The 57,671-nt window shown below is 70.1% G+C and carries 48 protein-coding genes; 28 read left to right on the top strand and 20 right to left on the bottom strand.

All coding sequences use genetic code 11. From position 1 onward, the window contains the following. Nucleotides 1-303: 303 nt before the first annotated feature. From ABZ717_RS03925 to ABZ717_RS03915, 3 genes are all read right to left on the bottom strand, one after another. Nucleotides 304-3,144, bottom strand: a complete 2,841-nt coding sequence (locus ABZ717_RS03925; RefSeq protein ID WP_358505175.1) for a penicillin-binding transpeptidase domain-containing protein — start codon at nt 3,142-3,144, stop codon at nt 304-306. Nucleotides 3,145-3,528: 384 nt separating this feature from the next. After that, on the bottom strand, nt 3,529-4,875 hold the full coding sequence (locus tag ABZ717_RS03920) for an FAD-dependent oxidoreductase (protein WP_358505426.1): 1,347 nt from the start codon (nt 4,873-4,875) through the stop codon (nt 3,529-3,531). 280 nt (nt 4,876-5,155) lie between these two features. Then, entirely contained in the window at nt 5,156-5,839 is a 684-nt protein-coding gene (locus ABZ717_RS03915; RefSeq protein ID WP_358505172.1) for a lysophospholipid acyltransferase family protein, read from the bottom strand. Nucleotides 5,840-6,064: 225 nt separating this feature from the next. Here ABZ717_RS03915 and ABZ717_RS03910 point away from each other — a divergent pair, with 225 nt between their 5' ends. Next, complete coding sequence (locus tag ABZ717_RS03910; protein ID WP_358505169.1) at nt 6,065-6,724, top strand: cyclase family protein; 660 nt, start codon at nt 6,065-6,067, stop codon at nt 6,722-6,724. A gap of 23 nt (nt 6,725-6,747) precedes the next feature. On the opposite strand, the gene ABZ717_RS03905 is transcribed toward ABZ717_RS03910, so the two are convergent. The 3 genes from ABZ717_RS03905 to ABZ717_RS03895 all read right to left on the bottom strand — a co-directional run bounded on the left by ABZ717_RS03905 (nt 6,748) and on the right by ABZ717_RS03895 (nt 10,831). After that, the gene (locus ABZ717_RS03905) at nt 6,748-8,835 is read right to left on the bottom strand and encodes an FUSC family protein (RefSeq protein WP_358505423.1); all 2,088 of its coding nucleotides are present in this window, start codon (nt 8,833-8,835) and stop codon (nt 6,748-6,750) included. A gap of 99 nt (nt 8,836-8,934) precedes the next feature. Beyond that, the gene (locus tag ABZ717_RS03900) at nt 8,935-10,137 is read right to left on the bottom strand and encodes a hypothetical protein (RefSeq protein WP_358505166.1); all 1,203 of its coding nucleotides are present in this window, start codon (nt 10,135-10,137) and stop codon (nt 8,935-8,937) included. A 151-nt stretch (nt 10,138-10,288) separates the two neighbouring features. Beyond that, nucleotides 10,289-10,831 (bottom strand): GNAT family N-acetyltransferase, encoded by a 543-nt coding sequence (locus ABZ717_RS03895; RefSeq protein ID WP_358505164.1) that lies wholly within the window; start codon nt 10,829-10,831, stop codon nt 10,289-10,291. 311 nt (nt 10,832-11,142) lie between these two features. Between ABZ717_RS03895 and ABZ717_RS03890 the strand changes: the two genes are divergently transcribed. After that, nucleotides 11,143-12,072: a LysR family transcriptional regulator gene (locus ABZ717_RS03890; RefSeq protein WP_358505160.1), complete on the top strand. Its 930-nt coding sequence runs from the start codon at nt 11,143-11,145 to the stop codon at nt 12,070-12,072. 34 nt (nt 12,073-12,106) lie between these two features. Here the strand turns inward: ABZ717_RS03890 and ABZ717_RS03885 are convergent, their stop codons facing one another. After that, nucleotides 12,107-13,042 (bottom strand): LysR family transcriptional regulator, encoded by a 936-nt coding sequence (locus tag ABZ717_RS03885; RefSeq protein WP_358505156.1) that lies wholly within the window; start codon nt 13,040-13,042, stop codon nt 12,107-12,109. 71 nt (nt 13,043-13,113) lie between these two features. Here ABZ717_RS03885 and ABZ717_RS03880 point away from each other — a divergent pair, with 71 nt between their 5' ends. Further along, nucleotides 13,114-14,157 carry an EamA family transporter gene (locus tag ABZ717_RS03880; RefSeq protein WP_358505153.1) on the top strand — a complete coding sequence of 348 codons (1,044 nt, stop codon included), beginning with the start codon at nt 13,114-13,116 and terminating at the stop codon, nt 14,155-14,157. Here ABZ717_RS03880 and ABZ717_RS03875 read toward each other — a convergent pair. Both ABZ717_RS03875 and ABZ717_RS03870 read right to left on the bottom strand, forming a co-directional pair. Continuing rightward, nucleotides 14,154-14,486 carry a transcriptional regulator gene (locus ABZ717_RS03875; RefSeq protein WP_358505150.1) on the bottom strand — a complete coding sequence of 111 codons (333 nt, stop codon included), beginning with the start codon at nt 14,484-14,486 and terminating at the stop codon, nt 14,154-14,156. The genes ABZ717_RS03880 and ABZ717_RS03875 overlap by 4 nt on opposite strands. Further along, entirely contained in the window at nt 14,483-14,932 is a 450-nt protein-coding gene (locus tag ABZ717_RS03870) for a hypothetical protein (RefSeq protein ID WP_358505147.1), read from the bottom strand. Before ABZ717_RS03870 ends, ABZ717_RS03875 begins: the two co-directional genes overlap by 4 nt. 129 nt (nt 14,933-15,061) lie before the next feature. On the opposite strand from ABZ717_RS03870, the gene ABZ717_RS03865 reads away from it, so the two are divergent. From ABZ717_RS03865 to ABZ717_RS03855, 3 genes are all read left to right on the top strand, one after another. Continuing rightward, the gene (locus ABZ717_RS03865) at nt 15,062-16,864 is read left to right on the top strand and encodes a hypothetical protein (RefSeq protein ID WP_358505144.1); all 1,803 of its coding nucleotides are present in this window, start codon (nt 15,062-15,064) and stop codon (nt 16,862-16,864) included. 47 nt (nt 16,865-16,911) lie between these two features. After that, on the top strand, nt 16,912-17,559 hold the full coding sequence (locus ABZ717_RS03860; RefSeq protein ID WP_358505141.1) for an alpha-ketoglutarate-dependent dioxygenase AlkB: 648 nt from the start codon (nt 16,912-16,914) through the stop codon (nt 17,557-17,559). A gap of 77 nt (nt 17,560-17,636) precedes the next feature. Next, entirely contained in the window at nt 17,637-18,692 is a 1,056-nt protein-coding gene (locus ABZ717_RS03855; RefSeq protein WP_358505138.1) for a magnesium and cobalt transport protein CorA, read from the top strand. Between the two features lie 16 nt (nt 18,693-18,708). Here the strand turns inward: ABZ717_RS03855 and ABZ717_RS03850 are convergent, their stop codons facing one another. Continuing rightward, entirely contained in the window at nt 18,709-20,247 is a 1,539-nt protein-coding gene (locus ABZ717_RS03850; protein WP_358505135.1) for a hypothetical protein, read from the bottom strand. A 205-nt stretch (nt 20,248-20,452) separates the two neighbouring features. Between ABZ717_RS03850 and ABZ717_RS03845 the strand changes: the two genes are divergently transcribed. Continuing rightward, a complete protein-coding gene (locus ABZ717_RS03845) occupies nt 20,453-21,865 on the top strand; it encodes a GH1 family beta-glucosidase (RefSeq protein WP_358505132.1) in 1,413 nt (470 codons plus the stop codon). Between the two features lie 186 nt (nt 21,866-22,051). Next, nucleotides 22,052-22,618 carry a TetR/AcrR family transcriptional regulator gene (locus ABZ717_RS03840; RefSeq protein ID WP_358505420.1) on the top strand — a complete coding sequence of 189 codons (567 nt, stop codon included), beginning with the start codon at nt 22,052-22,054 and terminating at the stop codon, nt 22,616-22,618. Between the two features lie 27 nt (nt 22,619-22,645). On the opposite strand, the gene ABZ717_RS03835 is transcribed toward ABZ717_RS03840, so the two are convergent. From ABZ717_RS03835 to ABZ717_RS03825, 3 genes are all read right to left on the bottom strand, one after another. After that, nucleotides 22,646-22,873, bottom strand: coding sequence for a hypothetical protein (locus ABZ717_RS03835; protein ID WP_067605165.1), 228 nt, complete (start codon nt 22,871-22,873; stop codon nt 22,646-22,648). Nucleotides 22,874-23,030: 157 nt separating this feature from the next. Then, nucleotides 23,031-25,295 (bottom strand): transcriptional regulator, encoded by a 2,265-nt coding sequence (locus tag ABZ717_RS03830; RefSeq protein WP_358505129.1) that lies wholly within the window; start codon nt 25,293-25,295, stop codon nt 23,031-23,033. A 164-nt stretch (nt 25,296-25,459) separates the two neighbouring features. Next, the gene (locus ABZ717_RS03825; RefSeq protein WP_358505125.1) at nt 25,460-26,149 is read right to left on the bottom strand and encodes a TetR family transcriptional regulator; all 690 of its coding nucleotides are present in this window, start codon (nt 26,147-26,149) and stop codon (nt 25,460-25,462) included. A 142-nt stretch (nt 26,150-26,291) separates the two neighbouring features. Between ABZ717_RS03825 and ABZ717_RS03820 the strand changes: the two genes are divergently transcribed. Next, nucleotides 26,292-27,797 (top strand): MFS transporter, encoded by a 1,506-nt coding sequence (locus tag ABZ717_RS03820; protein WP_358505122.1) that lies wholly within the window; start codon nt 26,292-26,294, stop codon nt 27,795-27,797. On the opposite strand, the gene ABZ717_RS03815 is transcribed toward ABZ717_RS03820, so the two are convergent. Next, entirely contained in the window at nt 27,738-29,117 is a 1,380-nt protein-coding gene (locus ABZ717_RS03815) for an MATE family efflux transporter (protein WP_358505119.1), read from the bottom strand. The genes ABZ717_RS03820 and ABZ717_RS03815 overlap by 60 nt on opposite strands. Before the next feature lie 334 nt (nt 29,118-29,451). Between ABZ717_RS03815 and ABZ717_RS03810 the strand changes: the two genes are divergently transcribed. Continuing rightward, a complete protein-coding gene (locus ABZ717_RS03810; protein WP_358505116.1) occupies nt 29,452-30,228 on the top strand; it encodes a hypothetical protein in 777 nt (258 codons plus the stop codon). A gap of 250 nt (nt 30,229-30,478) precedes the next feature. Here the strand turns inward: ABZ717_RS03810 and ABZ717_RS03805 are convergent, their stop codons facing one another. Both ABZ717_RS03805 and ABZ717_RS03800 read right to left on the bottom strand, forming a co-directional pair. Beyond that, nucleotides 30,479-31,300: a nucleotidyltransferase domain-containing protein gene (locus ABZ717_RS03805; RefSeq protein WP_358505113.1), complete on the bottom strand. Its 822-nt coding sequence runs from the start codon at nt 31,298-31,300 to the stop codon at nt 30,479-30,481. A gap of 60 nt (nt 31,301-31,360) precedes the next feature. Beyond that, nucleotides 31,361-32,248: an alpha/beta hydrolase gene (locus ABZ717_RS03800; protein WP_358505110.1), complete on the bottom strand. Its 888-nt coding sequence runs from the start codon at nt 32,246-32,248 to the stop codon at nt 31,361-31,363. 50 nt (nt 32,249-32,298) lie between these two features. On the opposite strand from ABZ717_RS03800, the gene ABZ717_RS03795 reads away from it, so the two are divergent. Both ABZ717_RS03795 and ABZ717_RS03790 read left to right on the top strand, forming a co-directional pair. Continuing rightward, nucleotides 32,299-32,889, top strand: a complete 591-nt coding sequence (locus tag ABZ717_RS03795; RefSeq protein ID WP_358505107.1) for a TetR family transcriptional regulator C-terminal domain-containing protein — start codon at nt 32,299-32,301, stop codon at nt 32,887-32,889. Nucleotides 32,890-33,009: 120 nt separating this feature from the next. Continuing rightward, nucleotides 33,010-33,813, top strand: a complete 804-nt coding sequence (locus tag ABZ717_RS03790; protein WP_358505104.1) for an SAM-dependent methyltransferase — start codon at nt 33,010-33,012, stop codon at nt 33,811-33,813. Here the strand turns inward: ABZ717_RS03790 and ABZ717_RS03785 are convergent. Beyond that, nucleotides 33,810-34,967, bottom strand: coding sequence for a helix-turn-helix domain-containing protein (locus ABZ717_RS03785; protein ID WP_358505101.1), 1,158 nt, complete (start codon nt 34,965-34,967; stop codon nt 33,810-33,812). The two genes, ABZ717_RS03790 and ABZ717_RS03785, sit on opposite strands and share 4 nt — an antisense overlap. Before the next feature lie 183 nt (nt 34,968-35,150). On the opposite strand from ABZ717_RS03785, the gene ABZ717_RS03780 reads away from it, so the two are divergent. Then, a complete protein-coding gene (locus ABZ717_RS03780) occupies nt 35,151-36,419 on the top strand; it encodes a M20 family metallo-hydrolase (RefSeq protein ID WP_358505098.1) in 1,269 nt (422 codons plus the stop codon). 59 nt (nt 36,420-36,478) lie between these two features. Here ABZ717_RS03780 and ABZ717_RS03775 read toward each other — a convergent pair whose 3' ends face one another. Together ABZ717_RS03775 and ABZ717_RS03770 are read right to left on the bottom strand one after the other, a co-directional pair. Next, on the bottom strand, nt 36,479-37,813 hold the full coding sequence (locus tag ABZ717_RS03775) for an MFS transporter (protein ID WP_358505095.1): 1,335 nt from the start codon (nt 37,811-37,813) through the stop codon (nt 36,479-36,481). 77 nt (nt 37,814-37,890) lie between these two features. Next, nucleotides 37,891-39,543 (bottom strand): amidohydrolase, encoded by a 1,653-nt coding sequence (locus ABZ717_RS03770; RefSeq protein ID WP_358505092.1) that lies wholly within the window; start codon nt 39,541-39,543, stop codon nt 37,891-37,893. Between the two features lie 230 nt (nt 39,544-39,773). Here ABZ717_RS03770 and ABZ717_RS03765 point away from each other — a divergent pair, with 230 nt between their 5' ends. Further along, nucleotides 39,774-41,198: a serine hydrolase domain-containing protein gene (locus ABZ717_RS03765; RefSeq protein WP_358505089.1), complete on the top strand. Its 1,425-nt coding sequence runs from the start codon at nt 39,774-39,776 to the stop codon at nt 41,196-41,198. A gap of 38 nt (nt 41,199-41,236) precedes the next feature. Here ABZ717_RS03765 and paaK read toward each other — a convergent pair whose 3' ends face one another. Then, entirely contained in the window at nt 41,237-42,595 is a 1,359-nt protein-coding gene (gene paaK, locus ABZ717_RS03760) for a phenylacetate--CoA ligase PaaK (RefSeq protein WP_358505086.1), read from the bottom strand. Nucleotides 42,596-42,839: 244 nt separating this feature from the next. Here paaK and ABZ717_RS03755 point away from each other — a divergent pair, with 244 nt between their 5' ends. The 14 genes from ABZ717_RS03755 to ABZ717_RS03690 all read left to right on the top strand — a co-directional run bounded on the left by ABZ717_RS03755 (nt 42,840) and on the right by ABZ717_RS03690 (nt 56,618). Further along, a complete protein-coding gene (locus tag ABZ717_RS03755; RefSeq protein ID WP_358505083.1) occupies nt 42,840-44,075 on the top strand; it encodes a thiolase family protein in 1,236 nt (411 codons plus the stop codon). Continuing rightward, complete coding sequence (locus ABZ717_RS03750) at nt 44,072-44,824, top strand: enoyl-CoA hydratase/isomerase family protein (protein ID WP_358505078.1); 753 nt, start codon at nt 44,072-44,074, stop codon at nt 44,822-44,824. Before ABZ717_RS03755 ends, ABZ717_RS03750 begins: the two co-directional genes overlap by 4 nt. Next, nucleotides 44,821-45,705, top strand: coding sequence for a 3-hydroxyacyl-CoA dehydrogenase family protein (locus ABZ717_RS03745; RefSeq protein ID WP_358505075.1), 885 nt, complete (start codon nt 44,821-44,823; stop codon nt 45,703-45,705). Before ABZ717_RS03750 ends, ABZ717_RS03745 begins: the two co-directional genes overlap by 4 nt. Beyond that, nucleotides 45,702-46,493, top strand: coding sequence for an enoyl-CoA hydratase-related protein (locus tag ABZ717_RS03740; RefSeq protein WP_358505072.1), 792 nt, complete (start codon nt 45,702-45,704; stop codon nt 46,491-46,493). The genes ABZ717_RS03745 and ABZ717_RS03740 overlap by 4 nt, the downstream gene beginning before the upstream one ends. Before the next feature lie 112 nt (nt 46,494-46,605). After that, nucleotides 46,606-47,580 (top strand): 1,2-phenylacetyl-CoA epoxidase subunit PaaA, encoded by a 975-nt coding sequence (gene paaA, locus ABZ717_RS03735; protein WP_358505069.1) that lies wholly within the window; start codon nt 46,606-46,608, stop codon nt 47,578-47,580. Further along, nucleotides 47,577-47,888, top strand: coding sequence for a 1,2-phenylacetyl-CoA epoxidase subunit PaaB (gene paaB, locus ABZ717_RS03730; protein WP_358505066.1), 312 nt, complete (start codon nt 47,577-47,579; stop codon nt 47,886-47,888). The genes paaA and paaB overlap by 4 nt, the downstream gene beginning before the upstream one ends. A gap of 40 nt (nt 47,889-47,928) precedes the next feature. Beyond that, nucleotides 47,929-48,807, top strand: a complete 879-nt coding sequence (gene paaC, locus ABZ717_RS03725) for a 1,2-phenylacetyl-CoA epoxidase subunit PaaC (RefSeq protein WP_358505063.1) — start codon at nt 47,929-47,931, stop codon at nt 48,805-48,807. Further along, nucleotides 48,801-49,325 carry a 1,2-phenylacetyl-CoA epoxidase subunit PaaD gene (gene paaD, locus ABZ717_RS03720; RefSeq protein WP_358505060.1) on the top strand — a complete coding sequence of 175 codons (525 nt, stop codon included), beginning with the start codon at nt 48,801-48,803 and terminating at the stop codon, nt 49,323-49,325. Before paaC ends, paaD begins: the two co-directional genes overlap by 7 nt. Nucleotides 49,326-49,327: 2 nt before the next feature. After that, nucleotides 49,328-50,431, top strand: a complete 1,104-nt coding sequence (gene paaE / locus ABZ717_RS03715; RefSeq protein WP_358505057.1) for a 1,2-phenylacetyl-CoA epoxidase subunit PaaE — start codon at nt 49,328-49,330, stop codon at nt 50,429-50,431. Further along, nucleotides 50,428-50,853: a hydroxyphenylacetyl-CoA thioesterase PaaI gene (gene paaI, locus ABZ717_RS03710; RefSeq protein WP_358505054.1), complete on the top strand. Its 426-nt coding sequence runs from the start codon at nt 50,428-50,430 to the stop codon at nt 50,851-50,853. The genes paaE and paaI overlap by 4 nt, the downstream gene beginning before the upstream one ends. A 201-nt stretch (nt 50,854-51,054) precedes the next feature. Further along, entirely contained in the window at nt 51,055-52,218 is a 1,164-nt protein-coding gene (gene rhaI / locus ABZ717_RS03705; protein ID WP_358505051.1) for an L-rhamnose isomerase, read from the top strand. Beyond that, a complete protein-coding gene (locus tag ABZ717_RS03700; protein ID WP_358505049.1) occupies nt 52,206-54,311 on the top strand; it encodes a bifunctional aldolase/short-chain dehydrogenase in 2,106 nt (701 codons plus the stop codon). The genes rhaI and ABZ717_RS03700 overlap by 13 nt, the downstream gene beginning before the upstream one ends. A 5-nt stretch (nt 54,312-54,316) precedes the next feature. Beyond that, the gene (locus ABZ717_RS03695) at nt 54,317-55,771 is read left to right on the top strand and encodes a rhamnulokinase family protein (protein WP_358505418.1); all 1,455 of its coding nucleotides are present in this window, start codon (nt 54,317-54,319) and stop codon (nt 55,769-55,771) included. Nucleotides 55,772-55,991: 220 nt separating this feature from the next. Beyond that, a complete protein-coding gene (locus ABZ717_RS03690) occupies nt 55,992-56,618 on the top strand; it encodes a disulfide bond formation protein DsbA (RefSeq protein WP_358505046.1) in 627 nt (208 codons plus the stop codon). The last annotated feature ends 1,053 nt before the right edge of the window (nt 56,619-57,671 follow it).

Here is a 57,671-nt window from a genome sequence, read left to right as displayed (position 1 = left end):
GGCCGTCGCCGGACTCGGGGGCGGCCCCGCGCGTGCTCGCCCGACTCGGACAGGTCCTGGCCTCGCGGCCAAGGCATCGGGGCGACGCATTGTGGACCCGCGCCCTTCCGTCACCCGGCCAGGCCCCTGGGCCGACGGTCGGCGCGGACACGTTCGTCCCGGTCGCCGGGTCCCGCCGCGACCTGGTGTGGGGAGATGGGCAGGTCAGCCGTTCCCATGGGGCCGCTCCCCGGTCGATGGAACCGGATTTCCAGTCCATCTCCCAGGGAGCGGATCACCGGGCGGGCCCTCGGCTCAGTACACCTAGAGCGCGTTGGTGAACTTCGCGGCCAGCGGACCGGCCACGGCCGAACCGCCTCCACCACCGTCCACCACCACGGCGAACGCCACGTCGCCCTTGTAACCGACCATCCACGCGTGGCTGGGCAGTTCGTCGTCCTCGTCGGCGTCCTCGGCGGTCCCGTACTCGGCGGTGCCGGTCTTGCCGTACACCTCGCCCTCGAAGTCGACGCCCTTGGCGGTGCCGTCGGTGACCACCGCGCGCATCATCGGCCGCAGCGCCTCGGCGTTGCCGATGGCGGTCGGCTCCGGCAGCTCCTCCGCAGCCGGTTCGGTCACCAGCACCGGGTGGCGCCATGAACCGTCGGCGACCGCCGCGGGCACCGTGGCCATGTGCAGTGGCGAGGTGAGGATCTGACCCTGACCGATGCCCTGCGCGCCCATCATGGTGGTGCTGTCCACCGGCGGGAAGCTCGGCTCGTGAGTGGCCACACCGATGTCCAGCGACTTGTTCATCCCGAACTGCTCGGCACTGGCCAGCAACGTCTCCGGGTTCAGGTGCTCACCGATCTCGTGCACCAGGGCGGTGTTGCACGAGGTCGCGAACGCCTCGGTCACCGACTGTTCGCCGTACTCGGCGTCGCCCGCGTTGCGGAACGGCCACCCGCCCAGCTCGTACTCCTTGGGGCAGTCCATCGTGGCGTCGGTGGACAGACCGTTGTCCAACAGTGCGCTGTAGGTGACGATCTTGAACGACGAACCGGGCGCGTACTGGCCCTCGAAGGCCCGGTTGAACCCACCGGGCACGTTCACCGCGGCCAGGATCTCCCCGGTGGAGGGGCGGATCGCGACCAACCCGGCCGGGTCGTCGGCGTCGATGATGGCGTTCGACGCCGCGTTCTGGACACCCATGTCGACGCTGGTGGTGATCGACTCGCCGTCGGACCCGTCCAGGGTCGCCAAGGTGTTCTCCTCGGTGGCCTCCAGCGAGTCGGGGTCCTCGGCCTCGGCGGCGTCCACCATCAGGATGGTGGTAGCGGCCTCACCGGCCAAGCGCTCCTCGTAGGTGCGCTGGAGCCCGCTCTTACCGACGGTGTCACCGATGTTGTAGGCCGGGCCCAATCTCTCGATGTCGTCCTCGTCGGCCTCGCCCAGCGTGCCGACGATCATCTGCAGCGAACCGGAGGTGTCCGGGGTGTCCAGCCGGGTGCCGTCGGCGGCGTGGATCTGGCCGCGCTCACCGAACACGGCGGTGCGGGCGAGCACCTGACCCTCGCCCAGCCCGGGGTAGGCGACCTCGGGTGAGAAGTCGACCCACCACTCACCGTCCTCGCGCACGAGCGGGAGTTCGCCCTCCCAGCCCCAGTCCGAGGCGTTGGTCAGCGACAACGTCACCTCGTAGGAGGCGCTGCCGGTGCCACCGTCGGTGACCGGTGTGCCGATCTCCACGTCGACACCGTCCACGCCCAGCCCGGCGTCGATCCCACCGAGGATGGCCTCGGCGTCGTCACCGGTGGTGACGGCGGCCAGACGGGCGAAGTCCTGCTCCTCCCAAGCGGCCTCGTACTCGCCGGTGGCCTCCTCGGGCTCGGGCAGGGTGTAGACGTACCAGCCCACGCCACCACCGATCAGGGCCAGCACGACCACGACCGAGGCCAGGGCGATGAGCAGCCCGCGACGGGACTTCTTCTTCGGCGGCCCGGCGTCGTAGGAGTCGTCGTAGTAGCCGTCACCGTCATCGGGGCCGTGCGGACCCTGGGGACCGCCGGGCCCGCCGGGGCCCTGGCCACCCGGACCGCTGTAGAGGTACTCGTATCCCTGACCCTGCTGGTCCGCCCGCGGGGCGGACCCCTCCTCGGGCCCGAGCGGGGCCGAACCCGGGTAGGGGGTGTCGCCCCCGTAGGTGGGCTGTCCGCGGTAGGGCGTCTCCCAGGACTCGATGGAGGGCTGTTCCGGGGTGGACCGTCCCGACCCTGCGTGCTGTCCCGATCCTGTGTGGGCGCCGGTGCTCGGCGCGCCCCACTGCTCCTGTACGGGTTCGACGGGGCCTCCCCGCTCGCCGGGGGCGGACTCCGCCTCCGGCGGGGTGCCCCACCGCTCCTCGCCTGCTCCGGAGGCCGACCGGTGCTCCCAGGAAGGACTCTGGGCGGGGCCGCCCCACTCTTCGGCGGGTTGTTCGGGGAAGGTCTCCTCGCCCCAGAGCCTGCGCGGGTCGCCGGCCTGTCCGCCGTATTCCTCCCACGCGGGCCGCTCGGGCGAGTCGCCTCGACCGCTCTGTGCTTGATCCCAGGACGCCTCGGGGGGCGGGGCGTTCCATGGCTCCGGTTCCGCGACGTGGCCGTGGTCCCAGCTGTCCTGACCGGAGGGTGGTTCGGGGGCCAGACCCCAGCCGGCGGCGCCGGGCTCGGGTTCGCCGGCGGAGGTCGGGCTCTCCCACACGGGTTCGGTGGAACCCTCCCGAGGCTCTTCGAAGCCGTCGCCCGGGGTGTCCCACGAGCTACGGTCGGCGGTGTCCCAGGAGTTCTCCGCGGGCCGTTCGCGATCTTGGGACACGGGATCGGTGGGGCTCACGTCCCAGGGGCGGGGACCGTGGTCGAGGGCCGGCTCGGCGACGCTCTCGCGGTCCTGGGTCTCACCGGTCTCCCGCGGCACTTCCCATGCCTCGGTGGCGGGCTCACCCGGCTCGGGGTCCGCGGGACGCGGATGCCCGAACCCGAAGCCCCCAGAGTCCTTGGGACGAGCCCCTGATGGCCGCTGGGGGATGCGATAGGGGTTCTCCGGGCGCGGCTGCAGAGCGCCGTCACCGTCCGACCGATCGTCGGGCGGTCCGGAGGAATCCGGCTGTCGGGGGGACCAATCGTCCACGCCTGACCGTCCTTCGTTGCGTTTCCGGGAGAGACCAAGATGCCCCACTCCCACTTCGGTGGGAGCGGGGCAAGAGGTTGATGGTCGGCATGGCGGTCGCCTCTCGGCGCGGGGCACAACGGGGCTCCTGGCCGTCCGGTCCGTCCCACCCCGAGGGGCGGGTGCCGGACGCGGTATTCCGCGAAGGCAATAGTTGAGGCCCGGGGGACACTTGCTACCACACCGACCAACAGTGACTCTAACCCATCGGTCCGGGCAGTTGTTCCACGAACCGGGAGAGAGCCGAATGTGCAATCTCACGGTGCCAGAAGCGCCAAGGGTGGGTAAAGGGCAAGGGCCGGTCCCGCAGAGGGGCGCGGGACCGGCCGGGAATCACGCGCGAGGCTAAGCCTGACGTGCGACGCTGGTCTGTTCCTCACGACTGAGCAGCTTGAGGCGCTTGCGGCCGCGTTCGGCGCCCAGCTCCTCCTCCTTGGCCTCGATGCGCTGCCAACCCTCCCAAGTGGTGTACTCGACACCGCGCTCGGTGAGCAGGGCCCGGAAGGAGACCGGGTCGGGCTCGGTGGCGGGGGTGAAGGAGTCGCGGTCGGCGACCAGGTTGGTGACGGTCTCCAGGGCGTCGCCCTTGGTGTGGCCGATGAGGCCGACGGGGCCGCGCTTGATCCAACCGGTGGCGTACACGCCGTCGATGGGGTTCTCGTCCAGGTCCAGGACCCGGCCCTCGGAGTTGGGGACCACGCCCCGCTCCTCGTCGAAGGGCAGGTCGGCCAGGGGCGAGCCCAGGTAGCCGATGGCGCGGTAGACGGCCTGGACCTCGGTGTCGACGAACTCGCCGGTGCCCTTGACGTTGCCGTCGCCGGTCAGCTCCATGCGCTCGGTACGGATCCCGGTGACCTTGTCCTCGCCCAGGATCTCGGCGGGAGCGTGCAGGAAGTGCAGGTGCAGGCGGCGCTCGGATCCGCGCTCGTCCCGGATCGCCCAGTTCTGCAGGACCTTGACGTTGGTCTTGACCTGGTTGGAGTCATCGCAGGCCTGGAGGCTGCCCTCGTCCATGTCGAAGTCCTCGGCGTAGACCAGGACCTCCACACCGGGCTGCTTGTCCAGCTCGCGCAACTCCATAGGAGTGGCCTTGCACTGGGCGATGCCACGGCGGGAGAACACGTGCACGTCGGTGATCTGCTTGGCGCGCAGACCCTCGTAGACGTTGTCGGTGATGTCGGTCGAGAGCAGGTCGTCGGCGTCCTTGGCCAGGATACGGGCGACGTCGACGGCGACGTTGCCCGCGCCGATCACCGCGACACTGGTGCCCTCCACGTGCCAGGAGGGGTTGACGTCGGGGTGGGAGTCGTACCAGAAGACGAAGTCGGCGGCGCCGTGGCTGCCGGGCAGGTCCACGCCGGGGATGTCCAGGGGTCGGTCGCGGTCGCTGCCGGTGGCGAAGACGACCGCGTCGTAGTGGCGGCGCAGGTCCTCCAGCTTCAGGTCCACGCCGTACTCGACGTTGCCGTAGAAGCTGACCTGGGGCTTGTCGAGGATCTTGTGCAGCGCACCCTGGATCTGTTTGATCCGGGGGTGGTCGGGGGCCACACCGTAACGGACCAGGCCGTACGGCGAGGGCAGCTTGTCGAGGATGTCGATGCTGACGGACGTGCCGCACGCGGACAGGGTCTCGTCCTTGGTGAGCAGGTCCGCGGCGTAGATGCCCGCCGGGCCCGCACCCACGATTCCCACTCGCAGTGGTCGCGTCATCGCACAGCTCCAAGTCTTCGCGCCAGGGTCGGACGCCATCGAAAGGTAAGGCTTGCCTAATCTATCCGGTGTGGCCACCGGGAAAACCCACTATAAGGGTAGGGAATTCTTCTCTCGCCGATGGGACAAGCGAGAGTGACCCGAGGGGCTCGTGTGCTCGAAAGCCAGGCCGGGGCGCGGATTCGAGCTTGAAAAAGGGCCCTCGACTTCGGGTCAACGTCTCGTCAAGGGCGAATGAGCCCCGGAAACTCTGTGGGGAAAATCACCCCTGTTCGAGCTCCGCCTTGACCGAGGCGGCGAACCGCGCCACCTGCTCCTGCCCGGACAGCTTGGCGATCGCTCCCATGATCGCGTCGGTCGCCTCCCGGCGGGGCTTGGCCTTGTGCGCCTTGTCCCGCCACGGCGACAGGTCCACCGGCTCGCCGAAACGGAGCCCCACCCGGTTGAAGGAGGGGACCTTGCGCCCCGGCGGCAGGATGCGCTCGGTTCCGGTCAGCGCGACCGGGACCACCGGCGCCCCCGTGGTCAGGGCCAACCAGGCCAGCCCGGTCTGTCCCTTGTAGAGGCGGCCGTCGGGAGAACGGGTGCCCTCGGGGAAGATGCCGAACACCTCGCCGCTCTCCAGGACGGCCAGGCTGTTGTCCATGGCCTCCTGGGAGCTCTGGCCGGGCCGGCGGTCCACCGAGAGCGGGCCCAGGGCCCGCAGGGCTCGCGCGATGATCCGCTTCACGAAGGTGCTCTCGTCGAACAGTTCCTGCTTGGCGATGAAGCGGACCGGTCGAGGGCAGGCCACACCGACGAAGAGGGGGTCGATCAGCGCCAGGTGGTTGACGGCCAGGATCACCGGGCCGCTCGTGGGGACGTGGTGAACGCCCTCCACGCGCTGGGGCCACACCATGCGGCTGGCGGGCGCGACGAGGGCCTTGGCCGCTCCGTACATTGACACGATGGAGTCGCCCCTTCTCGGCGGGTGAATCTGCTGTGGGGGTGCGCGGACGGTCGGGGGTCGACGGTCCGCCGCGGTGCCTACGAGCTTAGCGGGGGCCGGATGCCGTTCGATCGGGGTCCTCAACCCCTGTCGTGACCTGTGCCATGCGCGCTAGGGTCGTGGTCTAGACCTCTGGCCCGGTTCAGAGGCCCTCCTGACGGATACGAGCGAGGAAGCACAGCCATGCCGAAACTGGTCGACGTCAGCCACCAGATCACCGACGGAATGAGCACCTGCCCCGGGCTGCCCGAACCCGTGATCAAGGAGAGCACCACCGTCGCGGGCGGGGTCCCCGGGCACGGCGACAGTAGCGGCAGGGTCTCGATGGTCGGGGCGACCGGAACCTACGTCGAGATCCCCGCCCACCCCTACCGTGACGCCGCGGACCCCGCCGATCTGGACCTGGACCGGGTCGCTTGCCTGCCCGGGATCGTGGTCGACGCCACCGCTCGACGACGGATCGGACCCGAGGCCTTCGCCGGGCTGGACCTGCGCGGTCGCGCCGTTCTGCTCCGCACGGGCTGGGACCGGCATTGGCGGACCGAGACCTACGGCGGCCACGACCACCCGCACCTGACCGAGACGGCCGCCAAGACCTTGGTCCAGGCCGGGGTCACCCTGGTCGGCATCGACTCGATCGGGGTCGACGACACCTCGCCGGCCACCGAGGGGTCCCGTCCGGCCCAGGCCACCCTGCTCACCGCGGGGGTGCCGATCGTCAGCCACCTGTGCCTGCTCGACCGGCTGCCCGCCGAGGGGTTCACCTTCCACGCGGTCCCGGCCAAGGTGCGCGCGGTGGCGGCCTTCCCGGTCCGGGCGTTCGCGGTCCTCGACCAGGACTGAGCCCGGCGGGCCCGCCGAGGCCGCTACAGGTCGGCGTCCACGTCCCGCTGGGCGCGACGCTGTTCACGGTGGGCCCGCCGCTCGGCCTCCTGTCGGGCCGACCTCTCGTCCTGGGCCACCGCGGTCGTCATGGCGGTGGCCAGCGCCCGCAGTTCCATGTTGATGCGCGGGTAGGCGGGCAGCCTGGGCAGCGCGCCGAGCCGCGGGGTCCGCCGTTCCTCCATGGCCGAGATGAGTTCGCCGAACGCCAGGTCCACGCGTTGCAGGGTGATGACGCCGACCGGATCGGGGCCGCGGTCCTGGGAGAGCGCGGCCAGCGCCAGGTAACCGATGCGCTGGGTGGCCACCACCACCGGCCACAGCGGTCGGGTGGAGGCCGCCCGGGGCGCGTCGCCGAGGGCGCTCTCGTACACACCCCGCAGGCTCACCGTGGCCGCGCGCATGTCCCTGCGTAGCCGGTACCGGTGCTCCTCGGTGATCTCCGAGTCCTGGTCCAACACCGCCATCATGCACTGGCGGGTGCGCTCCAGCACACTGGAGATGGCCTGTGGCAGGCGGGTCGCCGAAGCCTTGCGCCACAGCAGCAGCGCCCCGGCCAGACCGAACACCGAACCCACCACGGTGTCGATGAACCTGGACTCGGCGAGGTCGGCGAGGGGTGCCGGTTGGGCCGTGTAGGACAGCATCAGCGCCATCGGGGTCAACACGATCGAGGCGTAGAAGAAGTTGCGGGCCACCACGAGCTGCGTGGTGCCCTGGAACAACCCGGCCAGGATGATCACCACGGCCAGCGGTGGGTTCAACATGAGCAGTCCCACCCCGGCCAGCACACCCAGCAGGGTGCCCAGGGAGCGCTGCACCGAACGGTTGAAGGCCAGGGCCACGTTGCCGGCCTGCAACACGGAGGTGGTCGTCAGCGCCACCCAGTAGTAGTGGTCCAGCCCCATCCATAGACCGAACATCCCGGCGGCGGTCACCGTCAGCCACATGCGCAGCGCGGTGGGCCGGATCAGGGACTCCGAACTCAGGCTGGAGCGCAGGGCGCTCGCCAGGGCCGGGTAACGCTCGTCGTGCAGGCCGGCGGAGCGATGGTCGTCCTCGACGTCCTCGTCCTCGGCGCTACGACGAGCGGTCTGGGCGGTCCTGGTCAACAGGCCGTAGAGGCGGGACTCCAACGAGCGTGGCCGCATCCCACGGCGCAACTCGTGCAGGGACTCGGGGTCGGGGGATTGAGAGGGGTCGGCGACGGCCGGTGCCAGCCGCTCGGCGAATTCGGCGGCCTGGGCCGGCAGGGGCGTGGTTCGGGCGATGCACACCTGGGTCGCGGCCAGATGGACGTCGGAGACCCAGCGCAGCAGCGCGCGCAGGCGGGCCGCCTCGGGGGTGGGGCTGTAACCCCGGGTCTGCCCCAACAACACGATCCGCCAGGCCTCGGCCACCGCCACCGAAGCCTGGTGCTGGGCGTGGTCGAGTTCGGGCGTGCCCACGGAACGCAGCAGGGCGGCCAGTTCCCGGAAGGCTTCGGCCACCGCGTGGTATTCGGGACGACGGGACCGGAACGGGGCACCGGACATCGAGACCGTCCAGCCCACCGTGGCGCCCAGCGCGGCGATGAGTGCGTGCAGGGGGACCTCGGCGACCCCGCCGGGGGCGATGGTGGAGATGGTGGCGACAAGGACGAAGAACATCGGTCCGGGCTTGTCCACCCGCCAGGCCGCGCAGACCCATGTGCTCACGCCGGCGGTCAGACCGATGGAGGCCACCGCCGCCCAAGGGGACAAGGACGAGGCCAGGGAGTTGAAGGTCACCGCGGCGACGAAACCCAACCCCACCAGGGCGAGGGCGGCGGCGCGGTAGGAGTAGGGCGTCTTCTTCTCGTACAGGACGGTCATGGACCCGAGCGCGGCCAGGGTGCCGAGCTGGGGGCCGAAGAGCATCGTGGCCAGGGCGAAGGAGACCGTCATCGCCACGGTGGCGTGCACCGCGGTCCGCCACGCCCAGTGCCCCGCCTCCAGGCCGAAGAGCGCCCGAAGGTCCATTCGGGGGCTGGGGCGATCGCCGATGGTCGCACGCCGGGGAGCTTGGTCGGACCGACCATCGCCCAGCGGCATCGGGCCGGTTTCACCAGTGGTTCCCAGATCTCGCACGGCCACCATCCTAAGCCGAATAAAAGGTGCAAAAGGGGACGTAAGTCATATGAGGGGGTGGGCTCAGGCGGATCCCGCCTCCTCGCGAGCGCGCTCCCTCAGGGAATCGAGTTCCGACTCGGCCCGCTCGGCCCGCTCCAAGGCGAGGTCACGAGCCTCCTCGGCCACCGACAGCCGTGCCGTCCCGGCCTCGCGCGCCTCGTTCAAGGTCAGCTCGGAGTTGCGGCGCTGGGACTCCGACTCCGCGGCCAGACGTTCGCGTTCGGCGTTCGCCCGTTCCAACTCCGCGGTCAGGCGCGCCCGCTCGGCCTCGGCGGCCGCGCGGTCCGACTCCGACCGCTGATGGGCACGCTCCAACTCGGTGTCGAACCGGGACCGCTCCGCCTCCAGGTCCCGAGTGGCCCGGTGGGTCCGATCCTCGGCGGCCTCGGCGCGGGCGCGGGCCTCCCGCGCGGCCAGATCGGCCTCCTCACGCAACCGGGACTGTTCGTTGAGCTCGGCCCGTGCCCGCTCGAACTCGCCACGTGAGCGGTCCAGACGCAGCGCGGCCTCGGTGCGCTCACGCTCCAGGTCGGCGCGGGCGCGTTCGACGGTGTCGGCGATCCGACGCTCGGCGGCGGCCAACCCGGCGTTGGCCTCGGCCACGGCCGCGTCGCGCTCCAGCCCCGCGGCCCGGGCGGACTCCGCCGACCGGTCGCGCTCGGCCTCGGCGGCGTCCCTACGACCCAAGGCGTCCTCGGCCATGCGCTCGGCGTCCTGGGTGTCGGCCACCGCCGCGGCGGTGGCCTCCTCGGCGGCCCGCCTGGCCGCCTCGGCCTCACGGCGACGGTTCTCCGCCTCCAACCGTGCGGAGTCGGCCTCCGAGACCCTGCGCGCGGACTCCAGACGGGCCGCCTCCACCTGGGCCTCGGCTGCCGCGGGGTCGGACATCGTCGTGAAGGCCTCGGTGGCCGCGGTCAGGGTCGCTCCGAGCTGTTCGGTCTGCACGGCGAAGCGGGTGAGCAGGTCGTCGGCGCGCAGCCGCGCGGCGGTCACGGGCTCGGCGGCCTGCGGGGTGGTGGCGGGAGCGTGTTCGCGCTGTTCGGCGAGGGCCTCGCTCTGGGCGTTCTCCGCCTCCTGGGCCAGCCGCTGGCGTTCTTTCCAGGCCCGCCACCGCGTGTGTTCGGGCAGGTCGCAGTATTGCGGCGGACGTCCGGGGGCGGTGCCGCGAGGGACCGGTCGGGTACAGCCGGGAAAGACACAGGTGTTCGAGTCGGAGGAGGCCACGGGGCGAGCGTAGCGTCTTCGGCCTTCGAGCCGCCGGGGTGTGTCGCCGGGGTCCGACACGGGGAAGCCCCCGCGCGGGACGTGGGTATGACCGCGCGGGGGCCGGTTCGAGTCGCCGACCCGAAGGGGAGGCCGGCCAGGTGACCTTTGGTCAGTCGTGGGCGCCGAAGCCGTCGACGCGGCACACCATGGTGGTGACGAAGGGCCGAAAACCCTCCTGCTCCAGGAACCGGATGTCCTCGGAGGCGGTGGCCATCGCGGAGAATTCGATGTCCCGCACGTTCATGGCGGCCAGCTGTCGGCGGACCTCCTCCAGGAGCTTGGAGCCCACCCCGGTGCCGGTGTACTCGGGGTCGATGGCGAAGGTCTGCACGACCGCGACCTGTGCGCCCCGGTCCCAGCTGCCCTGCGCGTTCTCGCGGAGGGTCACCATCGCGTACCCGGCCAGGTCGCCCTCGTTCTCGGCGAGGATCGCCATGGTGTCGGGATCGGACATCCAGGACAGGTACTGGGCGCGACGCCGACGCCAGGACTCGTCCAGGCTCACGGCGCTGATGATGTCCTCCAGGTGCGGGGCGGTCACCGTGTGCTGCTGGTGGAGTGCGCCCCACAGGTCCGCGAGCTCCTCCACCTCGTGGGCGCCGAGGTAGCGAAAACCGAGAACACCGATGTTGTTCGGTCGAGGTTTGGTCATCAGCGAATTTTGCATTTTCTTCTCACCCGTTCCACCAGCTTGGGCACTGGAAGCCTGGAAGCCGCCCGATGCGGATTCGTGGTTGAGCTGTGAGTCTGACTGTACGTGCCGGTAATGGAAGGGGAAGGCGCGACACGTGGAAAAACCACGCGCGGCATCGCTAATCGAGAAAAAATACGAATCTTTCCTATGGAGGTATTGCGGGAGTGTGGCGTGTTCGGTGGGGTCGTGTGCAGCGAATCACCCGCAAAGAACCCATGATCGGATCGAAATCACATCGAAACCTTAGGGCCCTGCCATAAATTGGGTTCATGATCGATGTCCGACGTTTGCAGCTCCTCCAGGCCCTCGACCACCACCGCACGGTGGCCGCCACCGCGGAGGCGCTCAGCGTCACACCTTCGGCCGTCTCCCAACAGTTGGCCGCCCTGGCCAAGGAGACCGGTGTCCCGATGGTGGAACGCCAGGGCCGGCGCTTCCTGCTCACCGGGGCCGCGCGCGTGCTGCTCAAGCGGGCGCACGTGATCTTCGCGGAGATGGAACGCGCCACCGCCGACCTCGCCGAGTACTCCGACGGGGACCGCGGCGTCGTTCGCGTCGGCTCCTTCTCCACCGCCATCAGCGACCTGGTCGCGCCCGCACTGGCTCGACTGCGCGACAGCCACCCCGGGTGGAGCTTCGAGGTCGTGCAGGCCGAGCCCGAGGAGAGCGCCGAGATGGTGCGCTCGGGCCGCCTGGACGTGGCCGTCACCATGTCCTCCAGCCACCTGCCGTCCGCGGGGGACCCGGACTTTCGCACCGACCGGGTGATGGTCGAGCTCTTCGACGCGATCCTGCCCTACCAACACCCCCTGGCCACCCGCACCAGCCTCCACCTGGCCGATGACCTGGCCGACGAGGGCTGGATCCTGTCCGGGCCGGGCACCGCCTGGCACGCCTGCGTGACCGCCGCCGCCAACCAGGCCGGATTCCAGCCGCACGTGCTGCACACCGTCGACGACTTCAGCGCCGTGTTCTCCATGGTCCAGGCGGGTCTGGGCGTCGCCCTGATGCCCCGTCTGGCCTGGACGGGTCTCAACCACCCACAGATCGTCGTGCGCGGGGTGCGCGAGACCGCACGCCGGCACATCATCGTGCTCTCCCGGGCCGGGGCCACCCCCGAACCCCTGCTCGCCGCGGTCCGTGAGGCCGCGAGCAAGGTGCCGGTGCCCTCGGTGGGCCCCTTCGCGATCGCGGGCTGACCCGGCGGGCCCACCCCTTCCCCGACCCTCCTGATCACTCCGCCGTCGTGGACCACGGCAACGGTGGAACGTCGTCGAGTACGTCCTCGGCGGATTGGTGCAGATAGGCGGCGACCACCCGGATCGGTCGCCAGGACCAGCCGCCGGTACGCCCGGCCAGGTACACCTGTCGCACCCCGCCCAACTCGCCGAGGGGTGCGTGGGCCACCCCGCGCCGGGTGGCCGTCGACAGTCGGGGCACCACGCCCACGCCCAGCCCGGTGGCCACCAACTCCTCGAACAGCTCCAGGGTGTCGATCCGGTGCACAATCCGCGGAGTGAACCCCGCGTCGGCGCACATCCGGTGCACCAGGGCCTCCTCGTCTCCCCGGTAGGGGCTGGCGATCCAGGCCGCGTCGGCCAACTCACGCAGGCGCCGACGGGTGAGGGTGCGGCTGTCCGCCCCAAGAGAGGGCTGGGACAACAGCAGCCCCTCCGTTCCCACCGGATGCACCGTCAGCGTCCCCGGGAAACGTCGGGGGAGAAGACTGTACTGGTACACCACCCCCAGATCCGCCTCGCCATCCTGCAACAGCGCCAGCGCCTGCTCCGATTCGTACTCGGTCAGGTGGATGTCGATCCCCGGGTGATCACGGCTCAACCGGCGTAGCGCGGGCAGCACGATCGGCGCCGCCGAGGTGTACATGACCAGGTCGACGCGGCCCACCGGGTCGCCCTCACCGGCGAACTCGGCCCGGGCCGCCTCCACCCGGGCGAGGATGTGCACCGCGTGTTCGGCGAGCCTGCGCCCGGCCGGGGTGAGCCGTACCCGGCGTCCGTCGGGGGCGAGCAGGTCCACCCCCGCCTCCTTCTCCAGAACGGCGAGGTGCTTGGAGACCGCCGAGGTGCTCATGCCTGTGACCTCGGACACGGCCGCCATGGTGCCGAGCCGGTCCAGTTCCACGAGGAGACGCAGACGCGTGAAATCCATCCACCGAAACTACATGGTCCATCAACCATGAGTTCGTGGACAGAAACGAAGAGCTTGGATCGAATGATCGGGTGATCCGCTCATTCCTCCCCTCATTCAGCCCTGCCCGCTTCCGGGTCCCGGCTCCGCTGATGCTGCTCATCGGCATGTTCACGCTGCACACCGGCAGCGCGCTCGCCGTCACCGCGTTCGAGCACGCCGGGCCCGCCACGGTCACCTGGCTCCGCCTCAGTTGGGCCGCGGTACTGCTGCTGGCGATCGGTGGTCGCCCTCTGTGGCGGGCCGTGCGCGCTGCGACCCGGCGTGAGCTGGGTGCCGTGGTGATCCTGGGCACAGCGAGCGCGGGGATGATGATGTTCTACTCCGAGGCGACGGCGCGGATCGAGCTGGGCACCGCCACCTCCATCGAGTTCCTCGGAACCCTCGTGGTGGCCGTGGCCGCGATGCGCAGACGTCGCGAACTCGTGTGGATCGTCGCCGCCGTCGTCGGCGTGGTGTGCCTGACCCGTCCCTGGCACGGCGACCTCGACCTGGTCGGTGTCGGTTTCGCGCTCGCCGGCGCGGTCTGCGTGGTCGGCTACATCATCCTCACCCAGAAGGTCGGCGCGGGCTTCGGCGCCGTCCATGGGCTGACCCTGTCGATGGTGGTCGGCGCGCTGGTCACCGCCCCGCTGGGCGCCCCGGCCGTGATCGCCGAACCGAACCTCGAACTGATCGGGTTCACCCTGCTCATCGCCCTGCTGTTCCCGATGGTGCCGTTCCTGCTGGAGATGATCGCCCTGCAGCGGATGAGTCGGACCGGCTACAGCACCTTCTCCAGTCTGGAGCCGGCCGTGGCCCTGGTGATGGGCATGATCGTCATCGGTCAGGCGCCGGTCACCGTCCAGCTGGTGGGTATGGGGTTGGTGGTGATCGCCGGTATCGGTGCGGCGCGCGGGGACCGTGGTTCCAGGCCGGCCGTCCCAGAGAAGAAGGTGGTGCGCGAGCGCCGGGTCCGAACGGGTCCGGGGGTGAAGGACGGCGCCTCCGGGCCGCACACCCCCGCACACGCCGAGGTCCTCGATCCTGAAGGGTTCGAGGACCGGGAGCCGGTGCGCGGGGTCACCGCGGCCTAATCGCCTTCTCGATCGTCCTTGGACGGGGGGAACGTCATCCCGTCGGCGATGTCGCGCAGCGCCCGCACGTGCTGGTCGAACGCCCTGCGCCCCTGCGAGGTCAGCGTGAGCGAGGTGCGGGTACGCCGACCCACCCGGAACTTGCTCACCGCGACGTACTCGGCGTCCTCCAGAGTGGATATCTGCTTGGACAACACCGAGTCGCTGACCTCCACCAGGTCGCGTAGGACGCGGAACTCGATGGTGTCGGCCGAGGCCAGTGCGGCCACGACGGAGAAGCGGACGGGGGAGTGGATGACCTCGTCCAGTCGAACGCGTGGATGGTTCACTTCGTGTTCCTGCTGCGACGCAGGGCGATCAGTCCGGTGACCGTGGTCGGCAGGGCGCTCAGCACCGCCATCGGGGCCCACCAGAGCAGGTCTCCGGGGAAGACGTACATGCCCACGAACAGGGCGACGCCGTAGATCACGCCCCAGGCGGCGATGCCCCACGCGTGCAGTGGGCCGTACCCCAGGGGCTTGACCGGCTGTCGCGCCGAGTAGACGCTCAGCAGGCAGATGATCGTCACCGCCACCACACTGGCCACCAGCGATCCGACCGCGGAGTTGGTGATGCCCAAGGACAGCACCAGTCCCAGGCTCACCATCCCGTAGGCGATTCCGTAGAACGCGTACCAACCGCCCATGGGGCGGACCCTCTCGTTCAAGTTCTGGGCCTGTTCCAGTGCGTCCCAGGCATCTTCCCTGCGCATGTGCACGCCTTCCGTGGTCGTCATGTTTCTATGTTGGCATTGACTTTCCAGTCTGGCAAGTAATTTCCACGAAGAAACCTACCGGGGCATGGCACGTCCCACGTTCCCGAGAAGCACGCGCCCGGCGCCGAATGCACTAACTTGGTGCGAATCATGGCCGAGACAACTGACCTCGAACTCCTGCGTGCCCACGAACCGGTTCTCGTGTGCACCAAGGGCGAACTCTTCTTCCCCACCGACGTGGACGCCTACGTCCGCAACTGCAGCCTCTGGATCGAGGAACCCGGCGGACGCGAGAGCGTCATCGTCCCCGTCGGAGAGCTCACCCTCGATCGCCTCGCGCAGGCCGAGGAGGAATGGCCGCGCCGGCACAAGCACCTGCGCTTCGTCCAAGAGGAGACCCTGCGCGAGGAAGCCCGACGCTTCAAGGGCATCGCGCGCTCGGTCATCCCCAAGAGCGGCCGTCTGGCCGCCGTGGGCGTGCTCGGCCGCGTCCTCGACATCCTGATGAAGCTGTCCCTGCTCATCCGCGGCGCGGTCCCCGGCGGAGTCACCTTCGCCGCCGTCACACGTTTCCGTGAGCGGGTCGACAACGGGGGCGCCACCTACTACGGGCGCGTCACCCGCGAGGGCGGCTACACCATCCTCCAGTACTGGTTCTTCTACGCGATGAACGACTGGCGCACCATCTACGGTGGGGTCAACGACCACGAGGCCGACTGGGAACGCGTCACCATCTACGTCGTGGAGAACCCCGACGGCACCACTCGTCCGGTCTGGGTCGGCGCCTCCTCGCACGAGTACCACGGCGACGATCTGCGCCGTTCCTGGCAGGACCCGGACCTGCACCGGGACGGGGACCATCCGATGGTCTACGTCGGCGCCGGCTCCCACTCCCACCAGATGCTGCCCGGCGACTACCTCATCCAGGTCGACCCGGCGATCCTGCGCGGCCTGGTCCGATTCTGGCGACGATTCACCAGCCGCCTCTTCCGAGCCGACAGCGCCATCAACCGGCACGGCATCGGAGTGCCCTTCGTCGACTACGCCCGTGGTGACGGCGAACGTCTGGGCCCCGGAGGGGACCGGGAGTGGAACGCCGTCCTCATCGACGACGAGACCTCCTGGGTCAAGGGCTTCCGCGGCCTGTGGGGGCGCGACACCGGCGACTTCTTCGACGGCGAGCGAGCCCCCAGCGGGCCCCGCTACGAACGCGACGGCACCATCCGCCGCTCCTGGGCCGACCCCCTGGCCTGGGTGGGGCTGCAGAAGGTCGCCCCCACCGAGTCCGCCGCCCGCGCCGAACTACGCGCCCATGTGCGGACCCTTGAGGGGAACGTGCGTGCCCACGACGCCGACATCCTTCGTCGCCGTGACGAACTGCGCCGGCTGGAGGCCGCGCGCCTGGTCCTGCGTCGAGAAGCCCAGTCCCGAGCCCTCGCCCACGAGTACCAGGAGCGGATCGAGGACCTGGAGGAGGAACTCGCGGAGGTCTACGAAAAGCGCGTCCTGACCGCGGACGAACGCGACACCCACCTGCGTGCCCTGGAAAGCGCCATCCCGCTGGTGCCCACGCCGACCGGGCACCTCAAGGCCCCGCACATGCCCTACGCCTCGGGGGAGCAGCAGTCCACCCGCTTCCTGTACCTGTGGGTGGCCCTGAGTACCCCGCTGCTGCTGATCTCGCTGGCGCTGACCCTGTTCCTGCTCGACGGTCAGATGACCCTGTGGGCGATGCTCGGCGTCGTGCTGTTGTTCGCCGCCATCGACTCCGTGGCCCGCCGCAGGTTCGTCCAGTACCTCACCGGGGTGGCCGCCCTGATCGTGATCACCGCGGTCCTACTGGGGGTGGTGATGGCCTTCGTCGCCGACTGGCGCATCGCCGTCACCGTCCCCATCGGCCTCATCGTCGTGGTGCTGTTGATCGTCAACATCCGCGACCTCGTCCGACGCTGAAGCCGAGCCCCGTGCGAGGCACGCCCGCACGGGGCACAATGGGGTCCATGGACGACGCCCTGTTCGGCTCCCCACCGGTGCACGTGGCGCCCGGAGCGGTCCACCTGCCCGGGAGGATCCCCCTGGACTCCCAACGCGAACTGCTCGAACGCTGCCGGGAGTGGTCGCGCGGACCCGCCGGGATGCGACGGCACGTCATGCCGCGCGGCGGGATGATGAGCGTCGCGATGGTCTCGTTGGGATGGCACTGGAAACCGTATTCCTACAGCCGCTCCCTGCCCGATGGGACCCCGGTTCGGCCCTTCCCCGACCTGCTGGGCGACCTGGCGCGAAGCGCGGTCGGGGAGGCCTATGGAGCGCCCCACGAGGGCGACCCCTACGACGTCGCGCTGGTCAACTTCTACGACGCCGACGCCCGCATGGGCATGCACCAGGACCGCGACGAACTCTCCCGCGCCCCCGTGGTGTCGGCCAGCCTCGGCGACACCTGTGTGTTCCGCTTCGGCAACACCGAGAGCCGCAACCGGCCCTACACCGACGTCGAACTGCGCAGCGGCGACCTGTTCGTCTTCGGTGGCCCCTCCCGGATGGCCTACCACGGGGTGCCCCGGGTGCGTCCCGGCACCGCCGATCCCGCGCTCGGCCTGCGTGGACGGCTCAACATCACCGTCCGGGCTTCCGGGATCGGCGACTGATCGGAGCGTGTCCTCCTGGCCGAAGGTCCCCGCCTTGGCCAGGATCGGGCGTGGGGAGAACCGAAGGAGGCCGACCCATGACCGAATCCGCGCCCGAGCGCATCATGGCCCTGGGCAGGAAGGACGCCGTCCTGCCCGTCGACGCGCCGTCCGGGGAACGCCGGATCCTCCTGTACCGGGAGGGGGAGCCAACGCGTGAGGTCGACGGCTTCACCGAGGTCGACGAGGCGATCGCCGCGGATCCCGCCACCGTGGCCTGGGTCGCGCTGAGCGAACCCAACCGCGAGCAGGTGGAGGAGGTCGCCGACCACTTCGACCTGCCCCACCTGGCGGTGGAGGACGCGATCGTGGCCCACCAACGGCCCAAGATCGAGACCTATGGAGACACCCTGTTCGTGGCCCTGCGCCCGACGGTCTACGACGAGGACCAAGAGAGATTGCAGGTCGGTGAACTCCATGTCTTCGGCGCCCCCTCCCTCGTGGTCACCCTCCGCCACGGGGTCGGGCCGGACCTGGAGCGGATCCGCGCCCGCCTGACGGAACACGCGGACCTGAGGGAGCGGGGCGCGCTCGGGATCGTCTACGCCGTCCTGGACCGCGTGGTCGACGACTACGCGCCCGCGGTCGCCGGACTCCAGGAGGACGTGGACGAGGTGGAGAACCAGGTCTTCAGCGAGGAGAAGGGTGTCTCACGGCGTATCTACCGCCTGATGCGCGAGGTCATCATCCTGCAACGGGCCGTGGATCCGCTCGGCGAGGTCCTGGACGAACTCACCGAGCGCTGGGAGCGATCGAAGGGGGAAACGCAAGGTGGACTGATCACCTACCTGCGCGACGTCGCCGACCACGTGTCCGCGATCCGCGAACGCGTGGACGGCTTCCGTCAACTCCTGCAGGACATCATGGCGGTGGAGAGCAGTCTCGTGGACCAGGCCCAGAACGAGGTGATGAGGAAGGTCTCCTCCTGGGGCGGCATCCTGGTGGTGCCCACGCTCATCTCCTCGGTCTACGGGATGAACATCGCCCCCCAGCCGGGCTTCCACTGGTTGTTCACCTGGCCGCTGACCTTGGCCGCCATGGCCATGGTCAGTCTCGTCCTGTACCTGATCTTCAGGCGCAACGGCTGGTTGTAGGGCCCGGGGGACGCACTCACGGGTTGAGCAGGCGGCGGATCTCCTTGAGGTCCTCGCCGGCCATGGCCTGGTTCCGCTCGGCCTCGGCCTGGTTCTCGTGCCACTCACGGACCGCCTTCTCGACCTGCTCGTTGATCCGGCGCAGCTCATGGGAGCGGACCTGCTCGGTATTCTCCCGTTCCTTGGTGGTGGAGCGGTAGGCCAGCCCGATGCCGCCCAGAGCGATCAGCGTCAGGAACCATAGGAAACCGTGCATCGTCAGCAGGGACAGGATCAGCAGCACGCCGGCCGTGGCCATCGTGATCCACAGCATGCTGCGGGAGTCGCTGCCGGGGGTGGCCGCGACCTCGGCCTTCTTTCGGGCCTGCTCCAGCTGTCCGCGGTCCGCTCCGGAGGCGGTGATGGTGACGGAGGTGCCCCGCAGCGTCACGCTGGTCCGGTCGGGCGCGGACTCGGTGGCCCGGGCTGCCAGCTCCTCGGCCCCCTCCAGCACGGCGCCGCGTTGCAACACCAGGGCGAAGGTCCGACGGTGCGGGGGCGCCTTCTCGGAGACCAGGTCGCGCTGGAGCAGGGTGCCGACCTCCTCGACGTTCTCGCCCCAGGAGGGCAGGACGATCTCTTCGCCGGATCCCTCGATCACCGCGCGCAGTCGGTTGGCCTCGGCGAGCAGGGGTGCCTCCTCCGGGCTGCCCTCCTCCACCAACAGGCGCAGGGTCTGCAGGAGGAAGTCGGCGCTGTCCTGGTCCGGCGCGAGCACCTCGGTGGGGCTGTCCTCCGCGCTGAGCGTGGTGACGCGGGTGACACGTTCGCGCACCTCGGACAGGCGGCGGGCCGCACCGGAACGCGCGGCGAGTCCGCTTTCGGATCGGGGCCCGCGGCCGGAGGGCGTGGTGGCGAACCAGGCCTCCACCTTCGGTGCTCGGACTCCCTGGGCCGACCAGTGGCGCAGGCTGGACAGCAGTAGTCGTTCGCGGGCGTCCTCGCCGAGGGAACCGTCGGCGCTCAGCAACCACAGGGCGCGCTGGCCGCGGGTGAGCCGGGTGCCCGGTACCGGGAGGTGGGGGAGGAGGTCGGCGGCCGTGTTCTCGCCGAGGGCGCGGGCGTGTTCGGCGCTGGTGAGCGCGGCGGCCAGGGCGCTGAAGCTGCGGGCGCGCTCGGGGTCGATCGCGGCGGCCTCGTCGAAGCGGACCCGTGCCCGGGCGAGGTCGCCGACGAGCAGGCAGTGCAGGCCTCGGGCCGCCGGGGCCAGCCAGTAGCCGGGCACGTCGTCGAGTTCGAGGCTTCTCGGCACGGAGCCGTCGATCATCTGCAGGGTGCGGTGCCGGGCGATGGCGGCGCCGTCGAACATGGTGAGGGTGACGCGCAGGTCGCTGAGTTCGATGAAGGCGTCCAGGGTGGCGGAGACCCGATCCAGTCGTTGTTCCAGGCCGCCCTTGAGCCGTCCCAGCTCCGAGCGCATGCGGCTGCGCTCACGGGCCATCTGTGAGTGTGCGCTGTCGAGACTCTCCTGTAGGTCACGGATGCGCACGTTCTGCGAGTAGTCGGTCCAACTCATGCCTTCGCCCTTTCTACGGCGCGCGGGGGACGCGGCGCGCTGGAGGTTGTGACGGTGCCGGGTCCGATCCGGTTCGGCGCGGTAGGTCTCGTCTCGGTAGCCTTTTCGACGTCACCCTGCGTGTTCGATCGAACGCGCGGTGGTGGTTGATCTTCGGGGTCGCGTGGATCACAATTGGGAGCGCTCCCAAAGGAGGGTGAACCCTATGGCCGGCCCGTACTCCCAGGCAGACCCCGTGCTTCCCGCAGAACTCCTCTTCGGCACCGCCACTGCCGCCTACCAGGTCGAAGGCGCCGCCGACGAAGGCGGTCGAGGTCCCTCGATCTGGGACACCTACTGCCGCACCCCCGGACGCGTCGCCCGAGGTGAGAGCGGCGACGTGGCCTGCGACCACTACCACCGCTATGGCGAGGACGTCGCCCTGCTCGCCGAACTGGGTGTGGACCTGTACCGCTTCTCGGTCTCCTGGCCGCGCGTGCAACCCACCGGTAGCGGCCGCCCCAACCCCGAGGGGCTCGCCTTCTACGACCGGCTGGTCGACACGATCCTGGGCGCCGGCATCGAACCCGTGCTCACGCTCTACCACTGGGACCTTCCCCAGGCCCTGGAGGACGAGGGAGGCTGGCGGGTCCGCGACACCGCGCACCGCTTCGCCGAGTACACCGCGATCGTCGCCGAACGCCTCGGCGACCGCGTCAACCGGTGGATCACCCTCAACGAACCCTTCTGTTCGGCGTTCGTCGGGCACGCCATCGGGCGCCACGCCCCCGGCACCAAGGAGGGCGCGCCCGCCCTGGCCGCGGCCCACCACCTGCTCCTGGCCCACGGCATGGCCGTCGGTGAACTGCGGGCCGCCGCCGCGGGGGAGGTCGGCATCACCCTCAACCCCGACCACCTGGTGCCCGCCACCGACTCCGCGGCCGACCACGCCGCGGTGGAGCGGGCTCGGACCCTGCACAACCGCACCTGGTTCGACCCCATCTTCACCGGTGCCTACCCCGACAACGAGAAGGAGGTGTGGGGCGCGCTCGCCGAGGGCGCCCACCGCGTCGAGGGCGACCTGGAGACCATCGGGCAGCCCCTGGACTTCCTCGGGATCAACTTCTACCGACCGATCATGCTGCGCGACGCCCCGCACGTCGAACCCGACCCGACCCGACGCACCGCCGTCGACATCGGTGTGGAACAGGTCCCCTACGAGGGCGTCCGACACACCACCATGGGCTGGCCGGTGGTGCCCGAGAGCTTCACCGACCTGCTCGTCGACCTGGACCGCCGCTACCCGGGCCTGCCGCCCATCCTCATCACCGAGAACGGATCGGCCGAACCCGACGCCCCCGACGACACCGGCCATGTGCGCGACACCGACCGCGTCGACTACCTGCGCGACCACCTGGCGGCGCTGGGCCGCGCCATCGAGGCCGGGGTGGACGTGCGCGGGTACTTCGTGTGGTCGTTGCTGGACAACTTCGAATGGGCCTATGGATACGACCGCCGGTTCGGACTGGTGCGGGTCGACTACGACCGGCTGGAGCGCCACCCCAAGGACAGCTTCCACTGGTACCGCGACTACCTGACCGCCCACCGGGCCGCGCGCGCGAAAGCCGACGGTGCCTGACCGGAACCCCGTTCCACAGGGGTGTCCCGGTGGCCAACGCCGTGTTGGCATCCGTTTCGATCTGGGGCAAGCTGGACTCCGTTAGTTACGCGAGGGCTGTGGGAGCCCATGACGGACGGATCGGGTATGACGGCGCCGCAGGATTCGAGTCCGGGGACCAGCGGGAGCCTGCGCGCCGCGCAGCGCATGCTCCAGCTGCAGAACAGCCTCGTGGAACTGCTGCGCACCAAGCCCTTCAGCCAGGTCACCTACAAGGAGATCACCGAGGGCGTCGACATCGACCGCTCCACCGTCTACCGCTACTACAACCACAAGAACCAGGTGCTCCAGGCGGCGGTGGACGTGCGCCTGACCGCGTTCGTCTCCCAGGTGGACCTGACGTTCGGGCGCATGGAATCCATCGACGGCTACATGGGACGTCTGGTCGACGGCTGGATCGAGCTGTGGCTGGAATCGGGCGCGCTGCTGGCGGCGGCCTCGGGGATGGGCGCGGAGCCCGGCCCTCAGCGGACATGGTGGCGTGGGCGCGTCGAACCGTGGATCGAAGCGGTCCGCGAGGCCATCGAGGTCGCCCGTTTCGTGGAGGAGCTGCCCAAGGACGGGCGCCCGGCCGGGCCCCTGGCCGAGATGACGGTGGGCATGTGCCTGTCCACCTTCAACAACGAGCTGACGGTCCCGCACGAACTCGAACACCGCACCATGGTGCGGGACCTGCTGCTGGACGCGATCCTGCGGACCATGGGCCGCCGGTAGGGGTCCGTGGGGGCGAGTCGAGTCGGGTCAGGCGCGCTGGCGGGCCACGTCCCCGAAGGCGCCCACGACCGCACCCAGGGCGAACATGGAGGCCTCGTCCTCGTCCATGTGCACGATGCCGGCGGGAACACGGACACGGTAGGGCTTGTCCTCGGAGGGGAGGATCTCCAGACCGTCGATGATCCCCTGCCCCTCCAGCATCAGGAGAGCCTCACCGACTCTCCCGGTGCGGTCTCCCCGCGCCCATATCGACATGCGTCTCACCCTAACTACGGCGTGTGGCCGACGGCGGAGCCGACCTCCCGGTCCGAGGTGGGCGACTGCGTACTCCAGTGTTATCACCGGCGGTGCAGGTGCACGTGCACGCTCTCGTGTGGATGGCCGGATCCGGCCACCCATCGGCTTTGTCGGTTCAAACCGCGCCCTTGGGGGAGCGTAGCGTCTCCGGGGCGATCGCCGACATCCAGTGCGGCCGGATCGTCCACCCCAGGAACACCGTCCCCCCGTTCGATTCTGGGGGTCGTCCCGCCACGGCCGCGCGCAGCCCGGCCACCACCGGGGTCAGGCGGTCGCGCACGTGGGACGGCTGCCGTTCGGACAGGTGCCGCATCCACTCCACGCTCGCCCGCTGTTCCTCGGGCGAGCAACGGGACAAGAGGAACACCGTCTGCCGCCAGGAGAACGCGGCGTTCTTCACGTGCGCCAAGACGTCGAAGACCCTCGGCAGGGTCTCGACCAGCCGCACCGTGTGCAGGTGCGCCCGGCGCGCCGCCTCGGCCCACCCGTCGGCGGGGCGGGCGCCGGACAGGGTCAGGGCCGCCAGGTTGTGCGTGGTCAGGATCTGGGCCTGCTCGATGATCATGCCGTTGCCGGGCACCGACCAGTCGGGGTCGCCGGCCCGTTCGACGCACAGGGCGGCGAAACCGGCCGGGTCGTGTTCGTCGTCCAAGGCGAGTACGCGGGCGGTGTCGATCCCGTAGTAGCGGGCGTACAGGCCATCACCCAGCAGGTCGGCGGCCACCTTGGCGGCCCGCACGAACTTGGCGGAGAAGTCGCGCATGAAGATGTCGGCGGCCAACTCCTCCACGAACCGCACCGGTGAGTCGGCGGTGCCGGCCAGCCCGTTGAGCTCGCGCACCAATGGATTGGGCGTGATGGTCCCCGGGAAACGGGTCAACGTCGTCTCGCCCAGACGGGTGATGAGGGTTCGGGCCGCGGACCGGCGCAGGTCGTCCGTGGCGTGGTGGGGAGCCGCCTCCCGGACCCAGGGCAGTTCCTCTCGCCGCACCTGCGAGGACAGGTTCAGCAGCAACAGGGAACGCCGCGCGGCGAACGCGCGGTGGTGCACGGCCACCAGCCGGTTCAGGGTCGGGTCCTCGATCGCGGCGGCCTCGGCGGTGGCGGCCAACGTGGGCACCAGCGAGGCCAGAACCTCGGCGGAGGGGATCAGCCCGCGTTCCACCAGGGTGTCCAAGGGGGCGATGACCGCCCGCTCCACCCGCTCTCGCAGGGGCGCCGGGATCGCCGTGGCCTCGGGGATGTCGAACTCTTCCTCCTCCAAGGGGGAGACCGGTGTCAGCACCGACTCGGGGTCGGCCAGCCCGGAGTTGGCGGCGAAGGCGGACAACCGATCCGACAACATGGTCGCGAACACGTCGTGGGTGGGCGGCGCCGCCTGCACGGCCTGGGCGGCGCGCAGGGCGGTGTGCTCGGCGGAACCGGGCACGCCCCGCTTGGCCACCATGGAGTCCACCGCGTGCCGGAGCAGGCCGCGTCGGCGTGTGCTCAGCCCTTCCTCGGAAAGGGCCTCGCGCAGCGCGGCGAGCAGGATCCCCAGGTTCTCCTTGGGATCACGGTGTTTGGAACACAGGGTGTGCTCGGCGGCCAGTCGTTCGTACTCCGCCAGCAGTTCGGCGCCGTGCGCCTTCCAGCCCTCGGTGCGGCGCGAGTCGACCACTTCGTCCTCGACCGTCTCCCACCAGTGCGCCAGGACCCGGTCGGCGAAGGGGTTCCACACGCGCAGCGCCTCGCGCTGGGTGGTCGGTCGAGGGGCGGGCTCACGGGCGGCCCTCTCCAACCCGGTGCGCACCTGCGCCACCGACCAGCGAAAGACCGATCCCTTGGGCAGGTCCACGGCAGGGGCCGGGCGCGGGGTCAGGCACAGCGACGCGGCGAAGGGGTCCAGGGCGCTCAGTAGCCGCAGGGCGGCGGCGGTGTCCCCGGCCCGTAGCAGCCACACCACGGTGAGCAGGGCGGCCTGTTCGGGCTGGTCGAGTTCATAGCCGCCGCTGTCGAGCAGCGCGCCCAGGTGGGCCAGCCCGGTCTCGGTCAGGTGATGGGAGTAGAGCGAGCCGCGGTCGGCCCTGAGCCCGTGCCGTTCGATGAGTTCGAGTTCGTGCGGGCGCAGCGGACCACCGGCGGCGGCCGCACCGGTGGCGAATCCACCGTGCACGACCTCGGGGGTGACCCACGCGGGCAGGTCCCGCACCGGGGTGCGCGACCCGATGGCCAGGGTGCCATCGCCCATGCCGCCCAGGACACGCAACCAGGACGCGGCACGCCGCTCGGCGGCCCGGCGCACGTCCGGGTCGTCGTGGGAGGCGGCGGTGCTCAGTGCCTTGGCGAGTCGGCTCGCGGGGTAGGTCCGGCCGACGTGGACGGGAGGTCGGTGTTCCATGCCGGTGCGGCGGGTTCCGCCCCCGCGCCCTCCCGGGCTAGAGCCGGGCGCTCTACTGCTGAGCTACGCACCGTGACGCCCCGTGGCGGGGCCTGCTCGCACACTAGCGTCCGTGTGGCGGGCGCGAAAGCCCTTATCCGTGGCTTGTGCGCCCGCACAGGTGTTCAGGAGCGCGTGGAACGCACGACCTCCGGCTCGCCCGGTTCCGGGACATCGGTGACGGGCGCGAGCCAGAGGCCGGTGAGGGCGTCGGTCAGTCCGACGGCGGCGCGGTTCCAGGAGTCTCGGCGCGTGTCCGTACCCTCACTCAGGGCGCGCTCGCGCTGTGCCAACGTCAAGAGCATGAGTTGCCGCGTCATGTCCTGGCGTTCGGCGCGGACCTCGTCGGGAAGGTCGGGCAGGCACGCGCGCAGCGCTTCCCCCACTCGGACGAGGGAGGAGCAGTCGAGGGCCTCCCGAGTCACGATCTCGCGCAGGGAGAGGTCGCTCATGACCTGGACTGTGAACCTCGCGTACCAGGAGGGCGTGCCCAGGTCGGCGAGGTGTTGGACGAAGGGTTCCACCATGCAGGAGACCCAGTCCCTGACCTCGGTGGAGCCGTCGACGCTCGCCACCATCCCAAGGCGGATCTCCTCGATCCCCTCGGTGTGCTTGCGCGCGATCGCGCGCACCAGAGCGGCCTTGGAGCCGAAGTGGTAAGTGACGGCGGTGTTGTTCCCCTGGCCCGCCGCCTGACCGATCCGACGGTTGGACACACCGGAGGGCCCGTGTTCGGCGATGAGTCGCTCGGCTGCGACGAGGATCCTCTCCTTCGTCGCGGAGACCCGATCCGATCTCGTCACCCTGTCGTTCATGGGATCCACCGTATCGACGTGCCCTTCCCCACCGCTCACTCCGTGCTCGGGAGGGACCTTCTCCCCTCTACAGTAAGACTAAGTCATGCACCTGACTTAAAGTTCGGGTGTCTTCGTGTGTTCGGAAACGGGGATCTGCTCTATGGACCAAGCTATCGCCGAGGCGGCGGAGAACGAGAAGGCCTCATACCCGCGGCCACAAGTGGTCGTCGCGGTCCTGGCCTTCGGGGGCATCGTCGTCTCGCTCATGCAGACCCTGGTCATTCCCCTGGTGCCGATGCTCCCCGAACTCCTGGGAGCCACCCCCGGGGACACCGCCTGGGCGATCACCGCCACGCTGCTCGCCGCCGCGATCGCCACCCCGACGGTGGGTCGACTCGGAGACATGTACGGCAAGCGCCGCATGCTGTTGATCAGCCTCGCGGTGCTGGCGGCCGGTTCCGTTCTCTGCGGCCTGGCCACGAACCTGCCGATCATGGTGGTCGGACGGGTGCTCCAGGGATTGGCCGCGGGTGTGATCCCCTTGGGCATCAGCATCATGCGCGACGTGCTTCCGGCCGAGCGGCTCGCCGGGGCGACCGCGCTGATGAGCGCCTCGCTCGGCGTGGGCGGCGCGCTGGGGTTGCCCGCCGCCGCGTTCGTCGTGCAGAAGGCGGACTGGCACGTCATGTTCTGGATCGCCGCGGCGCTGGCGGTCGTGGTCGCGGTTCTGGTCCGCGCCCTGATCCCCGACTCCGGAGTCCGTACCGGTGGCCGATTCGACCTGCTCGGCTCCTTCGGGCTGTCCATCGTCCTGCTCCTATCGCTGCTCGCCGTCTCCAAGGGGTCCGACTGGGGTTGGGGGAGCGGGATCCCGGGCGTCATGCTCGTCGTGGCGGCGGTGGTGCTGGCGATCTGGGTCTGGTGGGAGCTGCGCACGCCGAGGCCGCTGGTCGACCTTCGGGTCAGCGTGCGACGCCAGGTGCTGCTGACCAACGCCGCCTCGGTGGTGTTCGGTTTCTCGATGTTCGCGATGTCCCTCGTGATCCCCCAGGTGATCCAGCTCCCCGAGCTCACCGGATACGGTTTCGGACGGACGATCCTGATCGCGGGCCTGGTGATGGCGCCCAACGGCCTGGTCATGATGGCCATGTCGCCGGTCTCGGCGCGCATCTCCCGAGCCAGGGGGCCGAAGACGACCCTGATGGCCGGTGCCCTGTTGGTCGCGCTGGGCTACGGTCTGAGCATGGTCTTCATGTCGGGGATCTGGGAGCTCATGATCGCCTCGACCGTCATCGGAGCCGGTGTGGGCCTGGCCTACGGTGCGATGCCCGCCCTGGTCATGGCGGCCGTCCCTCGTTCGGAGACCGCGGCGGCCAACAGCCTCAACACCCTGATGCGTTCCATCGGCACCTCCGTGGCCAGCGCCGTCGCCGGAGTGGTGATCGCCACCGTGACCATGAGCGCGGCAGGAGAGGTCTTCCCCGATCGCGACGCCTTCACCCTGATCCTGGGTCTGGGCGCCTTGGCCGCGCTCACCGCGTTCGTCATCGCCGCGTTCCTGCCCGGCCGTGGGAAGACCGCCGAACCGGTCGAGTCCGTCCGGTGGTCAAGGACGCGTCACGGTGAACCTGAGGAAGTTGCCGGCCTGGCCCAGGACAAGGCCTAGGGAAGCCACCGCGTAGGCGGCCCAGAGCCACGCCAGTCCGCCGGCGGCGGCGACGGGGAAGGCGACCAGGGCCAACGCCCCGAAGCAGACCGCGAACGTGTACAGCGTCGGGGTGGTGCGCTTGATGGCGAGCAGGCCCATGCCGGGCAGGACCTGCGTCCCGTCGGCCACCACCACGACGAACAACACCGGCAGCAGGGCGATCACCAACGCCCGCACCCGAGGGTCCGGGGTGAACACACCCAGTAGCGGGTGGGCCACCAGGAAGACCAGCAGCACACTGGCCGCCACCACCGGCAGGGCCAGACAGACCCCGGCCAACAGGGAACGGCGCACCTCTCGGTAGCCGTGTCGGTCGGTGTCGGCGGCGGCCCGGGCCATGAACGGCACGGTCGCCTGGCCAACGGCCGTGGCCGGCAGGAACACGAACGTGGCCAGGGTGACCATGATCTGGTGGGCGGCGGCGTCGGCCACGCCGGCGGTCGCCGCGGCCATCGCCAGTACGCCCAGCACACCGAACTTGATGAGCATGGTGGAGCCCATGGGCAACCCGACCCGGGCCATGCGCCACACGGTGCTCCAAACGGGCCGGCCCAGGCCGACGCGGCGCCCGTTCAAGGCGGTGCGGCGGCGCAACAACAGGTGGGCGGTGGACAGTGCCGCGGTGGCGTTGACGAACATGGCCACGCCCGCGCCCGTCATGCCCAGGGCGGGCAGCGGCCCCGGTCCCAGGACCAGTGCCGGGATGAGCACGACCGAGGATCCGGTGCCGACCAGGCCCACCCACAGGGCCTCCTTGGAGCGGCCCAGGGCGATCAGCAGCGTGGTGGCCGAGGCCTGGAACGAGACGACCACCAGGGTGAGGGCCATCAGGTAGGGGAAGGGGCCGAAGGCGGCGAGGGTCGCCTCGGGTACGCCGATGAGAGTGGACAGGGCGGGGACGGCGGTCACCGCCAGGCCGCCCAGGGCGCCGGCGCACAGGGCCAGCCACATCGCGTCGCGGAAGGTGGATTCGAGCTCGCCGGGATCGTCGCCGCTCTGGGCGACGAAGGGCATGGAGCCGCGTAGTGCGCCCTGGACGATCATGACGGCTGGGTTGAACACGGCGACGGTCATCGCGTAGGCCGCCAGGGACGCGGTGCCGGCGTGGCCCAGGACGGCGGCGGTGACCAGGGTGCCCACGACACCGGCGACCATCGACAGGTACAGCGGGAACGTCTTGGCGGAGATGTCCCTGATCAGGGCGGGGATGGGGCGAGTGGCGGCGTTGCCCGTGGATGGTTCGTCGGGGGATCCAGGGGCGTCGGCCGAGGAGGACATGGCCTACTTTCGTGGTCGAGGAGTCGGCGTCAACCTACCAGCGTGAGAACTGGAGCGAATCGGACAATCTACGTCATAAAGGTGCGGATTCGGGAGTCCGAGTTCATCCTCGTATCGGGTTCCGTAGGCTGTTCCCGCGCGGTTCTCGCGCGAAGGGGTCGGTTCGGGGCGTAGTGGACGGATGCCCCGGACCGACCTCGTGGTCCGATACGGGTGTGAAGTGTGGATCGCGCGGCCCTCCCCTTGTGCGCACGTATCCATGGGTGTTGCATGTTCTCTGATCCGGCGGCCGAGACGACGGTCGGGCCGCCACGTGGCGGAGGGGCGCGTACGCATGGCAGTGGGGCTCTGGCGGTGTGGCATGTGCGCCGCCCGCAATGAACCGTCCAAGCACACCTGCATGGTGTGCGACACGGTGCGCGCCGTGGGTACGCGTGAGGACTCCGACGAGGGTGACCTGTTGGCCCCGACCGAGAGCACGGCCTTCTCACCCCAGGAGGCGCCACCGCTCCGGGTGAGGCGACCGCCGCGACGCGCGGAATCGGGTTCGATGTTCGTCCCGGCGGGATCCCGCTCGGGTGGGGAGACCACGAGAACGGACGAGGGCGACACCGAAGCAGGGCCGGGGGCCGAATCCCACCGTCGACGGTCGAAGCGGGGTCTGCCGCGGTGGCCGCAAGGGACGGTGCGTGCTCTGGCACTGGTGGTGGTCGGTGCGGTGGTGCTGATCCTGGTGTGGGTGCCGCCGAACCTGGCCGGAGACGCCACGGACGGGGTGCCGGGGGAGCCCGCCGTCGAGGAGTTCTGCCCCGACCGGGTCTCGGAATTGGTACCGGGGGAGGGGCCGGGCGCGTTGGAGTCGGCGTACGAGACCGTACGCCACCGGATCATGCTGTGCTCGAACAGCGTGGGAGAGCTGTTCTACTTCGGAGAGTTCCTCGATGGTGAGGGCGAGGCGATGGTCGTGCCCGCGGAACGGACCGAGGAGGGCTATGTGGCCGAGTCCGGGCAGACCCTCTACGAGATCGTCGGCGACGAGGTGGTGATCACCGACGCGGACGGCCGGGAGATGGCGCGGCTGACCCTGGAGAAGGTGGAGAATCCGAGCTAGCGCGCGAGGCGGCGGGTGCGATCGAGGCGCACCCGCCGACGCGGTGCTATCGGGTCTTCACGACGGCCGCGAGGAGACCGGAGATGATCATCATCGACAGGCTGATGATCATGAGCACGAATCCGATGGTTCCGACCATGGTGTTTCCTTCACTTGTCGTCCTCCGGGTGCCGGGGGCCGTGTCCCCGGCACCGGCACGCCGGGCCGTCCGGAGTTCCGGACGCGGCATGTATCTCTTCGGTGATTCACCCTATCTCGCCGTCGCGGCGGGGCCACTCGGGGTGCGGCCCCGACCAGCGTGTCCCTGGTCCCAATGGTGTCGGTAGGTGTCGGAGAGCCACCGGTCGGCCCATCGGGCGTCGGGTGACTCGGGCAGGGACGAGGAGCGGCACAGGTCGGTGAGCCGGTCCTCCAGGTCGCCGGTGCGTTCCAGGGCTTGGGCTCGGGTGTGCTCACCGCGACGCAGGGCGAGCAGCCAGGAGCGGTCGGGTTCGGGGGTGGGCAGGGTGATGTGGCCGGTGGAGAGGAGTTCCACGCCCTGAAGGCCGAGCCGGACCATGTGGTAGGCGTACTTGGTGTCGAAGCCGTGCCGTTCGACGAGTTCGGGGCGGTTGGTGTGCTTGCCGCCGCGAACCCCCTCCATCCGGTCGCGTTGGGCGCGCAGGTAACCGAGAAAGCGCTCTCCCGCCCTGCGGGAGACGAACCGGTGGGCGTTGGAGCGCAGATCGTGGCCGACGTCGGTGACGGTGACGATCTCGGACTCGGGGACGAACAGCGGCAGCAGCACGGTGGGGTTGCCGTCCAGGGCCAGACGCGTCCACTTGCGCAGGGAGTAGACGGTCAGGTCCAGGTCGTCGTGGCCGGAGCGGGTGTCTTCGGCGCCGCTGCGGTAGATGTACTGGTCGAAGGAGCGCAGGCCGATGACGTACTCGGGCGGTTCGAGGCAGATGCCCATCTCGTCGCGGTCGGAGGAGCCGGGCAGGTCGAGGCCGTGGACGCGGGAGCCGACCTGACAGCGCAACACGGTGCCCTGTGCGGCGATGCGAGCGTTCTCCTCGTCGGAGTGCTTCACCCGGGCCTCCAGGTTCGGTGGGTCGTGGCGTCACCGAACCTATCGTTCGGCCCGGCGCGGTCACGAGCGGTTTTCCGTGCCCGCGACGAACTCCAGGATGGCGCGGTCGGCACGTTCGGGGTCCTGTGCGGCGAGGCCGTGGAGGGCGTCCGGCCACAGTTCGACCCGGGCGTTCGGTAGGAGGTCGAGGGCGCGTCGGTGGGCGCGCTTCGGGTGGTGCATGACGCTGCGTCCGGCGATGGCGACCAGAACGGGCATGTCGAGGCCGCGGATCTGCTCGTCGGTGGGGTAGTCGGGGTAGGGCAGCGTCAGGGTGAACTCGCTTTGGGCGGCCATGATGGTGCGCAGGGCGGGGTGGCCCTCGGGTACCTCTTCTCCCTGGTGGATCCAGTCGTGGAAGCGGGGCTGGTAGCGCGGTCCGATGCCGGGAAGGAAGAGCAGAACCGTGCGCCCCACCAGGCCCACGGAGAGGCGGGCGAAGGTCTGGACCGGGTCGAGCAGACAGAGCGTGGTGACCTTGTCCGGGTGGCGTGTGGCCAGGTCGGTGGCGAGTCGGCCGCCGAAGGAGGCGCCGACCACGTGAGCGGGCGCCAGGTCCAGGTGGGTGAGGGTCTGGGCCAGCCAGGAGGCCTGGTCGGCCGAGTCGGTGATGGGGGCGGTCTGTTCGCTGCGGCCCGCCTCGCCGAGCAGGTCCACGGAGTAGACGGTGCGGTGGCGGATGAGTTCGGTGATGTTGGGTTCCCACATGACGGTGGTGCCGCAGCGGCCGTGGAGGAGTACGAGGGGTTCGCCCGGCTCGGTGCCGAATCGGTAGACACGGACGGTGCCGTAGGTGGTGGGGACGTCGTGGGTCTCCTGTGGTGGGGGCAGGGTGGCCATGCCGGCGTCGTAGACGGAGTCGAAGCGGGCCTTGTGGGCGGGTGTGGGGTAGTGGCCGATGGCGTTCATGGTCCCCCGTTCAAATACATTTGTATTTAAACGGTACTCGAAAGGCGGGCATGGTGCCACGGAAGGTCGATCACGGACTGCGTCGGGAGGAGATCGTGGGGGCCCTGTGGCGCATCGCGGCCCGGCGCGGTCTGGAGGCGGTGACCATGCGCGAGGTCGCCATGGAGGCGGGGGTCTCCTTGGGGCGCGTGCAGTACTACTTCGAGAGCAAGGACGATCTGGTGCGCCGTGCCGCGGTGGCCCTGCGTGCTCGGGTGGACGGGGTGGTGCGGTCCAGGCTGGAGGGCGTGTCCGGTGACTCGGTGCGGGTGCTGCGCGCCATCCTGCTGGCGCTGTTGCCCCTGGACGAGGAGGGGCGGGCGGGTGCGCTGGTGGGCATCGCGGTGTTCTTTCGGGCGTTGCGCGATCCCGAACTGGTCGGGGACCTTCGCCGGGGGGACGAGGCGCTGATGGAGGTGCTGGGCGACCGGGTGCGGTCGGCGGTGGTCGAGGGGCGTCTGCGCCCCGATCTGGAGGTGCGGTTGGAGACGCGTCTGCTGATGGCGGTGGTCAATGGGCTGGGATCGGATCTGCTCACCGGTTGTGTGTCCTCGGAGGAGGCCGTGGCAGCGATCGACCACCAATTGTCACGACTTGCCTGAAACATCCGATTTCCCGGCGTAGAAGGGGTTTTGGTACTTGTGCGACAGGTGGGAGATCCGTTTACTGGTGCCGTACCCCGTCCGGCGTCCGCCGGGACCCGTAGTGGAAAGAGCAGGACCGTGCCCCCCGAGATCCCCGAAGCGAAGATCGACAGCTCCATCCCGCACAACGCCCGTATCTGGAACTACTGGCTGGGCGGTAAGGACAACTACCCGGTCGATCAGGAGATGGGCGAGCAGATCCGCTCCTTCTTCCCCGAGATCGTCGACAACGCCATCGCCGACCGTGCCTTCCTGGTGCGCACCGTCACCCACCTGGTCCGGGAAGAGGGGATCCGGCAGTTCCTGGACATCGGCACCGGACTGCCCACCCACAACAACACCCACGAGGTGGCCCAGGCAGTGGCCCCCGACGCGCGGGTGGTGTACGCGGACAACGATCCGCTGGTGCTCGCGCACGCCCGCGCCCTGCTGGTCGGTTCCGAGCAGGGGGTCACCGACTACGTCGACGCCGACCTGCGCGACCCCGAGGCGATCCTCGAAGCGGCGTCGCGGACCCTGGACCTGTCGCGTCCGGTGGCCCTGATGCTGCTGGGCGTGGTCAACTTCATCGGTGACGACGCCGAGGTACGTTCCATCCTGGACCGGCTGATCGAGGCCCTGGCGCCCGGCAGCTTCCTGGTCGTCTCCCACCCCACCGATGACATAGACCAGGAGAGGGCCCACCAGGTGGCCGAGGCCTGGAACGAGCGGGGCACCCCCAAGCTGACCATCCGGACGGCGGCGGGCATCGAGTCGCTCTTCGACGGTCTGGAGCTGTTGGAGCCGGGCGTGGTGTCCTGCTCCCTGTGGCGCCCGGACCCCACCGAGGTGGGGGACAGCCGCCCGGTCGCCGAGTACGGCGGTATCGCCCGTAAGAACTAGCCGCCCGCCCGCCCCTGCCGGGCGGGGGCTCGGTCGGCGAACAGCACGAGGGCCAGGGCGGCCTGGGCCGGGACGGTCGGGTCCAGGCCGCTCACCTCGCGGAAGTGCTGGAGCCGGTTGACGACCGTGTTGCGGTGGCAGTACAGGGCCGCGGCCGTGGCCTTGACCGATCCGGTGCCCGTGTAGTGGGAAAGCGTTTCCAACAACCGGGCGCGCACCTCGGGTTCCAACGCCTCCAGGCGTTCCACCGCACGTCGGCCGAAGCCCGGAACCAGGGCCTCCACCCGGTCGCGTGCCAGAGCGGGCCACACGTCCTCGGGACCCACCGGGGCCTCCCCGGGGCGGGCGTAGCGCGCCAGGACGCGGGCGGCCTCGATGGCCGCGGGCACCTCCGCCAGGCCCCGGGTGTCGCGGACGCGGGCGCCGGCCGGTTTCTCCGCCAGTGCGGGCGGGCGCGTGCGTCCCGGGTCACGCACCAAGGCCACGCCGTCGTTGAACTCCCATGTCAGGCAACCGGCGCGGGAGAGTGCGCGGGTGTCGACGGGGCGATCGCCTTCGGGTGGAATGGCCACGAAGGTCACTTCGAGAACACCGTGCAGAGGCAGCCCCAATACCGAGGCGACCTCCTCGGCCACCTCGGGGGTGCGCTCTCCGGCGCTCAACAGTCGGGCGAAGGCCTGGGCCGCCGCCGCGCGGGAGTCGCGTTCCAGGACGGCGCGCTCCTCCAGGAACGCGGCCTGCACGTCGCTGATGAACTGTTCGACCGTCTCCAGGATCTCCTCCACGTGCAGGACCAGGGTGGGCGCGGAGTCGACGCCGCCGGCGCGCACCAACCCGGCCCACAGCACCCGAAAGTCCAGACGCACCGCTTCCAGGAGGTCGTCACGGGCCACGCCCTGGCGGGCCCTGCGCACGCCCAGACGTGTCGCCAGGTCGCCCAGGTGGGCGGAGACCGGGAGGCCGGAGATTCGCCGGGTGAGCAGGTCGAAGGTGTCCCTGGCGGTCTGGCGCAGGTCGTCGGCGGGTATGAGTTCGTCGTCGTAGTGGCCCAGGGAGCGCAGACGTTGGAGGAAGTCCTCCACCAGTCGATCACGGTCCCGGGCCAGGAGTTCGAGTGTGCCGGGCCAGGAACGTGGTCCCGGTGCCTGTGTCACGGTGTCTCCTCCTGTCCGACGTGCGAAGACGATGCTGCCACGTTATGGATGGTCATGTGCACAGCACCGCTGGGAAAACGTGGGTGGATGACGATTGAGCGGGACCGGCGGGTGTGCCCAGGATGGACGGAGCCCCGTGCACGAGTTCGGGGCGCATCACGTCTCACCCGGGAGGTTCACCCCTTGAACAGCGACGACACCCGTTTTCTGGCGGATTTCGAGGCCATGAGCGCCTTTGGGGCCACCCCTTCGGGCGGGGTGGACCGGCAGGCGGCCACCGAACCCGACATCGCCCAGCGCCGGTGGCTGTCGGAGCTGCTGACCGGACACGGGATGCGGGTGGTCCACGATCGTGTGGGCAACCAGTTCGGGTTGGTGGAACGGGTTCCGGGCGCGCCCTACGTGGTGGTCGGCTCCCACATGGACTCCCAGCCCACGGCGGGGCGCTTCGATGGGGCCTACGGTGTCCTGGCCGCGGTGCACGCCGTGGCCCGTGCGGCCCGTGACGACGCGGCCGAGGGAGTGGACCCGGTCTACAACCTGGCGGTGGTCAACTGGTTCAACGAGGAGGGTTCCCGATTCGCCCCGTCCATGATGGGCAGTGCCGTGTACACCGGCAGGATGCCGTTGGAGACGGCGTTGGCGGTGCGGGACCGGGCCGGGGTGTCGGTGGCCGAGGCCCTGGCCGACACCGGTCTCCTCGGCGAGGACGACGGCCCCGAGGCGGCGTTCTGCGCCGAGATCCACGTCGAGCAGGGAAGGGTGTTGGAGGACTCCGGGACCACGATCGGGCTGGTGGCGGCCTGCTGGGCGGCTCGTAAGTATCGGATCGTGGTGCGTGGGGAGCAGGCGCACTCGGGCGCGGCCGTGATGGGCGACCGTCGGGACGCGTTGTTGGGCGCCTCGATGCTGGTGGTGGCCGCCCGTGAGTTGGCCGACCGTTTCCCCGGCGCGCTGCACACGGCCGTGGGCAGCATGGACGTGTATCCGAACTCGCCGGTGGTGGTGGCCTCGCGCGCCGAGTTGCTGCTGGACCTGCGCTCGGAGGACGAGGGGGTGCTGGCCGAGGCCGACCGATTGCTGCGCGAGCGGGTCGCGGCGGTGGAGGAGACGGCGTCGGTGTCGGTGGAACTGGAGTTGTCCCACGCCTGGGGGATCGACCCCTACCAGCCCGAGGGGGTGGAGCTGGCCAGGGGCGGCGCGCGTCGTCTGGGGTTGAGCCATCGCGAGGTCAGGACGGTGGCCGGACACGACTCGATCAACATGAAGGCGCGGGTGCCCACGGTGATGCTCTTCGTGCCGTCGGTGGAGGGGGTCTCCCACAATGAGGGCGAGTACACCGAGGACGCGGACCTGGTGGCCGGGACGGCGATGCTGACCGAGGTGGTGCGTCGCCTGGGCGTGGGTGGGCTGACCTCCACGGGTACCTACGACCCCGCGGCGTCGAACTGAGAGCGGGTGGGCCCCGGCCGGAGCGTTTCCGGTCGGGGCCCACGCGTGTGCGGTCGGGGTCAGCGCACCACGACCTCGTCGCGAACCCGCAGCCGTTCGCCGTACAACCCACCGAACGCGGTGACCAGGGCGATGCCCGCCAGCAGCAGGGCCGCCACCCAGGAACCACCGCCCGCGTTGTTCAGCAACGCGGTGGCGATGAAGGGCAGGAAGCCGCTGAGCGCTCCGGCGAGGTTGTAGGCCAGGGACACCCCGCTGTAGCGCAGCCTGGCGGGGAACAGTTCGGTGAGCAGGGCTCCGGAGACCGCGTAGGCGATGGACAACACGGCCACCCCGGTGGCCACGGCCAGCACGACCAGGACGGGGGAACGTGTGTCGATCAGCCAGAACACCGGGAAGGCGATGAGGGCCGTGGCCAGGCCGCCCCACATGGTCACCCGGCCCGGGCCCATCCGTTCGGCCAGGCGACCGAAGACGAGGATGACGGCGATCTGGGCGAGGGCGGCGATCAGGGTGGCGTTGACCATGAGCTGACGCGGCAGCCCGAGCGTGTCGGTGCCGTAGCTGATCGCGAAGGTGGTCATCACGTAGAAGCCGCCCACGCCGAGCATGGCCGAGGCGATGGCGATCAGCAGCCGGCCCCAGGCCTGGCGGAACACGTCCAGGGCCGGAACCTTGGAGCGTTCCTGCTGTTGTTCCATCTCTTCGAAGACGGGGGACTCCTCCACCTTGCGGCGGATGTAGACGGCGACCAGCAGCAGGGGGAAGGCGGCCAGGAAGGGCAGGCGCCAGCCCCAGGAGTCGAACTGGTCGGGCGGCATCATCAGGACCAGGGCGAAGGCGCCGGAGGAGAGCAGGGTGCCCACGGGGGAGCCGATCTGCGGCAGGGCGGCGTAGCGTCCGCGCTTCTCGGGCGGGGCGTGTTCGACGGCGATGGTGACCGCGCCGCCCCATTCGCCGCCCACCGCGACGCCCTGGATCAGCCGGAGCAGGGCCAACAACAGGGGTGCGGCGATACCGATGGAGGCGTAGTCGGGGAGTACGCCGATGAGTCCGGTGGCCGTGCCGATGGCCACGACCGTGAGCAGTAGGGCGGGTTTGCGGCCGATGCGGTCGCCCATCCAGCCGAACAGGACGGCGCCCAGGGGGCGGGCGACGAAGCCGACACCGAAGGTGGCGAAGGCCGCCAGGGTGGCCGCGGTCGCGTTCAACGTCGTGAAGTACAGACGGTTGAAGACCAGGGCGGCGGCGGTGCCGAAGAGGAAGTAGTCGTACCACTCCAGGGCGGTGCCGACGAAGGCGGCGAAGGCGATCTTGCCCGCTTCGCGTTCCTTGACCACCGCCGAGCCGGTCGGCTCCGGTTCCTGGGCGGCCCCTGAATCGAGGTCACGCATGGGTGGGATTCTCTCCAATCGGAAGGTCCGCGCCCGGGACGGGGCGCGGTCGTTCGAAGTACGGGATCGTGCGACCGTCAGTGGCCGTGGTTCGCGGTGTGACGGTCGGGCGGGCCGAGGATGTCGGCGCCGTGGACGGGGCGGCCGTCGACCAGGGTCGCGAGGACGTCGATCGAGCCGATGCCCTGGTCGGCGGTCTCGACCGGGTCGCGGTCCAACATGACCAGGTCGGCGAGTCGGCCGGGGGCGAGGCTGCCACGACGGTGTTCGTCGTGGCTCGCCCAGGCGGCGTCCAGGGTGTAGGCGCGCAGGGCCTGTTCGGGGGTGACTCGTTCGTCGGGGGCCAGGACGGCGCCCCCGGAGGTGGTGCGTTCGACCATCGATTCCATGCCCAGGAGCGGGGCGCCGGGGGCGACGGGGCGGTCGGAGCTGCCCGGGACGCGGATGCCATGGTCGAGGAAGGAGCGGTGGCGGTAGAGCCAGGGGACCCGGTCCGGGCCCAGGGACGTGGCCATGGCGTCGCCGACGCTGTGCAGGAAGCGGGGTTGGGGCACGGGGACCACACCCAGCGCGGCCATGCGGGGGAGCTGGTCGGGGCGTACGATCCCGGCGTGCTCGACGCGGTGACGTACGTCGGGGCGCGGGTGGCGGCGTTGCGCCTCCTCGAAGGCGTCCAGGGCCAGATCGATGGCGTCGTCGCCGATGGCGTGGGCGGCCACCCGCCAGCCGGAGCGGTGGGCGGCCACGACCAGGTCGTGCATCTGTTCGGGCGGGTTCTGGTAGACGCCGTGACCGTGTCCGCACAGGGGTTCGGTGACGGCGGCGGTGCGGCCGATGAGGGAGCCGTCCAGCCAGATCTTCATGGGTCCCAGGCGCAACCGGTCGTCACCGAAGCCGGTGCGCAGACCCAGGTCGATGCCGGTGGTGACGGCGTCGTCGGGGTGGGCGGCCAGGGGGTGGAGGTTGTCGGCGGCGACCATGAGCTCCACACGGGGCAGCAGGATCCCCAGGTCGCGGGCGCGCTGGTAGGCGGCGGCCTCCACGGGGGAGCGGCCGACGAGTCCGTGGCCGATGCCTGCTTCGACGACGTGGGTGAGGCCCTCGGCCGCGTAGACGCGGGAGGCCCGGCCCAGGGCGTCGGCGAGTTCGTCGACGGGGTAGGGCATCACCAGGGCGGTGACCAGTTCCTGCGCACGTTCTTGGAGTAGTCCGGTGGCGGTGCCGTGGGCGTCGCGGACGATGACGCCGCCCTCGGGGTCTGGTGCGTTCTCGGCACCGGCCAGGCGCAGGACGGCGCTGTTGACCGTGCACATGTGGCCGGAGCGGTGTTTGAGCCAGACGGGACGTCCCTGCGCGGCCCGGTCCAGGGCGTGGCGGTCGGGGTGGGCGCCGAGCACGGTGTCGTCGTAGCCGGAGCCGACGATCCAGTCGTCCTCGCCCAGGGTAGGGGCCTTCGCGGCGACGGCGTCGTAGAGCTCGTCCAGGGTCGCGGCGTTCTCCAGGGGGAGTTCGCCCAGGGACTGTCCGAACCAGGCCATGTGGTTGTGGGCGTCGGAGAAACCGGGGACGAGCGTGGCGCCTTGGCAGTCGACCTCGGTGCGGGCGGGCAGCTCGGCGACGTCGTCGTCGAGGCCGAGGATACGGCCGCCGACGATGCCCACGGTGGTGGCGCGGGGGTGGTTGTCGTCGAGGGTGCGCACACGCGCGTGGGTGAGCTTGAGGTCGAGCATGCGGGCAGGGCTCCAGATGGGGTGCGTTCGGGCTTCCCTCCAGGTTGCAGGGTGTGTGACCTCGGGCTCAATGACGATTCACCCTGGATCCGGGGCCCGGTGATGGGCAGATGCACAATCGGGCCTCGGTCGGTGGTGCGGGCCAGGACCCTTGTCGGGCGGGGTGGCGGGTTCTATCGTGACGGCGGACCTTCGCACGGGATTCTTCGACAAAGGGACAGGGGAGCGGGTTGACCACGCACACGCACCGACCCATCGACATCGACCACTGGCGGGAACGGCTGGCGGCGCTGGCCGAACGGCACGGCGTGCCCGGAGCCCAACTCGGCATCCTGCGCCTGGGCACCGATGGTGACGACGAGGTGGTCGAGGTCGCGCACGGTGTGCTCAACGTCGGGACGGGGCACGCCGTCGACACCGGTTCGGTGTTCCAGATCGGGTCGATCACCAAGGTTTGGACGGCCACCGTCGTTTTGGGTCTGGTCGACGAGGGGCTGCTCTCCTTGGAGACCCCGGTGGTCGAGGTGCTGCCCGAGTTCGGTCTGGCCGACCCCGAGCACGCCGCGCGGATCACCGTTCGTCACCTGCTGAACCACACCAGCGGTATCGACGGTGACCTGTTCACCGACACCGGGCGCGGCGACGACGCCCTGGAACGGTACGTGGAGCGGTTGCGCGACTCGGAACCGACCCATCCGCTGGGCGCCACCTTCTCCTACTGCAACTCCGGGTTCCCGCTGTTGGGCCGGATCATCGAGAAGCTCACCGGGCGGGTGTGGGACGAGGCCATGCGTGAGCGTCTGTACACCCCGTTGGGGCTGACCCGGGCCGGGACCCTGCCGGAGGAGGCGGTGCTGCACGGGGCCGCGGTGGGGCACGTCGTGGATCCGACCGGCGCGGTGCCGGTCCCGGTGTGGGGCATCACCCGTTCGATGGGGCCCGCGGGGCTGGTGCACGCCAACGCCGCTGACGTGTTGACCTTCGCCGCGGCGCACCTGCGCGGTGGCCGCACGGCCGGGGGCGAACGGGTGCTCTCGTCGGAGTCGGCCGAGGCCATGACGCGTCACTCGGTGGACCTGCCCGATCCCGACACCCTGGGCGACTCCTGGGGCCTGGGCTGGATCCGCTACGGCTGGGACGGGTACCGGTTGGTGGGGCACGACGGCAACACCATCGGACAGTCGGCGTTCCTGCGCCTGTTCCCGGAGGCCGGCCTGGCGGTGACGTTGCTGACCAATGGCGGCCAGGCCCGTGACCTGTATCAGGAGCTGTACGCGGAGGTGTTCGAGGAGGTGGCGCGGGTGCGGATCCGTCCGGCGCCCGTCCCCGCGGTCGAACCCGGACCCGTGGCGGACGCCGAGGACCTGCCGCTGCTGGGGGCCTATCGCAACGCCGTGCAGCGACTGGAGGTGCGCGGCACCGGTGAACGGCTCGTGCTGCGCGTGGTCGACCTGGGCGGACTGACCGGGATCGCACCCGAGCCGCCCAAGGCCCATCCGTTGGCACCGCTGCGTGAAAACGCTTACCTGTTCCGTCCCGAGGAACAGCGCACCTGGGTCCCCGTCACCTTCTACGCCTTGGAGCCGGGGCACGAGTACGTCCACGTGGGCGGGCGCGCGCTTCCCTTGGTGGAGGGTGAGGGCCTGACCCGGTAGGACGCGTCGTGGGGCCGGGGACCCAGAGGGTCGGGGTGTCAGTCCTGGGGACGCTGGTCGATGATGCGGCGGAACTTGCCCACGGAGCGTTCGATCCGCTCGGGGTCGACGACGTCCACGGTGACGCTGACCCCGACCTTGTCCTTGATGGTGGCGGTGATCTCGCGGGACAGGACCACTCGGCGGTCGGAGGTGCAGTCGGGTGCCGCCTCCACACGCACGGCCATGCGGTCCAGGCGGCCCTCCTTGGTGAGCACCAGCTGGAAGTGCGGCGCCAGACCGTCCAGGCCCAGCACGATCTCCTCGATCTGGGTGGGGAAGACGTTGACCCCGCGCAGGATGATCATGTCGTCGCTGCGGCCGGTGACCTTGTCCATGCGACGCATGGGGCGGGCGGTGCCCGGGCGCAGGGTGGTCAGGTCACGGGTGCGGTAGCGGATGATCGGCATGGCCTGTTTGGTCAGCGAGGTGAAGACCAGTTCGCCGTTCTCACCGTCGGGCAGGACGTCCTGGGTGATGGGGTCCAGGACCTCGGGGTAGAAGTGGTCCTCCCAGACGTGCAGGCCGTCCTTGGTCTCCACGCACTCGTTGGCCACGCCCGGGCCCATGACCTCGGACAAGCCGTAGATGTCCACGGCGTTGATGTCGAAACGGTCCTCGATCTCGCGGCGCATCTTCTCGGTCCAGGGCTCGGCGCCGAAGACACCGATCTTGAGAGAGGTGGAACGCGGGTCGATTCCCTGATTCTCGAACTCGTCCAACAGCGTCAACATGTAGCTGGGGGTGATCATGATGATCTCGGGGCGAAAGTCCTGGATGAGCTGGACCTGCTTGGCGGTCTGGCCACCGGAGGCGGGGATGACGGTGCAACCGAGCCTCTCGGCGCCGTAGTGGGCGCCCAGGCCACCGGTGAACAGGCCATAGCCGTAGGAGACGTGCACCTTGTGCTCGGGGCGTCCGCCGGCGGCGCGGATGGAGCGGGCCACGACCTCGGCCCAGGTGTCGATGTCCTCGCGCGTGTAGCCGACCACTGTGGGTTTGCCGGTGGTGCCGCTGGAGGCGTGGATGCGGCTGATCCGGTCCTGGGGCACGGCGAACATGCCGAAGGGATAGTTGTCGCGCAGGTCGGCCTTGGTGGTGTGGGGGAAGAGGGCGAGGTCCTCCAACGTCCTGAGGTCCTCGGGGTGGACGCCCGCCTCGTCGAACTTGCGCTTGTACAGGGGCACGTTGGTGTAGGCGTGCTCCAGGGTCCAGCGCAGGCGGTCGAGCTGCAAAGCGCGGAGCTCGTCGACGCTCATGCGTTCGGCCGGGTCGAGCGACTCGGGCGCGGGTGCCTGCCCGAGTCGTCGGGGGATCGTGGTGCCGGCCGGCTGCGTGGTGGTGTCCTGGCTTGCCATGGGCCTCTCCGGGTACGGTGCGCGGTGGCCCGCGCAGGCCCAAGGCCTGGGTGGGTGGGCGGTCCGCCGCGCGGTGACGGGTGTGGGTCGGCCCTGTCAAGGGCCGGACCGACTTGCTTACTGACCGAACGGTCGGTTACTAATGCATTTATCCAGTCTCCGACCTGCCGTGTCAAGGAGATGTGTCGATGAGTTCACACCACGCGGTGGCGCACGCCACCGCGCGCAACATGGGAGGCCGTTCGTGAGCGACGTCTACGTGGTCGACGGGGTCCGCACCCCTCAAGGCCGGTACGGGGGCGCCCTCGCCTCAGTCCGTCCCGACGACCTCGCCGCCCGGGTCGTGGCCGAGGTCGTGCGCCGCAGCGGAGTACCCGGCGAGGTCGTCGACGAGGTCATCCTCGGCGCCGCCAACCAGGCGGGCGAGGACAACCGCAACGTGGCGCGCATGGCGACCCTGCTCGCCGGCCTGGACCCCAGCGTGCCCGGCTACACCGTCAACCGGCTGTGCGCCAGCGGCCTGACCGCCGTCTCCTCCGCGGCCCAGGCCATCCGCTCGGGTGAGGCCGACGTGGTGGTCGCCGGCGGCGTGGAGTCGATGACCCGCGCCCCCTGGGTGATGGCCAAGCCCGGCACCCCGTGGGCCAAGCCGGGCGAGGTCGCCGACACCTCCCTGGGTTGGCGCTTCACCAACCCCCGCTTCGCCGAGGCCGACGCCCAGGTGTCCGAGGACGCCTCTCCCGACGAGTTGCGCTACACCCTGTCCATGGGCGAGACCGCCGAGGAGGTCGCGCGTCTGGAGGGGTTGAGCCGCCAGGAGTGCGACGCCTTCGCGCTGCGCAGCCACGAGCGCGCCATCGCCGCGGCCGAGGCAGGGCGCTTCGACGGCGAGATCGTCCCGGTCACCGTGCACGGTCGCAAGGGCGCGACCCACGAGGTCACCGCCGACGAGGGGCCGCGCGCGGGTTCGAACATGGAGAGCCTGGGCAGGCTGCGCCCGGTGTTCCGCCAGGGCGGCATCGTCACCGCGGGCAACTCCTCCTCCCTCTCCGACGGCGCCTCCGCCCTGCTCTTGGCCGGCGCGGACGCGGTGGAGCGGTACGGTCTCACTCCCCGCGCACGTGTGGTCTCCTCGGCCTCGGCCGGCGTCGCACCCCAGGTGATGGGTCTGGGCCCGGTCCCGGCCACCCACAAGGTCCTGGACCGGGCCGGGTGGAAGCTGGACGAGGTCGGCGCGATCGAGCTCAACGAGGCCTTCGCGGCACAGTCGCTGGGGGTGATGCGCCGACTCGGCCTGCAGGAGGACCGTGTCAACGCCGACGGCGGCGCCATCGCGCTGGGCCATCCGCTGGGTTCCTCCGGTGCGCGCATCCTGGTCACCCTGCTCAACCGCATGGAACGCGAGGACGCGCGGCGTGGCCTGGCCACCCTGTGCGTGGGCGTGGGTCAGGGCGCGGCGCTCCTGGTGGAGCGAGTATGAGCGAGAACGACGAGGACTTCGAGACCCTGCTGGTGGAGCGGCGCGAGGACCGCACGGTGGTGGAGTTGCACCGCCCCGAGGCCCGCAACGCCATCAACGGGCGGATGATCGCCGAACTGCACCGGGTGTGCGCCGAACTGGAGGCCGACCCCAAACCCCTGTTGCTGACCGGGCACGGCACGGTCTTCGCGGGCGGCGCCGATATCTCCGAGCTGCGCGAACGCGGCCGCGAGGAGGCCTTGGCCGGGATCAACAGTCGCCTGTTCGAGCGGTTGCACCGACTGCCCGCGCCCACCGTGGCGGCGGTCGACGGTTGGGCGCTGGGCGGCGGCGCGGAACTGTCCTATGCCTGCGACATCCGCGTCGCCACCCCCACCGCGGTGTTCGCCCAACCCGAGCCGGGCCTGGGCATCATCGCGGGCGCCGGCGCGTGCTGGCGGCTCAAGGAACTGGTGGGCGCCTCGGTGGCCAAACAGGTACTGCTGGGCGGTTTCCGGCTGGACGCCGAGGCCGCGCTGCGTCACGGGCTCATCGCGCGGATCGTCCCCTCCGAGGAGTTGCGCGAGAGCGCCCACGCCCTGCTGGACCGTATGGCGGCCTCCTCGCCGATGGCCCTGCGCATGACCAAGATGGTCCTGGACGCCGACGGGGTGCACCCGCTGGCCGACGACCTGACCCAGGCGGTGCTGTTCGAGAGCGCCGACAAACACGAGCGTATGACCGGTTTCCTGGAGAGGAAGAAGCGTTGACCGAGATCACCCCACGGGGCGTACCCGAGATCGTGGCCGTCGTCGGCGGCGGCACCATGGGTGCCGGCATCGTCCAGCAGTTCCTCATGGCCGGCGCCCGCGTGGTGCTGGTCGAGGCCACCGTCGAGGCGGCCGAGGCGGGCCGCGGTCGGGTCGCGGCCGGGCTGGACAAGGCGCGTGAGCGCGGCAAGATCGACCTCGAACCCACCCTCTACCTGGCCCGGATGGACGTGGTCATCGACACCGCCGACATCCCCGCCGAGGCCGGGATCGTCATCGAGGCGGTGCCCGAGAGGCCCGAGCTGAAGATCGCGGTGCTCACCGCCGCCGAGGCGGTAGTGGGCGAGGAGACCGTTCTGGCCTCCAACACCAGTTCGCTATCGGTGACCGAACTGGCCGCGGCGCTCAAGCGTCCGAGCCGATTCCTGGGCACGCACTTCTTCAACCCGGTCCCGGCCTCCAAGCTGGTGGAGATCGTCACCGCGCCCGAGACCGACCCGGCCGTGTTGGATGCGGTGCGCGGCTGGGCCGACGCCCTGGGCAAGACCGAGATCGTGGTGCGCGACGCACCCGGTTTCGCCACCAGCCGTCTGGGCGTCACCCTGGGCCTGGAGGCGATCCGTATGGTCGAGGAGGGCGTGGCCTCGCCCGCCGACATCGACACCGCCATGGAGTTGGGCTACCGCCACCCGATGGGGCCGCTCAAGCTCACCGACCTGGTCGGACTGGACGTGCGGTTGGCCATCGCCGAGTACCTGGCCGCCGAACTGGGGGACCGGTTCACTCCTCCGGAGCTGTTGCGCCGTAAGGTCGCCGAGGGCAGGCTCGGCCGCAAGAGCGGCGAGGGCTTCCACATCTGGGACGAGGGAGACAAGGCGTGAGCGAAGACAGGGCGGCGTGGTTCGAGGAGGCCGACGGGCTGGCCACGATCCGGCTGAACACCCCGGCGCTGACCATTCGGGTCAAGGAGGAGCTGCTGGAGGCGGTGAACCGGGCGGCCGAGTCCACCACCGCGCGCGCGGTGCTGTTCCTGGGGTCGGACAAGGCGTTCTGCGTCGGACAGGACCTTGCCGAGCACGCGCGTCTGCTGGAGGACCCCTCCGGCCCGGGCGCGTTGGACACGGTGCGCGAGCACTACAACCCCATCGTGCTGGGCCTGGAGCGTATCCAGGTACCGCTCGTGGTGGGTATCGGCGGGGCCTGCGTGGGCGCCGGCATGGGGTTCGCGCTGGCCGGTGACGTGCGGGTGGCGGCCCGCCGCGCCAAGTTCGGCACCGCCTTCACCGGGGTCGGTCTGGCCTCGGACTCGGGGTTGGCGACGCGTCTGGTGCGTGCTCTGGGTCAGGCCCGGGCGATGGAACTGATGCTGCTGGGCACCATGATGGTCGCGGACCGAGCCTTGGAGCTGGGTCTGGTCACCGAGGTGGTGGACGACCAGGACTGGGAGACGCGCGCCCACGAGGTGGCCCGGAAGCTGGCCTCAGGACCCACCGCCGCGTTCGTGGCGGCCAAGCGCGAGGTGCGTTCGGCGGCCGAGGGCGGCCTCGAAGTGGCGGAGTTGCTGGAGGAGGAGGCGGACCTGCAGAACCAGCTGGGGGAGACCGCCGACCACGTGGGCGCGGTCAACGCGTTCCTGGCCAAGCAGAAGCCCACCTTCACCGGGAAGTAGTCCCCCGCGGGGTGCGCGCCGGTCTTCGTGGCGCGCACCCCTTGCATCGGACCACTACATCCGGCGATACTAATTACTGACCGAACGTTCGGTTATGAATGGGGAATGATCAATGTCGACCACGGCCCAGGAAGCGCCCCCCGGCGCCGACGAGGCTCTCCAGGCGGAATTCGACGCCAGGATCGCGGCCAACCAGCGCGTCGAACCGCGTGACTGGATGCCCGAGGCCTACCGCAAGACCCTCATCCGTCAGGTCTCCCAGCACGCGCATTCGGAGATCATCGGGATGCAGCCCGAGGGCGACTGGATCGCGAGCGCGCCCAGCCTGCGCCGCAAGGCCATCCTGCTGGCCAAGGTCCAGGACGAGGCCGGACACGGCCTGTACCTGTACGCGGCCGCCGAGACCCTCGGCGTGGACCGCGCCGACCTCACCGAGCGCCTGATCGAGGGACGCCAGAAATACTCCTCGATCTTCAACTACCCGGCGCTGAGCTTCGCCGACGTGGGTGTGATCGGCTGGTTGGTGGACGGCGCCGCGATCTGCAACCAGGTCCCGCTGTGCCGCACCTCCTTCGGCCCCTACGCCCGCGCCATGGTGCGCATCTGCAAGGAGGAGTCCTTCCACCAGCGGCAGGGCTACGAACTGCTCATGCGCATGATGGCCGGCACCGAGGGCCAGCGCGCGATGGTCCAAGAGGCCGTGGACCGCTGGTGGTGGCCGTCCCTGATGATGCTCGGCCCGCCCGACGCCGACTCGCCCAACACCCGGCGGTCGCTGGACTGGGGCATCAAGATCGACACCAACGACGACCTGCGCCAGAAGTTCATCGACATGACCGTCCCGCAGGCCGACAAGCTGGGCGTCACCCTGCCCGACCCCGAACTGGCCTGGAACGACGAGCGCGGCCACTACGACTTCGGTGAACCGGACTGGGACGAGTTCAAGCAGGTCATCTCGGGCAACGGCCCCAAGAACGCCGAGCGTGTGGAGCGGCGTCGCGCCGCCCACGACAACGGTGCGTGGGTCCGCGAGGCCGCCACCGCCTACGCCGACAAGCACAAGAGCGTCCGGGAGGTCGCGGCATGAGCAACACCGACGGCACCGGCCCGGCCCGGCCCGAATGGCCCCTGTACGAGGTCTTCGTGCGCGGCAAGCGCGGCCTCAACCACGTCCACGTGGGCTCCCTGCACGCCCCCGACGACGAGATGGCCCTGCACAACGCCCGCAACCTCTACACCCGGCGCAACGAGGGCGTGAGCATCTGGGTGGTGCTCGCCCAGAACATCACCGCCTCCAGCCCGGACGAGAAGGACCCCTACTTCGAGCCCAGCGGTGACAAGGTCTACCGCCACCCGACCTTCTACCCGATCCCCGAGGACGTCCCGCACATCTAGCGCGAACACACGGGGACGAACGAGGTTTCAAAGGAACGACATGAGTGGCGACAACATCTTCACCGGCCTGACCGAGGAACACGACGGCGACGCCCGCTGGGCCTTCGGTACCGGTTTCACCGAGGCGCTCGCGGGTGTGGACACCACCCTTCCCACGGGGGTGGACGGCCATGACCTGGCCCTGTACTGCCAGATGCTCGGCGACGACTCCCTGGTCCAAGCGCAGCGGCTCGTCCACTGGGTGACCGACGCCCCCGAACTGGAGGAGGAGGTGGCCCTGGCCAACATCGCGCTGGACCTGCTGGGTCAGGCCCGTCTGCTGCTGGCCCGCGCCGGCCAGGCCGACGGGACCGGGCGCGACGAGGACGCCTTCGCCTACCACCGGGACCCCGAGGAGTTCCGCAACGTGCACCTGGCCGAGGCCCCGCGGGGTGACTTCGCCCGGTGCGTGACCACGCTGCTCGTGCTCTCCACCTGGCGACTGGCCCTGTTCACCCGGTTGGCCGACAGTGGGGACCCGGTGCTGTCCGCCATCGCCGCCAAGGGCGTCAACGAGGTCGCCTACCACCGCGAGTACGCGGTTTCCTGGGCGCTGCGCCTGGGTGATGGAACCGAGTACTCGCACGAGCGCATGGCCCGAGCGGTCGCCGACGTGTGGCCGCTGACCGGCGAACTCTTCGCCACCCACCCGGTGGAGGCCGCCCTGGCCGACCAAGGGGTGGCGGTGGACCCGGCCACGGTGCGCGAGGAGGTCCACCAGGTCCTGGACCAGGTGCTGACCGCGGCCACGTTGGAGGCGCCCGGGTCCTTCCCCGAGGCCGAGCCGGCCGGGCGCGAGGGCCGGCACACCGACGAACTGGCGCCCCTGCTGACCGAACTCCAGCGGGTGGCCCGCAGGCACCCGGAGGCGACATGGTAGCCACCACATCGCGGACCGAGGAACATCGTCGCCTGTGGGCGGCGGCGGCCGCGGTCACCGACCCCGAACTTCCCATGCTGACCCTGGCCGACCTGGGCATCCTGCGCGAGGTCGAGATCACCGAGGACGGTGCCGCCCAGGTGTGGATCACCCCCACCTACTCGGGCTGTCCGGCCCTGGCCGAGATGCGCGTGGACGTGGACACGGCCGTGCGCGCGGCCGGGTTCGAGCAGGTGCGGGTGCGCACCACGCTCTCCCCGCCCTGGACCACCGACTGGATCACCGGGGAGGGGAGGCGCAAGCTCACCGAGCACGGCATCTCGCCGCCCGGCGGCGCGCCCGAGCGGCCCGCCGGCCCCGTCCCCCTCACCCTGCTGCCCACCCGAACCGTCCCGCGCTGTCCGCTGTGCGGGTCGGCACAGACCGAGGAACTGTCCCGCTTCGGCGCGACCTCCTGCAAGTCGCTGCACCGTTGCCGTTCCTGCCTCGAACCGTTCGAGCACGTCAAGGAGATCTGACCGTGACCACACCCGTCACCGAGACCGCCCCCGCCGCCGGACGCGGCCGGGCGGCGTTCCACCGGCTGCGCGTGGCCGCCGTCGAGCGCCTGTGCGAGGACGCCGTCGCCGTCACCTTCGACGTCCCCGACCATCTGGCCGAGGTGTTCGCGTTCGCCCCCGGGCAGTCGCTGACCCTGCGTCGTGTGATCGATGGTGTGGAGGAGCGTCGCAGCTACTCGATCTGTGCCCCGGTGGGCGAGGCGCCCCGCGTGGGTGTGCGTCTGGTCGCCGACGGCCTGTTCTCCACCTGGCTGGTCCGCGAGGTGCGCGCGGGCGACGAGATCGAGGTGGGCGCGCCCACGGGCCGCTTCAGCCCCGATTTGACCGAGACCGCCCGGCACGTGCTGGTGGCCGCGGGTTCAGGCATCACCCCGGTGCTGTCCATGGCCGCTTCGCTGCTGCGCCGCACCGGCTCCCACGTCACGTTGTTGTACGGCAACCGCCGCAGCGACACGGTGATGTTCGCCGACGAGCTGGCCGACCTCAAGGACGCCTTCGGGCCACGGCTGGAGCTGGTGCACGTGCTCTCGCGTGAGCCGAGAGAGTCGGAGCTGTTCACCGGGCGTCTGGACGGGGCCAAGCTCGACGCGTTGCTGTCGACCATCATCGCCGCGGACGGTGTCGACCACTGGTGGCTGTGCGGGCCCTACACGATGGTCACCGACGCCCAACGGGTGCTGGCCGAACACGGGGTGGACGGCGAACGCGTCCACCAGGAGCTGTTCTTCGTCGAGGGTGCCGAACCACCGCCCCAGGCCCGACACGAGGACCCCGAGGTCGAGGGACCCGCCAGCGAGGTCACCGTCGTGTTGGACGGCCGCACCACCACGCTGACCCTGCCCCAAGGGGTACCTGTGCTGGACTCGGCCCAGCGCTACCGTCCCGACGTTCCCTTCGCCTGCAAGGGCGGGGTGTGCGGGACCTGCCGGGTCAAGGTGTGCGGTGGTGAGGTCCAGATGGTGCGCAACTACGCGCTCACCCCCGCCGAGGTGGAGGCCGGGTACGCGCTGGCCTGCCAGTCGCTGCCGGTGACCGACGCCGTGACCGTGGACTTCGACTCATGAGCGGGGCGGAGACGCCCAAGGGGCGCAACGAGACCGCCTGGCGGATGTTCGAGGCCGACCGTGCCTCCAAGAACCTGGGCATGCGCCTGGTGGAGGCCACCGATGGGCGTGCGGTGGTGGAGATGGTCGTCGGCCCGCTCATGCTCAACGGCTACGACATCGCCCACGGAGGGTTGTTGTTCACCCTGGCCGACACCGCGTTCGCGTGCGCGTGCAACGTGGACGGTGGAGGGGTGACCGTGGCCTCCGGCGCCGACGTCACGTTCGTGGCTCCGGCCCACGAAGGCGACGTGTTGGTGGCCACCGCTGAGGAGCGTGTGGTCTTCGGGCGCAGTGGCGTCTACGACGTGACCGTCCGCCGGGGCGAGGAGATCGTCGCCGAGTTCCGCGGGCGCAGCCGTACCCTGGCCGGGCGCGGATAGACAGGCCACAGGACCGGGAGAGGGTCGGGGCAGGAGCCCCGGCCCTCTTTTCGGATCGATGGGTAAAACGTTGTAACCAGGGTGGATGAGGATGACCGTTGACACCCTTCCAGGTGCCGGGATAGCTTCGGCGATACTTGAATGAAACGATTCAATGATCGCGAGCTCCGCGATCCCACCCCACCGAACGGAGCCCCCATCGTGGTCACACCGGATACCCTCGCCGTCCTGCGCCGCCAGCACATCGAGCTTCCCTCCTGGGCCTTCGGTAACTCCGGGACCCGATTCAAGGTGTTCGCGCAACCCGGGGTGCCCCGCGACCCCTGGGAGAAGATCGCCGACGCCGCCGAAGTGCACCGCCACACCGGGGTCGCCCCCACCGTCGCACTGCACATTCCCTGGGACGAGGTGGACGACTACTCCGCCCTGGCCGCCCACGCCCGCGACCTGGGCACCGCCATCGGCACCATCAACGCCAACGTCTTCCAGGACGACGACTACCGGCTCGGCAGCGTCACCAACCCCGACGCCCGCGTGCGCCGCAAGGCCATCGACCACCTGCTGGAATGCGTCGACGTCATGGACGCCACCGGCTCGCGCGACCTCAAGCTCTGGTTCGCCGACGGCACCAACTACCCTGGCCAGGACGACCTGCGCGCCCGCCAGGACCGTCTCGCCGAGGCGCTGCGCGAGGTCTACGACCGATTGGGCGGCGACCAGCGGATCCTGCTGGAGTACAAGCTCTTCGAACCCGCCTTCTACGCCACCGACGTCCCCGACTGGGGCACCGCCCACGCCCACTGTTTGGAGTTGGGCGAACGGGCCGTGGTGTGCGTGGACACCGGCCACCACGCCGCGCACACCAACATCGAGTTCATCGTCGCGTTCCTGCTACGCGCCGGGAAGCTCGGCGCCTTCGACTTCAACTCGCGCTTCTACGCCGACGACGACCTGATGGTCGGCGCCGCCGACCCCTTCCAGCTCTTCCGCATCATGTACGAGGTGGTGCGCGGCGGGGCCCTGGCCGCCGACACCGAGGTCGCGTTCATGCTCGACCAGTGCCACAACGTCGAACCCAAGATCGCCGGACAGATCCGCTCGGTGATGAACGTGCAGGAGGCCACCGCCAAGGCCCTGCTCGTGGACGCCGAGGCCCTGGCCGTCGCGCAGGCCTCGGGCGACGTGCTGGGCGCCAACGCCGCGTTGATGGACGCCTACAACACCGACGTGCGCCCCCTCCTGGCCGGGTTGCGCGAGGAACAGGGCCTGCACCCCGACCCCATGGCCGCCCACGCCGCCTCCGGGTACGTGGAGCGCGTCGCCGGCGAACGCCAGGGCGGGACCCAGGCCGGATGGGGCGCATGACCGGCCCCGACCGGCCGGCACGACCGACACACCACGACACAGAACAGGGAAACACCGTGTCCGATCCCGTCGTCGCCCAGCTCATCGCACGCAGTAACGCCCTCGGTGCCGACCCGCGTAACACCAACTACGCGGGCGGCAACACCTCCGCCGAGGGCAGCGCCACCGACCCCGTCACCGGCCGACCCGTCGACCTGCTGTGGGTCAAGGGTTCCGGTGGCGACCTGGGAACCCTCACCGAGGACGGTCTGGCCGTCCTGCGCATGGACCGCCTGCGCGCCCTCGTGGACGTCTACCCGGGCGAGGGACGCGAGGACGACATGGTCGCCGCCTTCGACCACTGTCTCTTCGGTAAGGGCGGGGCCGCGCCCTCCATCGACACCGCCATGCACGCCTTGGTGCGCGCCGCGCACGTGGACCACCTGCACCCCGACTCCGGGATCGCGCTCGCCACCGCCGCCGACGGTGAACGACTGACCCGCGAGTGCTTCGGCGACCGCGTGGTGTGGGTGCCCTGGCGCAGGCCCGGCTTCCAACTCGGGCTGGACATCGCCCGCATCGCCGAAGAGAACCCGAACGCCATCGGCGCGATCCTTGGCGGACACGGCATCACCACCTGGGCCGAGACCAGCGAGCAGTGCGAGGCCAACTCCCTGGAGGTCATCCGCACCGCCGAGACCTTCCTCGCCGAACGCGGCCGCCCCGGCCCCTTCGGCCCGGTCCTGGACGAACACCAGGCGCTGCCGCAGACCGAACGCGCCCGGCGCGCCGCCGCCCTGGCCCCGGTGATCCGTGGTCTGGCCTCCACCGACCACCGACAGATCGGCCACTTCACCGACAGCGAGGAGGTCCTGGACTTCCTCGCCCGCGCCGAACACCCCCGACTGGCCGCCCTGGGCACCTCCTGCCCCGACCACTTCCTGCGCACCAAGGTCCGCCCCCTGGTGTTGGACCTGCCGGCCACCGAACCTCTGGAACGGGTCGTCGAGCGTCTGCGCGAACTCCACCGGCAGTACCGAAAGGACTATCGCGCCTACTACGAACGCCACGCCACCGCCGACAGCCCGGCCATGCGCGGCGCCGACCCGGCCATCGTCCTGGTGCCCGGGGTGGGCATGTTCTCCTTCGGCAAGGACGCCAAGACCGCGCGCGTGGCCGGCGAGTTCTACGTCAACGCCATCAACGTGATGCGCGGCGCCGAGGCCGTGTCCACCTACCGGCCCATCGAGGAGTCGGAGAAGTTCCGCATCGAGTACTGGGCACTGGAGGAGGCCAAGCTCAAACGGCTGCCCGCGCCCAAACCCCTGGCCGGCCGGGTCGCCCTGGTCACCGGTGCCGCGAGCGGTATCGGCAAGGCCATCGCCACCCGCCTGGCCGCCGAGGGTGCCTGCGTGGTCGTCTCCGACCTGGACGCCGATCAGGCCGCCGAGGTCGCGGCCGAACTCGGTGGTGCCGACACCGCCGTCGGGGTGGGCTGCGACGTGAGCGACGCCGACGCCGTGGCCGAGGCCTCGCGCGCCGCCGCCCTGGCCTTCGGCGGGGTGGACCTGGTGGTCAACAACGCCGGACTGTCCATCTCCAAGCCGCTGCTGGAGACCACCGAACGCGACTGGGACCTCCAGCACGACGTCATGGCCAAGGGGTCCTTCCTGGTCTCCCGAGAGGCCGCGCGCCTGATGATCGAGCAGGACATGGGCGGCGACATCGTCTACATCGCCTCCAAGAACGCGGTGTTCGCCGGGCCCAAGAACATCGCCTACTCCGCCGTCAAGGCCGACCAGGCCCACCAGGTGCGCCTGCTCGCCGCCGAACTGGGCGAGCACGCCATCCGGGTCAACGGCGTCAACCCCGACGGTGTGGTGCGCGGCTCGGGCATCTTCGCCGGCGGGTGGGGCGCCCAGCGCGCCAAGGTGTACGGGGTGCCCGAAGAGGAGTTGGGCGCCTTCTACGCCAAGCGCACTCTCCTTGGTCGTGAGGTGCTGCCCGAACACGTGGCCAACGCGGTGTTCGCGCTCACCGCGGGGGAACTGGCGCACACCACCGGCCTGCACGTGCCCGTCGACGGCGGGGTCGCCGCCGCCTTCCTGCGGTGAGCGCGGTGGGACCGCACGCCGCGATCGACCTGGGCGCTTCCAGCGGTCGGGTGATCACCGGCAACCTGCGCGACGGTGCCCTGCGCACCGAGGAGACCGCACGGTTCGCCAACACCCCGGTGGCCGTGGGCGAACGACTGCACTGGGACGTGTTGTCGCTGTACTCCGGAGCCGTCACCGGCCTGGAACAAGCGGCCCGGGACCATGGCCCACTCGCCTCCGTCGGCATCGACTCCTGGGCCGTGGACCACGGCCTGCTCGACGCCGACGGCGCACTGCTGGGCAACCCCGTCCACTACCGGGACCGGCGCACCGACGGTGTGCCCGAGCGGGTGTTCGAGCACCTCCGCGCCGCGGACCTGTACGCCGTCAACGGGCTACAGGTGCAGCCCTTCAACACCGTCTTCCAGCTCGTGGCCGCCGCCGGAAGCGCCCAGCTCGCGGCCGCACGCGACCTGCTACTGATCCCGGACCTGTTCGCCTACTGGCTGACCGGCCAAAAGGTGGCGGAGTCGACCAACGCCTCCACCACCGGGCTGGTGGACGTGAAGGGGCGTCGCTGGGCCGAAGCCTGCCTGAACCTGTTGGAGGATGCCTTCGGGGTTCCCGTGAGGAACCTGCTCCCCGACCTGATCGACCCCGGCCACATCATCGGCCCGGTGAGGGATCGCGGGACGCCGCTGGTCGCGGTGGGCTCCCACGACACCGCCTCCGCCGTGGTGGCCGTACCCGCGCGCACCTCGCGCTTCGCCTACATCTCCTCGGGCACGTGGTCGCTCGTGGGAGTGGAGTCGGACCGTCCGGTGCTCTCCGAAGAGGGGAGGAAGGCCAACTTCACCAACGAACTCGGTGTGGACGGGACCGTGCGCTACCTGCGCAACGTGACCGGGCTGTGGTTGCTTCAGGAGTCCCTGCGCACCTGGCGGGACCAAGGCCTCGACGTGGATCTGGCCGACCTGTTGGAGCGAGCGGCTCGTCTACCGAAGCTGAGGTGCGTGGTGGACGTGGACGACCCCCGGTTCGCGCCACCCGGTGACATGCCGGCCAGGATCGCCGAGTTCGCCACCGAGACCGGCCGGCCCCCTCCCGGCGACCCTGTTCAGGTGGTGCGGTGCGTGCTGGATTCCTTGGCCCTGGCCTACCGTCGGGCCGTGCGACAGGCCGCCGAGTTGTCAGGCCAAGAGGTCGAGGTGGTGCACATCGTCGGGGGAGGGTCGCGGAACACGCTGTTGTGTCGCCTCACCGCCGAGGCCACCGGCCTGCCGGCGATCGCGGGACCGGCGGAGGGCACCGCCGTGGGGAACCTGTTGGTGCAGGCCCGGGCCGTGGGGGCTGTTCAGGGAGGTCTGCCCGAGCTGCGTCAGGTGGTCGTCGACTCCTTTGAAACACGCACCTATCTTCCAGAGGAGGAAAGCTCCCCCTGGGCGAAAGCCCAACGCTTCCTCTGGCCAGGGGAGTAGGTGAGTAGGGGTGATCGAGGGTTTCCCGGCCGTCTTGTGCCGGCCGGGAACCTGGGTGAGTCTTTCGGAGCGACTGCGGAGGTTCGGTGTCTGGTTTGTCTGTTTCTCGACCGGTTGCGGATTCGGGCCGGTGGGCCGGATGAACCCGCAGGTCAACGAGTCCTGCTCCCCGTGCACGCGGGGATGGACCCGGGTATTACCGCCCAGGTAGGAGAACGACATGAGCACCACAACCGCAGGAACGACCGTTACCGATGCCCAGACCGGTTGGGTCGTGGACTTCTGGCTCGATCCCGCCTGCCCGCTCACCCGTCACACCGCACGCTGGATCACCCAGATCGCCGACGAAGTGCCGCTCGAAGTGAACTGGCGTGTCATGAGTCTGTCGATCCTCAACGAACATCGCGACGACGATCCTGAGGGCGATCCCCACGGCTACCTCTGGATCCCCGCACGTGTTGCCGCAGCCGTCCAGACCAGGCACGGACACGAATCGCTCGGTGCCTTCTACGACGCACTCTGGACCAACCCAGATGGCACCGAACGGCAATGGCTCGGTGAACTCGGTGAGGCGCTGCAACGCACCGGTCTGTCTGTCGAACTCGTGAAAGCCGGCACGTCCACCGACTACGATGCCGAGCTACGTGCCTCCCACCGTGACGGCGTCGACCGCATCGACGCTGAAATAGGTACGCCGATCATGGCCATTACAGCGCCAGACGGAGGACAGCGGACATTCTTCGGCCCGGTCCTCGACACAGTCCCCACGATGACCGAGCGGTTTCGCCTGTGGGAAGCACTGCTCCTCTTGACCAAGGTCCCGAGCCTCCGAGAGATCAAGGCATGAGCGAGCCGACCACGGCCTGACGGTCTTCGCTTTGGCAGCAGTTCTGGCAACAACGTTCTGTCCTGTAACGCTTAGCCCGGATGGGCCTGGGGCTCAACGGGGCTGTTCTTGGTGCAGATGGGAATTTTTTGCTGGTGGGGCGCCTGGGGTCGAGTTCCTTGGGGTTGTTGGGCGGGGTGGGGGTGGGTTCTCCCTCCTTCCCCGCCGCGTGATTGTTGCCGCCCGCACCGCACGCGTCAAGGCAATGTTGAGTCCTGTGACGCTGTGGCTGGTGGCCTTGACCCGTGCGGCACGGGCGGCGGTTTGGCGGCTATCGGGGAAGGGGGAGAGTGGTTGAGGTCCCAACGGCCCCGGGCCCTTCGGGCCCCCGGGGGCCCGGTCCGGCCGCAGGCGGCCGGATGCCTTCCCTTCCCTCTGGTGTCCTCGTGGGGCGCGTCGCCACTACGTGACGGGTCGGGTCACGAAGGGCCCGCTACAGGTGGGGCACGGGGCGGGGCGCGTCCTCGCGGTGGCCGGCTCTGGTCTTCTCAGCGATGATCTTGCTCGTAGCGCCATGTTGGGCGCCCAACATGGCGCTAGGAGCAAGATCATCATGATGGAGAGACAACACGGGGTTGCACGGGGTTGGTGGTGCCGGTGGGCCGGTACCTGGGGCGGGAGCCGGTACCTGTGGTGGCAGTGGCGCCGAGACCCCCGATGGGAGCCACTCCGGCCCCGGGATATGGCTCTGGGCGGGGGTTCGCGGTGTTTCTGCCCCTGGGCATGCCGATATCCCCACAGGGCACAGGGCCCTTGGGGTCTGACACCCAACCGGGGTGGTCGCGGCGGGGTGTTCTCGGCGGGGTGGGGTTCCACCTGGCGGGAACGCATGGTCGTGGAAGCGGGTGGTGGTTAGGGGGAGGTGGCTGGGGCCGGCTCCCCCTCACCATCCCCGGATCCGCTGGTCTCGGTGTCCTGTCGGTTCTGGGCGTGGTGGTGCTCCCAGATCTGCCGGTTCACCTTGGCCTGCAACCGGTGCTTGAGCCGGTTATGGGTCGAGCACAGCACCTGCAT

The sequence above is a fragment of the Nocardiopsis sp. NPDC006832 genome (assembly GCF_040635885.1).
In the GTDB taxonomy this organism is placed as follows: Bacteria; Actinomycetota; Actinomycetes; order Streptosporangiales; family Streptosporangiaceae; genus Nocardiopsis.
This window is presented reverse-complemented; position numbering and strand designations above follow the sequence as displayed.

Excerpts from the sequence above, each read along its gene's own strand:
- ABZ717_RS03910 (WP_358505169.1), top strand. The coding sequence starts at position 6,065 with ATGCCGAAACTGGTCGACGTCAGCCACCAGATCACCGACGGAATGAGC.
- ABZ717_RS03905 (WP_358505423.1), bottom strand. The coding sequence starts at position 8,835 with ATGCCGCTGGGCGATGGTCGGTCCGACCAAGCTCCCCGGCGTGCGACC.
- ABZ717_RS03895 (WP_358505164.1), bottom strand. The coding sequence starts at position 10,831 with ATGACCAAACCTCGACCGAACAACATCGGTGTTCTCGGTTTTCGCTAC.
- ABZ717_RS03890 (WP_358505160.1), top strand. The coding sequence starts at position 11,143 with ATGATCGATGTCCGACGTTTGCAGCTCCTCCAGGCCCTCGACCACCAC.
- ABZ717_RS03885 (WP_358505156.1), bottom strand. The coding sequence starts at position 13,042 with ATGGATTTCACGCGTCTGCGTCTCCTCGTGGAACTGGACCGGCTCGGC.
- ABZ717_RS03870 (WP_358505147.1), bottom strand. The coding sequence starts at position 14,932 with ATGACGACCACGGAAGGCGTGCACATGCGCAGGGAAGATGCCTGGGAC.
- ABZ717_RS03865 (WP_358505144.1), top strand. The coding sequence starts at position 15,062 with ATGGCCGAGACAACTGACCTCGAACTCCTGCGTGCCCACGAACCGGTT.
- ABZ717_RS03860 (WP_358505141.1), top strand. The coding sequence starts at position 16,912 with ATGGACGACGCCCTGTTCGGCTCCCCACCGGTGCACGTGGCGCCCGGA.
- ABZ717_RS03855 (WP_358505138.1), top strand. The coding sequence starts at position 17,637 with ATGACCGAATCCGCGCCCGAGCGCATCATGGCCCTGGGCAGGAAGGAC.
- ABZ717_RS03850 (WP_358505135.1), bottom strand. The coding sequence starts at position 20,247 with ATGAGTTGGACCGACTACTCGCAGAACGTGCGCATCCGTGACCTACAG.
- ABZ717_RS03845 (WP_358505132.1), top strand. The coding sequence starts at position 20,453 with ATGGCCGGCCCGTACTCCCAGGCAGACCCCGTGCTTCCCGCAGAACTC.
- ABZ717_RS03840 (WP_358505420.1), top strand. The coding sequence starts at position 22,052 with ATGCTCCAGCTGCAGAACAGCCTCGTGGAACTGCTGCGCACCAAGCCC.
- ABZ717_RS03835 (WP_067605165.1), bottom strand. The coding sequence starts at position 22,873 with ATGTCGATATGGGCGCGGGGAGACCGCACCGGGAGAGTCGGTGAGGCT.
- ABZ717_RS03830 (WP_358505129.1), bottom strand. The coding sequence starts at position 25,295 with ATGGAACACCGACCTCCCGTCCACGTCGGCCGGACCTACCCCGCGAGC.
- ABZ717_RS03825 (WP_358505125.1), bottom strand. The coding sequence starts at position 26,149 with ATGAACGACAGGGTGACGAGATCGGATCGGGTCTCCGCGACGAAGGAG.
- ABZ717_RS03820 (WP_358505122.1), top strand. The coding sequence starts at position 26,292 with ATGGACCAAGCTATCGCCGAGGCGGCGGAGAACGAGAAGGCCTCATAC.
- ABZ717_RS03815 (WP_358505119.1), bottom strand. The coding sequence starts at position 29,117 with ATGTCCTCCTCGGCCGACGCCCCTGGATCCCCCGACGAACCATCCACG.
- ABZ717_RS03810 (WP_358505116.1), top strand. The coding sequence starts at position 29,452 with ATGGCAGTGGGGCTCTGGCGGTGTGGCATGTGCGCCGCCCGCAATGAA.
- ABZ717_RS03800 (WP_358505110.1), bottom strand. The coding sequence starts at position 32,248 with ATGAACGCCATCGGCCACTACCCCACACCCGCCCACAAGGCCCGCTTC.
- ABZ717_RS03795 (WP_358505107.1), top strand. The coding sequence starts at position 32,299 with ATGGTGCCACGGAAGGTCGATCACGGACTGCGTCGGGAGGAGATCGTG.
- ABZ717_RS03775 (WP_358505095.1), bottom strand. The coding sequence starts at position 37,813 with ATGCGTGACCTCGATTCAGGGGCCGCCCAGGAACCGGAGCCGACCGGC.
- ABZ717_RS03770 (WP_358505092.1), bottom strand. The coding sequence starts at position 39,543 with ATGCTCGACCTCAAGCTCACCCACGCGCGTGTGCGCACCCTCGACGAC.
- paaK (WP_358505086.1), bottom strand. The coding sequence starts at position 42,595 with ATGGCAAGCCAGGACACCACCACGCAGCCGGCCGGCACCACGATCCCC.
- ABZ717_RS03750 (WP_358505078.1), top strand. The coding sequence starts at position 44,072 with ATGAGCGAGAACGACGAGGACTTCGAGACCCTGCTGGTGGAGCGGCGC.
- paaA (WP_358505069.1), top strand. The coding sequence starts at position 46,606 with ATGTCGACCACGGCCCAGGAAGCGCCCCCCGGCGCCGACGAGGCTCTC.
- paaB (WP_358505066.1), top strand. The coding sequence starts at position 47,577 with ATGAGCAACACCGACGGCACCGGCCCGGCCCGGCCCGAATGGCCCCTG.
- paaC (WP_358505063.1), top strand. The coding sequence starts at position 47,929 with ATGAGTGGCGACAACATCTTCACCGGCCTGACCGAGGAACACGACGGC.
- paaD (WP_358505060.1), top strand. The coding sequence starts at position 48,801 with ATGGTAGCCACCACATCGCGGACCGAGGAACATCGTCGCCTGTGGGCG.
- paaI (WP_358505054.1), top strand. The coding sequence starts at position 50,428 with ATGAGCGGGGCGGAGACGCCCAAGGGGCGCAACGAGACCGCCTGGCGG.
- ABZ717_RS03700 (WP_358505049.1), top strand. The coding sequence starts at position 52,206 with ATGGGGCGCATGACCGGCCCCGACCGGCCGGCACGACCGACACACCAC.
- ABZ717_RS03690 (WP_358505046.1), top strand. The coding sequence starts at position 55,992 with ATGAGCACCACAACCGCAGGAACGACCGTTACCGATGCCCAGACCGGT.